The organism is Stieleria tagensis (assembly GCF_024129865.1).
GTDB classification, from domain to species: domain Bacteria; phylum Planctomycetota; class Planctomycetia; order Pirellulales; family Pirellulaceae; genus Stieleria; species Stieleria tagensis.
In genome coordinates this window covers 57,672-105,251 of sequence record NZ_JAMYFE010000102.1, presented here as the reverse complement: position 1 = coordinate 105,251, position 47,580 = coordinate 57,672, and the positions used below count along the sequence as shown (strand labels likewise).

General features: G+C 57.2%; 25 protein-coding genes (1 of these 25 cut by a window edge). 12 read left to right on the top strand and 13 right to left on the bottom strand.

Features of this window, described 5'->3' with window-relative positions:
* The first annotated feature begins 723 nt into the window (after window positions 1-723).
* Entirely contained in the window at window positions 724-1,080 is a 357-nt protein-coding gene (locus NHH03_RS22465) for a hypothetical protein (RefSeq protein ID WP_253159884.1), read from the top strand.
* Between the two features lie 84 nt (window positions 1,081-1,164).
* Here NHH03_RS22465 and NHH03_RS22460 read toward each other — a convergent pair whose 3' ends face one another.
* Window positions 1,165-4,452 (bottom strand): PVC-type heme-binding CxxCH protein, encoded by a 3,288-nt coding sequence (locus tag NHH03_RS22460; protein ID WP_253159882.1) that lies wholly within the window; start codon window positions 4,450-4,452, stop codon window positions 1,165-1,167.
* A 258-nt stretch (window positions 4,453-4,710) separates the two neighbouring features.
* Window positions 4,711-6,009: a hypothetical protein gene (locus tag NHH03_RS22455; RefSeq protein ID WP_253159880.1), complete on the bottom strand. Its 1,299-nt coding sequence runs from the start codon at window positions 6,007-6,009 to the stop codon at window positions 4,711-4,713.
* A gap of 264 nt (window positions 6,010-6,273) precedes the next feature.
* Here NHH03_RS22455 and NHH03_RS22450 point away from each other — a divergent pair, with 264 nt between their 5' ends.
* Complete coding sequence (locus NHH03_RS22450) at window positions 6,274-7,320, top strand: hypothetical protein (protein ID WP_253159878.1); 1,047 nt, start codon at window positions 6,274-6,276, stop codon at window positions 7,318-7,320.
* Between the two features lie 98 nt (window positions 7,321-7,418).
* Here the strand turns inward: NHH03_RS22450 and fusA are convergent, their stop codons facing one another.
* A complete protein-coding gene (fusA, locus tag NHH03_RS22445; RefSeq protein WP_253159876.1) occupies window positions 7,419-9,500 on the bottom strand; it encodes an elongation factor G in 2,082 nt (693 codons plus the stop codon).
* A 476-nt stretch (window positions 9,501-9,976) separates the two neighbouring features.
* Here fusA and rpsR point away from each other — a divergent pair, with 476 nt between their 5' ends.
* The 4 genes from rpsR (at window position 9,977) to NHH03_RS22425 (ending at window position 14,597) form a co-directional block, all read left to right on the top strand.
* Window positions 9,977-10,255, top strand: coding sequence for a 30S ribosomal protein S18 (gene rpsR / locus NHH03_RS22440; RefSeq protein ID WP_253159874.1), 279 nt, complete (start codon window positions 9,977-9,979; stop codon window positions 10,253-10,255).
* Complete coding sequence (locus tag NHH03_RS22435; RefSeq protein WP_253159872.1) at window positions 10,255-10,689, top strand: acyl-CoA thioesterase; 435 nt, start codon at window positions 10,255-10,257, stop codon at window positions 10,687-10,689. Before rpsR ends, NHH03_RS22435 begins: the two co-directional genes overlap by 1 nt.
* A gap of 270 nt (window positions 10,690-10,959) precedes the next feature.
* Window positions 10,960-12,750, top strand: coding sequence for an ABC transporter permease (locus tag NHH03_RS22430; protein WP_253159870.1), 1,791 nt, complete (start codon window positions 10,960-10,962; stop codon window positions 12,748-12,750).
* 29 nt (window positions 12,751-12,779) lie between these two features.
* Window positions 12,780-14,597, top strand: coding sequence for an ABC transporter ATP-binding protein (locus NHH03_RS22425; RefSeq protein ID WP_253159869.1), 1,818 nt, complete (start codon window positions 12,780-12,782; stop codon window positions 14,595-14,597).
* Window positions 14,598-14,724: 127 nt separating this feature from the next.
* Here the strand turns inward: NHH03_RS22425 and NHH03_RS22420 are convergent, their stop codons facing one another.
* From NHH03_RS22420 to NHH03_RS22410, 3 genes are all read right to left on the bottom strand, one after another.
* Window positions 14,725-18,315, bottom strand: coding sequence for a PVC-type heme-binding CxxCH protein (locus NHH03_RS22420; RefSeq protein ID WP_253159867.1), 3,591 nt, complete (start codon window positions 18,313-18,315; stop codon window positions 14,725-14,727).
* Between the two features lie 282 nt (window positions 18,316-18,597).
* A complete protein-coding gene (locus NHH03_RS22415; RefSeq protein ID WP_253159866.1) occupies window positions 18,598-19,311 on the bottom strand; it encodes a LamG domain-containing protein in 714 nt (237 codons plus the stop codon).
* Between the two features lie 262 nt (window positions 19,312-19,573).
* The gene (locus NHH03_RS22410; RefSeq protein WP_253159864.1) at window positions 19,574-22,741 is read right to left on the bottom strand and encodes a serine/threonine protein kinase; all 3,168 of its coding nucleotides are present in this window, start codon (window positions 22,739-22,741) and stop codon (window positions 19,574-19,576) included.
* 215 nt (window positions 22,742-22,956) lie between these two features.
* Between NHH03_RS22410 and glgA the strand changes: the two genes are divergently transcribed.
* From glgA to NHH03_RS22395, 3 genes are all read left to right on the top strand, one after another.
* Window positions 22,957-24,459, top strand: a complete 1,503-nt coding sequence (glgA, locus tag NHH03_RS22405; RefSeq protein WP_253159861.1) for a glycogen synthase GlgA — start codon at window positions 22,957-22,959, stop codon at window positions 24,457-24,459.
* A gap of 198 nt (window positions 24,460-24,657) precedes the next feature.
* Entirely contained in the window at window positions 24,658-26,112 is a 1,455-nt protein-coding gene (locus NHH03_RS22400; RefSeq protein ID WP_253159858.1) for a galactose-1-phosphate uridylyltransferase, read from the top strand.
* A 353-nt stretch (window positions 26,113-26,465) separates the two neighbouring features.
* Window positions 26,466-28,631, top strand: a complete 2,166-nt coding sequence (locus NHH03_RS22395; RefSeq protein WP_253159856.1) for an alpha-amylase/4-alpha-glucanotransferase domain-containing protein — start codon at window positions 26,466-26,468, stop codon at window positions 28,629-28,631.
* Between the two features lie 10 nt (window positions 28,632-28,641).
* Here the strand turns inward: NHH03_RS22395 and NHH03_RS22390 are convergent, their stop codons facing one another.
* The 3 genes from NHH03_RS22390 to NHH03_RS22380 form a co-directional block, all read right to left on the bottom strand.
* On the bottom strand, window positions 28,642-29,481 hold the full coding sequence (locus NHH03_RS22390) for a hypothetical protein (protein WP_253159854.1): 840 nt from the start codon (window positions 29,479-29,481) through the stop codon (window positions 28,642-28,644).
* An 80-nt stretch (window positions 29,482-29,561) separates the two neighbouring features.
* Window positions 29,562-31,199, bottom strand: coding sequence for a sulfatase family protein (locus tag NHH03_RS22385; protein ID WP_253159852.1), 1,638 nt, complete (start codon window positions 31,197-31,199; stop codon window positions 29,562-29,564).
* A gap of 75 nt (window positions 31,200-31,274) precedes the next feature.
* Window positions 31,275-32,048, bottom strand: coding sequence for an AraC family transcriptional regulator (locus NHH03_RS22380; RefSeq protein WP_253159850.1), 774 nt, complete (start codon window positions 32,046-32,048; stop codon window positions 31,275-31,277).
* Between the two features lie 221 nt (window positions 32,049-32,269).
* On the opposite strand from NHH03_RS22380, the gene NHH03_RS22375 reads away from it, so the two are divergent.
* Entirely contained in the window at window positions 32,270-33,289 is a 1,020-nt protein-coding gene (locus NHH03_RS22375; RefSeq protein ID WP_253159849.1) for a DUF3500 domain-containing protein, read from the top strand.
* Between the two features lie 16 nt (window positions 33,290-33,305).
* Here the strand turns inward: NHH03_RS22375 and NHH03_RS22370 are convergent, their stop codons facing one another.
* Entirely contained in the window at window positions 33,306-33,833 is a 528-nt protein-coding gene (locus tag NHH03_RS22370; protein ID WP_253159847.1) for an NUDIX hydrolase, read from the bottom strand.
* Window positions 33,834-33,854: 21 nt separating this feature from the next.
* Between NHH03_RS22370 and truB the strand changes: the two genes are divergently transcribed.
* Window positions 33,855-34,778, top strand: a complete 924-nt coding sequence (truB, locus tag NHH03_RS22365; RefSeq protein ID WP_253159844.1) for a tRNA pseudouridine(55) synthase TruB — start codon at window positions 33,855-33,857, stop codon at window positions 34,776-34,778.
* Here truB and NHH03_RS22360 read toward each other — a convergent pair.
* The gene (locus tag NHH03_RS22360) at window positions 34,765-36,012 is read right to left on the bottom strand and encodes a cytochrome-c peroxidase (RefSeq protein WP_253159842.1); all 1,248 of its coding nucleotides are present in this window, start codon (window positions 36,010-36,012) and stop codon (window positions 34,765-34,767) included. The genes truB and NHH03_RS22360 overlap by 14 nt on opposite strands.
* A gap of 185 nt (window positions 36,013-36,197) precedes the next feature.
* Between NHH03_RS22360 and NHH03_RS22355 the strand changes: the two genes are divergently transcribed.
* On the top strand, window positions 36,198-36,899 hold the full coding sequence (locus NHH03_RS22355; RefSeq protein ID WP_253159841.1) for a LuxR C-terminal-related transcriptional regulator: 702 nt from the start codon (window positions 36,198-36,200) through the stop codon (window positions 36,897-36,899).
* 66 nt (window positions 36,900-36,965) lie between these two features.
* Here NHH03_RS22355 and NHH03_RS22350 read toward each other — a convergent pair whose 3' ends face one another.
* Window positions 36,966-38,213: a hypothetical protein gene (locus NHH03_RS22350; RefSeq protein WP_253159839.1), complete on the bottom strand. Its 1,248-nt coding sequence runs from the start codon at window positions 38,211-38,213 to the stop codon at window positions 36,966-36,968.
* On the bottom strand, window positions 38,213-47,580 hold the 3' portion of the coding sequence (locus NHH03_RS22345) for a tetratricopeptide repeat protein (protein WP_253159837.1). Its footprint extends 418 nt past the window's final position; only the last 9,368 of its 9,786 coding nucleotides appear in the window; its start codon lies beyond the right edge, outside the window; it ends in the stop codon at window positions 38,213-38,215. Before NHH03_RS22345 ends, NHH03_RS22350 begins: the two co-directional genes overlap by 1 nt.

Sequence of the window (47,580 nt, the reverse complement as noted above, 5' to 3'; positions counted from 1 at the left end):
TATTGGGCGTCAGCCCCAGGCATTGATCGTCAAAAAACATCAATGAGCCCCGGAGGGGCGATAGAGAATGTCGTCGCTCCGCGACTGCGCGGTGTGTCATCGCTCAATCCAGGGGTTTCACCCCTGGCTAACCAATGACATCGCTCCGCGATTGAGAGCCGGCGGGGAACCGCGCGCGATTGAGAGGCGGCGGGGAACGTGCGCGATTGAGCCGGCGGAGGACAACGCATGATTGAGTCGCGGAGCGACGGCAGTCGATAGCCTGGTAGCCTCAGCCCAATGCATTAGTCGTCAAAGAACATCAACGAGCCCCGGAGGGGCGGTAGAGAATGTCGTCGCTCCGCGACTGCGCGGTGTGTCATCGCTCAATCCAGGGGTTTCACCCCTGGCTAACCAATGACATCGCTCCGCGATTGAGAGCCGGCGGGGAACAACGCATGATTGAGTCGCGGAGCGACGGCAGTCGATAGCCTGGTGGTATCATCCCCAGGTATTGATCGTCAAATCCGCCAACCTGGCTCATTCTGATGCCAAAGCGCCATCAAATTGACACCCATTCGATGACACACCAGCGGGCTGAGCCTGCTGCAGAAACCTGTTTCACCCGCTGTTTCACGCCTTTTTCCTCTCTCGCAGCGGATTCCCGCCGGAACTGGCATAGCGGATGCAAAAGAGTTGAGTGTCAAACCCTTCCAAAATAATTCGCTCATGGAGATGACGCGTATGTCTCGTTTAATCAAATTGGCCTGCATCCCAGCCCTCGCATTCGCATTGGTTGTGATGACCGGCCAACAGCAAGCCGAAGCCGGTGGCTTTAGCATTCGAATCGGCAATTCCGGATACGGAAGCTACTACGGCGGCTACGGTCGTTCGTATGGCTACTCAAGAGGTCGCGCCTATCTGGGTCGCAGCTATTACCCCGGATACCGATCGTACCGGTCCTACCGACCCCACTACGACTATCATCCGCCAAGCCTGGTGCCACACCGCGGACACTTTGATTACGTGCCCGGTCACTACGACTTCCACTCCGGCGGTCGCCGTGGCGGCCATCCCCACGGCCACCATGGTCACCACTAAAGGAACGTCGACTGTCACCTGACCACGTCCCATCAGGCGTGGTCAGCGATGCGGGTGAACCGTCTGCTGGCTGTCGCCCCGCATCTACTTCAGCGATTTCAGGTACGCGACCAAATCGCGTACTTCGTGGGGCTGCAAAACGTCTGTCATGTCGGGCATCAGTGACAGCTTCTTCTTGGCGACATCCTCGATGTCGTCGCTGGCAACCTGGATCGTTTCCCCCTGCTGGTTCACCAGCACCGTGGTGTCGTCGTCTTCACTTTGAATGACCCCCTGGACGACTGAACCATCAGCCAACAACAGCGTTTGCATGTTGTATTTGTCATCGATATCTGCACTGGGATAAACAAGCGCACGCAGCAAATAATTCGCATCACGTTTCTTGGCAATCTTGCTTAGCTCTGGGCCGATGTCACTGCCTTTTTTGCCGGTGCGATGGCACCGACTGCACTGGGCGCGGAGGTCGGTGCGAAAGATTTCCTCACCTCGATCGGCATCGCCGCCCTCACCGCACAATGCAAACGCTTTGAATTTGTCTGACTCGATTGTTGCCAACGCTGATCCGGCAGCCAGTCGCTGTAGCAACTGTTTCAGTTCGGGCGACTGGGATTGCCGCGACTGCAATGCATTCCAAACATCCAACCGCAGCGCTTCGCTGAGTGAACCGTCGGCGAAGCGATGACCAAGTTCTATCAGTGTTGCATCAGCCGATTCGTTGGCCAGAGCCGCCAACGCAGCCACACAAGCTTGGCGGACCGCGACCGTTTTGGAATTCAGTCGCTGCTGAATCACTGTCAGCGCCGCCGACGGATCTTGTTCGACCAGTGACTCGATCGCCTGAGTCGCGACGGGGGATGACGAATCGCTTGCTAATTGGCTCAACAATTCACTTTGTTTCGTATCGCCCCGCGTCAATGATTTGATCGCTTCGACACGCAGGTTTGAGGGCGACTTGCGATCGATCGCCAAGGCGATCATGGGTCGAACCCCCAAGTCGATTTCTAATTCCCTGGCAGCCTTGACCGCCGCGACACGCAGCGCCGTGTCGGCATCAGTGACCAAACCTGCGAGGGCACTGCCGATCGCCGCTCGATCGAACTGACGCGTTTCATTGGCGATGCGACTGCGTCCATCGACGCGGTCCAGTCGAGGCGGATCGGCCCACTGGGCGATGGATTCACACGCAGCGAGTCGCATCTCGGTGGGTCGTCCCCGGTCCACAGCGTATTGCATCACCCGATTGGCTGCCTGGGCAGTGCCCAAACGAAAGTTGGCATTGATGCTGCGCAATGTCAGTGGCACTGGAAAGTTGCGTTCTGAATCCAGTGACTCCGCCAGCGCAGGCAGCGCATCAGCGATCGAAAAATCATCATGAATCGCCCGCGCCGCTTCGCTAGCGACCCAATCCGAGCGATCGCTCAGAAAGGCTGCGACGGAGGCTTCGGATTGCCGACGCAAGGCGACGACGGCGCACAGACGCAGCGATTCAGCATCGGCGTTGGCTTGCTCGGCCAATTGATCTGGCGTGGCACAGGCGGCCAGCGCGGTCACCAGGGCATGACGTAAATAGAATTGATCACCGTCAAGTTTGGCTGCACCTTCCAACAGCGGTTTCACTGCCGCAGCGGTCGGACGACGACCAAGTGCCAGCGCCGCATACACTCGAACGTGCAAGTCGGAATCGTTCAACAGGTGGACAAGGCCTGCGGGATCACTGCCGGGGATTTCACCATGCGTCTTGGCAGCCACCGCACGAATCCGGGCGTCTGGGTCGGATAGCGTTCCAACCAACACGTTGGCATCGGTCGCGGCGGCGCGGGCCAGTTGCCCGAGTCCCCAAACGCTGTGGACACGCGCCAATTGATCCGCGCTGCTGTCACCTAACACCTGGCGAAACGCATCGGCCTGGCCTTGGTCGACCAAGGCAAATTGAGCTTGCAATCGGACGCGTTGATCCACATGCGAAAGCAGTCCGACCAACACCTCGGTTGATTGCTGGTTCATATCGCTGTTCAACCATCGCACCACCGATTGGCGATTCGCTTTGTCTTGATCGCTTAGGTCGGCTGGGGCAACGTCGATTCGGATCACGCTGCCGGATTGTGTCAGTGGATAACCGCCGCCCCAATCGGCGCCGTAGAGTCCGCCGTCGGGACCGAAGGCAATGCCCACGATCGGGTCTCCGCTGCCGATCGTGTGTGAATCCACCATCCGAAAGGAATCACCGTGGGGTTCGGCACGAAAGGCATACTGCGATCCGTTGGGGGCACCGGTTGAAAAGAAGAAATTCTGGTAGGCCGACGAGAGCGCGGCGCCGGGATTGAATTTGAACCCTGCCGGGCCGTCGTAGTAATGTTGGATCGGTGGAATGATGTACGCGGGGTGGTTGTCCCCGGCGATCTGCCACAGTTTTTCATCGGTCCAAGGATTGTATTGGCCGCCACGGTATTGGTAATTGCACCGCCACCCGGCGTCCATCGCGTCGACGATCCAAACAAAACGCTCTTTCTCGCCAGGCTGGTCGGCATCATTGTCGACACCAAACACATTGCCGAACGGGTCAAAAGCGAACTCCTGGACGTTTCGCAATCCATGCGCGAACACTTCGAAATCACTGCCGTCCGGATTGCAGCGCATCACGCCACCCTGATTGGGATACTGAAATTGCCGGCCGTCTTTGGTGGTGACCGAGATGCCTTTGTCACCAATCGACCAATACACTTTGCCATCTGGCCCGATGGTCAATCCGTGCATGTCATGTCCGGCATAGGCGATGTGCAATCCAAACCCGGTCGCCATGATTTCTCGCTGGTCGGCAACGCCGTCACCATTGGTGTCCGTCAATTTCCAAACGTCGGGCGCGATCGTGGCCCAAACCGATCCGTCCCAGTGCATCACACCGGCAGCGATTCCCGTGACCTCTGTTTTAAAATCCTCGGCAAACACGTTGCTTTGATCCGCGGTGCCATCACCATCGCTGTCGACCAGACGATGGATTTTTTCGCTGATGACCGTCAAGTCGCGCCAGTCATGTTGGCCATCCTGGTTGACGTCTTCGACATCGTTTTTCTGTTTCGTCTGGTCGCCGCCGATCGCCAAGGCACGGTGATAAAACTCGCGTTTGTCGGCCACGCTCGCCAGTCCCACATCGTCAGGGACCCAACTGGAATGGGCGCGAATGTCCAAGTCCTGGATTTTTCGTCGCTGGGTCTGAGTCACGTAGACCTCGCCATTGTCGGCAACACTGATCGCGACCGGGTCGGGGACGTTGACCGCGCCACTCCAACGGCGATAAACCAGCTTCGGTAATTTGCCGGTCGCCGATTCGCCGGCCCCCTCAGGTCCCGGTTGCACGGCAAAACTCATGGTCATGGAACCGCCCATCCCCATCAAAAGGATCAGCAGCACAGCAACAAAGACAGAAACAAACTGGCGAGCGGGCATAGCGGGCTAAAACGGGCGAGAGGCAGGATGGCAGCGAAGCAGGCCACCATCATATCTCCCCCTGACGCAACATTCATCAACCCCGGCCATCAAGGTTTAGAGGCGGCGCGATTGCGTGGGGCATTGTTCAATCCGTTTTCGCTTGCTTGCCGAGATGCCCTGTCTCCTCAACAGCAAGAAAAATCGTCACTCACTCTGTTCGGCGCTGTCAAAGTACACACGATACCAGTTCCACATGGCGGCCAGCGCGATCGTTGACAGACTGAACACCAATCCCATGGCGGCGGCGATCCAGACCACAGCGCCGGCGCGGGCGGCAAAAAAAGTGAGCACAGCGAGTGATCCGCAAGCTGGCAGATTCACCCGCCAAATCGGATCAAAACGCTGAGAACGAATATGAAGCGCGAAGCACTGCGTGGTGTGAATGGGCAGCACTGCGAGCGCAAAACACAGACAGGTCAACGGCGATAGAAAACGCCCCGATATCTGTTGCGCCAGTGGCAGATTCAATTGGTTCAGCAGCGCCAGCGCCGCGCAGAACCCCAGGGACATGATCAACAACAAACCGGTCGACCCGACCGTCGCACGCAGGAAAGCCGCATTCGATTCAGGACGCCGATTTTCGGCAATCAAACGACCAAATTCGGGCGACCGTGTGCGAACGTAGACGTAGGCAACCATCAACAGATTGCTGATCACTTGCCACGTCATCCCATAGCGTCCGGCGACCTCGGGCCCCTGCGAATCAAACAGCACTGGCAAGATCGGCAGGAACGCCAGGTAACGAACGACAGACTGAAAACCGATCCGCCATTGCAGCGGCCAGATTTCATGTCGCCAATCAAAATGCTGCGGCCGAGTTCGAATCAGCTGTGCAAAAAATTTGCGGTAGCGGATCAAAATCAACCCGAGCTCCCAAGCCAGCTGTGTCGCGATCGCTGCGGCCGCGGCCCATAAACCAAAACCACTCGCCAAACAGGCCCAGACCACAAAACTGCCCGAGATGACTTGCCCGAGCCGAAATCGGTTGACCGTATGAACTTGATTGCAACCCTCTAGAATCGCGACCAAGGGCGAAAGCAGCAGCCCGATCCCGGCCAATAGCATGGCGACCAACAGCGGCGCAGCAGCCAGTTCGATCACCCCCTGCCGCGCGAACAACACCAGGCCGGCAATGCCGCCCAGAACGACCAACAGCACGCTGGCCGCGAGAAACCAATACACTCCGAATCGCAACATCCCCGCCAGTCGCGCACGCGCTCGCGAGCGGGCGCGAAAGAAACCGTGTTGGTCCAATCGCGATCCGGCCGCCTCGTGACTGGCCGCGTGCAACAGCGTGTTGATCAGTCCCGCATCCGCCAGCGCTTGCAACCCCGTCAGCGTCACGATCAGGTAGTAAACCCCCTGCTCGGCGGGATCAAAGAACAGGGCGATCAGCAACGTGGTGACCATCCCCGCCGGAATCTGCCACAGACGCGATGCCATCGCGTAGGACACCGCGCGGTCCACCCCCAAAGATCGGAATAATTGTTTCAGACGGGTCACAGACGATGAAAGCTGGTGGCCGGAAAAGGGCGAACAGAACGCGCAGACCACTGTTGCTGCATCGTTCAGCATCCTCGGATGATCCGTGAATGCCTAGATCCCCGCAGACGCCGCTACGGTAATTAGCCTATAATTCTAGTTCTTCCCCAGCGGCTTGTTCTTTCAGGCCTGGGGACCAGCGACTCGGTGAGAGGAACCAGTGTTTTGTCCGAATTCAATGACCATCCCCGTTTGAAGGTACGATTCGGAACTGGCTGGGACACCTGCAATTATCACTGCGAGTACTGTGTCACGGACCAACCGCTGGGTGAAACGTCCGGCGCCACGGGCTCGTTGCCGATCTTGACGCGAATCGGTCAAGGGATCACCAGCCCGTCCAAGATCGCGGGGAAACTCTCGTCGATCGGCAAACGACTCGCATCAGCGCAAGCCCCGCCGGAAGTCGCCGAGTGGAGCGAAGAGAAGTACCTGCGTGTGATCGATCGGTTTGCCGAGCTTCCATTCAGGATGGATGTTCGGATCGGCGTTGGGGGTGAAACGTTCATCAACAAGACTGTCGTCGAAGGCGCACGGCGGCTTTCAAATCACGACAACACGTTTGCGGTCAACCTGATTTCCAACCTGTCCTTTAGCTTCGCGCAATACCAAAAAATATTCCAAGGCTTTGATCTCTCACGCGTGGCGCTGGTCTGCAGTTTCCATCCGACGGAAATCAAGGACGTCGACAAGTGGATTGAGACCGCGGTGCAGATCAATCAGATCGTCGATTTGGCGATTGTGTTGGTCGCTTGGCCGCCGTTGATGGCGGAATTGCGGGCCAACAAAGCGAGAATGGAAGCGGTCGGATTGGAAGTGTTTGTCCAAGCGTTCCATGGCTGGCATGACCAGGAAAAGTATCCCGAAGCGTACTCCGACGACGACCGCGCCCTGTTGCGCGACGTGTTTTATTCGCAACACGATTTTGATCACATGGTCGACTTGAAACAGCCCGGCAAATGCTATGCGGGTGTCGACTATGTTTACGTCGACATCAACGGCAACGTGTCTCGCTGCGGAACTTACAAGACACCGATCGGAAACGTTTTCAAACAGCTCAATTTGTTGCAGCGCCCGGCGGCCTGTCCCGGTACCGAATGTTGGTGCGACACCGAGAATCTGAACACGGTCGAATTCCGCGAGAATTACCAATTGGTTGGACTCAACCAACACAAGTATGTTCGTCGCCAACCGAGTCCCGCGACGATCGACTGAATCAGGCGTCAGCAATAAAAAAACCGCACCCTCCCGCGTGACAGCGGAAGCGTGCGGTGATGAAGCTGTCTTGAGCAGCAACCCAGGCTGAACCTGGACTACTTGCCTTCTTTTTCGCGTCGTTTCATTTCGACGATTTCTTCCTGGATGTTCGACGGCGTTTCGCGATAGGTTTGCAATTCCATCGTGAACGTTCCTTGACCTTGTGTCATCGAACGCAGGTCGGTCGCATAGCCGAAGGTTTCCGCCAAGGGGACTTCGGCGATGATGATGCTGTTGCCATCGATGATGTCGTTGCTGTTCATGATTCCACGACGTTTGATCACGTCACCAACGACCGTCCCTTGGAAATCTTCGGGGCACTCGATTTCGACCTTCATGATCGGCTCGAGCAGTTTTGGCCCGGCCTGTTTGAAGTACTCGCGGAAACAGCCTTGGGCAGCGGTGTAAAACGCTTTTTCCGACGAGTCGACTTCGTGGAAGGAACCATCGTCGAGAGTGATTTTGGTTCCCACAACGGGGAATTCCGCCAACGGGCCTTTGCCCAAGATGTCACGGAAACCCTTTTCGATTGCCGGGATGTACTGCTTGGGGATACGACCACCAACGACTTTTTCTTCGAACTCAAAGCTGTCTTCGCTGATCGATTCCAGCGGGCTAAGCGAGCCGACGATGTGAGCGAATTGGCCCGAACCACCGGTTTGCTTTTTGTGCTTGTAATTGAAATCGACGCTCTTGGTGGGGCTTTCACGATAGCTGACCTTAGGCGCACCGACTTCGATTTCGACGTCATACTCACGCCGAATTCGTTCGATGTAAACCTCCAGGTGCAACTCGCCCATGCCGCTGATCAGGATCTCGTTGGTTTCCTCGTCGGTCATCACGCGGAACGTGGGATCCTCTTTGCGGAAACGTTGCAGCGCCTTGCTCATCTTGTCTCCGTCCCCACGACTCTTGGGAGTCACGGCGATCTTGATCACCGGGTCGGGAATGAACATGGATTCCAGCGTGCACTGATCCCGTTCTTGGGCGTAGGTGTCACCACTGGCCGAATCGATCCCCATCACGGCGACGATGTCGCCGGCGGAAGCGGTGTCGATCTCTTCACGCTTGTCACTGTGCATGCGAACGATCCGGCTGAACCGTTCCTTGCGACCGGTCCGCTGGTTGACGTAGGTACCGCCTTTTTCGATCGTGCCTTGGTAAATCCGCATGAAGGTCAATTGGCCGAACGGATCGTCAACGATCTTGAACGCCATTCCGACGAAGGGGCGACTGGGATCGGGAAGCAACTCGATCTTTTTGGTTTCGTCGTTCGGGTCGGTGCCTTTGATTTCACGGTCCAGCGGGCTAGGCAGGTAGCTGTTGACCGCATCCAACAACGGCTGGACGCCTTTGTTCTTGTAGGCACTTCCCATGTAGACCGGTGTGGCACCGCCCAGCACGGCGTCACGGGTGACCTTGTAGATCATCGCCAGTGGCACTTCTTCTTCGCTGAGCAATAGCTCCATCATCTCGTCGCTGTACATCGACAAATGCTCGAGCATGTGCAGTCGTTGTGCCGCACATTTTTCCTTCAGTTCCTCGGGGATTTCGCCGACGTCAACATTTTGACCTTCGTCGCCGGAGAACCGGTAGGACTTCATTTCGATCAGGTCGACGACGCCTTCGAAGTTTTCTTCGGCACCGATCGGGTATTGCATCAGGAAGGCTTCGGCGCCCAGTTTTTCGCGCAGTTGTTGCACGACGCGGAATGGGTTGGCACCGGTGCGGTCCATCTTGTTGATGAACGCCACGCGGGGAACCTGATAGCGTTTCATTTGACGGTCGACCGTGATCGACTGGCTTTGAACGCCGCCGACGCTACAGAGAACCAACACGGCACCGTCCAAGACACGCAGCGACCGTTCCACTTCGACGGTGAAGTCGACGTGGCCGGGGGTGTCAATCAGGTTGACCTTGTAGCCCTTCCATTCCAAGCTCGTTGCGGCACTGGTGATCGTGATCCCACGTTCTTTTTCCAGTTCCATGTGGTCCATCGTCGCGCCATCACCACCACCACGGACATCTTCGATCTTGTGGATCCGTCCGCCGTAAAACAGGATGCGCTCGCTGAGCGTGGTTTTGCCCGAGTCGATGTGGGCACTGATACCGATGTTTCTAACTTTCTCCAGTTTCATCTCATTCACCTAGCTGTCGCAACCGACCGAAGACGTCTCGGGACACGGACTACAATCCGTATCAACTAATTCGTTAGAAAGACCGAGGAGGGTGGAGTCGGAGCGAATGTATTGTGGGGCACCGACAGAATGCTCGGTACAACGGGGGAGGCGGACGCCGCATCGACGACGGAGGTCGAGAGAGTCGCGCAGGGAAATTTTCGGGAAATATGGCAAAGGTTTGGCTGAGGGAAAAGGGCAAATCGGGCTCACGGCCGGAAACAGTTGCCGGCTATTTCCATTCGTTTTCCCCGATCGAGTCCGGCTTTTCCTCTTGCCGACCAGCGCCTCCGGCGGCATACTCCCCCGCTTCCCATGACTTAGGCGAGTCGATGAGCCGCACGCGGAAAGCGTTTCCGCACCTGCTCCTGCCTCACCGACCGCAGAAACCGAGTTTCCTGCGTCCGATCGCCGCAGCACTTTTTAGAGCAACAAGTATGCCAGCCCGCCCAATGAGCTCGCGCAGCCGAGCCCGCAAACGTTCACGCGTCCGATCCCGTGCCAAGAAAAAGGATCCGATCTTCGTCGATGGCCAGCGCCCGCGGCCGATGTACGTCGATTACAAAGACGTCGAACTGCTGCGAAAGATGATCAATCGCCAAGGCCGTATCGTCGGTCGCCGCAAGAGCGGTTGCACCGCAGTCAGCCAACACGCTGTCACCGCCGCGGTCAAACGCGCCCGCTACATGGCTCTGCTGCCCTATCTGGGTGACTGATGAGCTTTCGCACTGGCCGGCGAGTGGAATTTCGAGACACTGACGCTGCGGGAATTGCGCATTTTTCAGCGTTTTTCCCTTGGATGGAGTCGGCCGAGCATGAAATGCTCCGCTCGGTCGAAATTCCCGTTCTGCCGGACCAAAGCTCGGACCCCGACGCCGTTTCCTGGCCCCGGGTCCGCGCAAGCTGCGACTACACCAGCGCCGTGCGCTTCGAAGATTTGCTGAACATCGACGTTTCGGTGTCCAAAATTGGCCGCTCCAGCGTTCAGTATTCATTTGATTTCTCTCGTCGCGGCTCCGAGGGCGACTCGGCCCCCGTCGCATCCGGATCAACCGTGGTGGTTTGCTGCCGCATCCACCCCGGCGGCGGCTTAGAAAAAGTCGTAATTCCCGCCGCCATTCGTGCCAAACTGGAATCACTGCTGCAATAGGCAGCTGCAGCGAGCATGAATCCCACCCAATCAGCCGTTGGGCGATAGCTGACGGCTCCTGGTCATTCACAACGCCAAGTCTGGGAAACCGGACGCTAGCGCGCGTGCCGGCTGATTTGCCAGAGACGCCGTTGAGTGCCAATTGGTATTTCTCGCAGGAAAGTGATCGCCCGCAGGCAACCTTTTTGACACTCATTGCGTAGCGATGGTTCGGCGGGAAGAATCTGCTTTCCTTTGACTACATCAATTCGCATCGTTGCTGTCCCACTCATGGCCTCGTCTGTGCTTTCGGCTTCCACTGCTTTCTCTGCCGTTTCGGTTGACCCCTCCAGCCTGCTTTCATCGCCGTTGTTAATCGGCCAGATGGCGGACTGGTTGCCGATTTGGGCGACACCGCTGTATGCGATCTCACTGGGGCTGTTGATCGGTGCCGCCGCAACCGCCTTGTTTTACGGCGTGCTGGCGCTGCTCTCTTTCCTGCCCCCGCTAGGCCATTTAGCAGATTCACCGCGGCGCGGAACGATCGCATCGCTGGTGATCGGCGTCGTGATCGCGGCACTGCTGTGCTCCCAGTTCGTCTTTTCAAACCAGGCCTACGGCCAGACGTTGATATTGCCGCTGGTGCTGATCGGGCTGGTGATGGGATTTGCGGTGGTTTACGGGGTTTGGTACCGGACGCGCGAAGAATGGGGCCAGATGCTGTCCGAAGGAATCGTGCCGTATTTGTTGTCGATCGCAGGCATTGTGGCCTTGATCGGACTTGCCGGGACCTACGTGATCGACGATCCCCTGGCGTTTGTCCGCGCTCTGCCTGAAGTCAATTTAATCGGCGATGGCACTCGCAGCGTGGAGCTAATCGTGCCCGGGGCCGACCCCGATGCGAGCGCCGACCAAGCCATTTTCCACCCCCAATCGATCGACTACGACCTATCCAGTCTGTCGGGGCTGACGATTGAAACCGACAAAACGATTGTCCTGGCCGACGGTGCGAGCGTGAAAGAGTTCACCCGCAACCCCACACGCGTGGATGCCGGTGAACGACTGGAATATCGATACGAGGACCGTGACCAGCCACCGCTGCCGGGCGATTCCTCGAAACTGCACATTCAAAACCGGGAATTAGATCCGGCGACAGTGGTTTTCACGATGACGACGATCCCCCGGATTCCCCAGATCAGCCAAGCCGTTGGTATCGGCGTGGTGGTGTTCTTTCTGTTCAGTGGATTGGTTGCGTTTCGCCAAGCCGCTCCACGCGTCTGGGCACTGTCATTGTCGACGGCCAAAAACGAGATGGCGCAAACGCTGTATTTGATCCTGTTGATCATGGGCGTGGTCGGTGTGATCATCTTTTCGATCTACCCGTTTAACACGCTCGGTGATGACATCCGGATGTTCAAAGACAGTAGCGTGACACTGATCATGGTGCTGGCGATGTTCCAGGCGGTCTGGAGTGCGGGAACATCGGTCAGCGAAGAAATCGAAGGCCGAACGGCACTGACCGTGCTGAGCAAACCGGTTTCGCGACGTTCCTTTTTGCTGGGCAAGTACGCCGGGATTGTGATGACGGTGGCCGTGATGTTTGTCATCATCGGAGCCTTCCTACTGGTGCTGATGTCCTACAAACCGATCTACGATGCCCGGGAAACGTCACAGGCGACACCGAGTTGGGAGATGGGGTTCGAAGAAATCATGTCGACCGTTCCCGTGCTGGGGCTGTACTTCATGCAGACGATGGTGATCGCCGCGATCGCGGTCGCGCTGGCAACACGATTGCCACTATTGGCCAACCTGATCCTGTGTCTGGTAATCTATGTGATCGGTAACCTGACGCAGCCGCTGGTGGCATCGGCCCAAGGTGAAAATCCATTGGTCGGCTTTTTCGGCAACTTGATCGCCGTCGTGGTACCGAACCTGAACATTTTTAACGTACAAAGTGCGATGGATAGCGGAAACCAAGTCCCCTGGATCTACTTGGCCGGCGCTTTCAACTATCTTGTATGTTTCGCGGTGGCGATTTGGATGCTGGCAATGCTCCTTTTCGAGGACCGCGACTTAGCCTAGTCATCGAATAATATCGGGGAGCGGTTGCTTTGAATCGATTTCGCACTCTTTCGGCGGCCCGTCACGAACCGGAATCCGACCCCGGCCGGTTATTCTCGCTGCTCTGGGCATTCCTTGCCGGGGCATTGGTGCCGGCGATGGTGCTGGTGGTCGGTTTAATTTCCGTGCTGCTGGAAGCCGGTGAACTTGAACGATCACCCGCGCGGCTGGGGGCTCATCTAGCGCTGCCGTTACCGGCATCGTTCATCGACCAACCGCCGCTGACGCAGTTGACCCAACTGACCGCATTGGCATTTGCGATCGCAATTGCGTTTTGCTTCGCGGTCTGGCGTCATCGCCGACTGGCCGATCAACGGGCCTCGGCGATCGTAAAATCACTTCACGAAAAAGTGCTCCGGCAAAGCGTGCGGCGCGCCGAGATCGAAGGCGCTGCCGCTCAATCGGTCAGCGCGCAAAAGTTGATCGGACGACAACTGCCGTTGCTGCAAAAAGGACTGTCCCTGTGGTATCGATCGCTACCGCGCAGCGTGATCCTGTTGGTCGGTTGCATGGCCGTGGCGCTCTTGGTCCATGTCTGGTTGGCCATCTTGGCAGTGATCAGTGGCGCGATGGTCTGGCGGCTGCACCGCAGCGTTCGTGGCGTTGATATCGATGAAACCGGCAAATGGGAACTGCCGCAGATGCGGACCCAAATGTCTCAATTGGTGGGCAAGGCACCGAAAATGGCGCGGCTGCAAGCGGCGGGAATCGCCGAACAGTCGTTCCGCCATGAATTGGACGCGATGTACCACAAACTCGATGACGACGACGCCCGTCGCGGTCGGGTTTGGCCGATCCTGTTCCTGGCCGCTGCGGCTGCCACGGCGGTGATGATCCTGGGGCTCGGGCTGAACCTGTTCGAAAGCGATACCGGGCTCAGCCTCTCCTCGGCCGTGGTGCTGGGGCTGTCCCTGGCGGGCGCCGTCTCGGCAGTCTGGCGTTTACAACAACTCAGCCGAATGCTGCGAAACAGTGGTCCGGCCTGCGATGCGGTGTATAGCTACCTACGCCAAAGCGACGAATCCACGCCATCGGAACAGCGGGTCGGATTCGCGGGACTGCGCGAAGGCGTCGATTTTCGCGATGTAACGTTGCTGGATTCTCACGGCCAAGCAATCCTGAATCACATCACCACCGAATTCACGCCACGTTCACTGGTCACCCTGCTGGGCACAGATTCGGTATCACCGCAGGCAATGGTCGAGTTACTGATGGGTTTCGGCCGACCGGCCAGTGGCGAGGTCCGGATCGACGGCTTGAAGCTGCTGGATGTGCACCCCGCGTCGCTCTCGAAAAACGTGATGTGGATCGAACCCTCGGGACCGTTGTGGGACGGCACGATCGAAGAAAACCTCTCTGGCACCGACAGTGCGATCGGAAACGCAGACATCGTCGACGCACTGCGCGAAGTCGACGTCTACGATCAAATCCAGCGACTGCCCGATGGGTTGGCCACCTATGCATCGGTCGGTGAGACCACACTGTCGGTGGAGGCCACGTATTCGATCGGACTCGCCCGTGCGTTATTGCATCGTCCGCCCATCTTGTTGGTCGGTGAACCACCGGCACCCAGTGCCCATCTGGCCGACGACCCTTGCTTGCGGGCGATCAAGAAACTGGTCGACAGCGGATCACTCGTCGTGATGCTGCCGCGGCGACTGCAAACCTTGCGCGCGGCGGATCGCGTGATCCTGCTAAACGGTCCCAACCTGGCCGGCGAAGGCAAACATGCCGATCTGCTAACCGACAGCGATCTGTACCGTCACCTGAACTACCTGCTGTTCAATCCCTACCGCCCCGGCCGCTAGGTGGCTGAATCGAATCCGCGGGCGTGAGGGTTGGTGTGGAGGATTTATCCGACCGGCTTTCTGCTTTGCAGAAGTCCCTCACCGCAGTCGGATAAATCCTCCACACCAGCGCCGTTGAAGTTGCCCGTCATTCACGCAGTGACAACAGATAGGCGACCAAGTCCATCAGATCTTGCTGTTTGATCGTCGTGGAAAAATTAGTGGGCATCGGTGACAGCATGCCTTCTTTGCGTCGTTGGATTTCATCTTTGGCGATAGCCACTTCGGTGCCTTCACTGGTGACGACAACGATTTGTGCCCCTTCGTCGCGTTTGACCAGTCCCGAAACGACTTGTCCATCGATCGTCAGGATGACGCTGGAACGAAAGGCGATGTCAACGTTTTGATTGGGCATCAGCACGTCTTCCATGATCCGCTCAAGTCCGCGAATGCCGATCCCGTCTAAGTTCGGACCGACCGATTTCCCCACGCCTGCGACTTGATGGCAGGCTGCGCATTGGGTTTTAAAAACCGCTTGTCCGGCCACAGAATCTCCTGGCCGTTGCTGAGACTCGGCCGTGAACAGCGAAACCACTTCCAGCAGCGACCGGTCGACCGGCGCGGCATTCTCTGCGAGCGACTGTAGCCGAGACCGCTGGTCCGCGCTGGCGATCAATTCCCATTGTTGACGGATCGACGCATCGGTCAAAACTCCAGCCGGTAACTTGCCTCCCTCGACCAAACCGGCCAACACCTCCACACCGTCGCCATCGCGACTAAGCAGGTTGGCGAACAACCGTTGTTGATCCGCTGGAATCGCCTGGACCACTTCACCTAGTAATCCGGCTGCGTCGGCCAACCACTCGGTCGGCGGTGCTGAATCAACAAGCGGCTTAGTTGATGTTGCGTCCACTCCAGCGGACAACCAAACGCTGATCCGATTGCGTAAGTCGCCCGCCAAGTTGCTCAGCCCCAATGATTCGGCTAGCGCTTTTCGCGGAGCCGTCGCATCCGATGTCAATGTCGCCCGTGCGAACGCTTTGGCTTGTGGCGGATGCTCGGCGGACGATTGCAGCAATTCCGCAAATAACGCTCGCGTCGCGGTCACAGAGAATTCACTCGCCAATTCGGCGGCTTTGATCCGTCGGTCGATCTCGCGATTGGAGTTCAGCGCCGGAATCGAAAATTCACCCGCTGCGATCCAGGCATAAGCCTTGCCGTCATCTGCATCGACGATTTCAACAGACGCCTGCCTACCCCCATGTTCCGCCGATTGCCACTGGACCAATTGAGCGATATCGCTGCGTGGGGCCGGCCACTGTGCCAATGTTTCGCCAGTGTCGACGGCAACAACACGAACCAAGTTGTTCCCGCCCGCCGGCTGATCGGGAAACCCGTCGTGCCCTGCAAGGTAAAACTGAAACTGCTGTGGCAATGCAAACGCACCGCTGCGATAGACCCCGGTGAGTCCCTCGCCCAATGGCAAACTGCTGATCAGCGTCAACGGATCGGATCCTCCGGCCGTGGTTCTGCGACGGGTCACTTGAAAAAGATTCTTAGGACCACTGGTTGATCCGATCGGATCGAATGTCCAAGCGATGATTGGCGTGTTGCGATCGGGAAGGTTACCGTTTGCATCAAGTTGCAAGTTGTCTCGCACCAATTGCTCGGCCCAACGATTCCAACTGGAAAGCGGTTGGCTTGCGCCGCGCTGCTGTTGCCCGCTCGCGATCGCGCGCAACAGTTCTGCTTGCAGCCCTCGGCGGTCCTGGCTGGATCGTTGACAATGCTCGATCAACGAAGCCACGTTCTGCTGATCGGCGTACCGGGATGCGAAACCGGCCAACGTGACAAACTCTGGTTCTGTCATTTGGGGCAATTGATCCAGGTGCTGGACGACATAATTGGCGGCAAACGTCTCGGGGATTGCCAGACAAATTGCCGCAATGATTGCTTGGTCTTGTGAGTCAATGGATTCGGTGGCCTGTTGGAATCGATCCGCTTGGTTCAGTTGGCTTCGCAAAGCCAGTCGCAGCGCATGTTGAAGGTGGCTGTGATCCGAATCAACATCATGCAGCCGCGCCAACAGTGGCGCGACGTAGGCCGCGTCGGGGTGCTGACACATTGCCATCGCGGCAACCCGAACCACGGTCATTGATGGGTCGTTTAGCCCCACCAAGAACCACCGCTGAACCGGATCAGCGGAAACGTCCTTGCGTTCCCCCAGGATCCGAAAGGCATGAACTCGCAGGATTTCCTGGTCGGCGTCCAATGCAAGTTGCAGATCGTCCGTGGTCAGTTCACCGGTGCGATGCAGAAACCACAGTGCTTGGATTGTTGCCGTTGGCGAATCCGTGGTTTCCATCATCCGCCGAACTTCCCGGCTGGCAGATTGACCAAAACGATCCACCAATGCGTCGGTCGCCATCATCCGGCGAACCAAATTCGGACTTTTCAATTGGCCGACAAAATCAGCGATCGTCGTCGAAACCGGTGATTGATCTGCAGCTTGTTCTGCGTGGTCACCGTGGTAGGTGATTCTCCAAATTCGGCCTCGCCGTCGGTCGCGTCCGGGGTGATCCAATGGGACTTCGTAGTGACCGATGATGCGGTTGTAAAAATCGGCAACATACAGTGCTCCGTCTGGTCCGAATTGCAGATCAACCGGTCGAAACCAGGGGTCGCTGGCGACCAAGAAATCAGGCTGCTGTTTGGCGATCACCCGTTCGTCGTGGGTGATCAGATTGCGGTTGATGCGGCCGGTCATCACGTTGCCGCCAAATGCATTGCTATTGAATTCAGTCGGAAACTGGCTGCCCTGATCAATCGCCAATCCGCCGATCGCTGTTGAACCGTGCAAATGTTCCATCACAGGCGGCACAAACCCCAGGCCGTCGTGAGCGGCGCCAAAACTGGGGCTGTATCCGCCACGCATTAGCAACGTCACCGGCTTGGTATGGCAATCCGCCGAGAACAGATCACCGAGTGAGTCAAACGCCATGCCGAACGGGTTGACCTGGCCAAAGGAAAAATTCTCGATTCGTGACCCGTCCAGTCGCATTCGAAAGGTGTTGCCCGACGACATGCTGATGACATGACCGTCCGAGCCACTGACGGTACTTTGATTGTTAAAGCCATGACAGGCATACAGCCAGCCGTCAAATCCGCGTGTGAACGCATTGCACATCCCGTGTGTGTCGCGACTGGTATCGAACGGCCCATACAGGACCTCACGCTGGTCGGCTTTGCCGTCGCCGTCGGTGTCACGCAAAAACAGAATGTTGGGAATACTGAAACAGATCACACCATCGCGGTAGGGATACAAGCCGATCGGAATGTTCAGTCCATCGGCAAAGGTTGTGACACTGTCGGCGCGACCGTCACCGTTGGTGTCCTCTAAAATCTTGATCGTATCACGCGGTGGATCCGGTCCATCTGCCGGCAACGGATACTCTTCGCTACTGGTCACCCACAATCGGCCTGACATGTCAAACGCCATGTTCATCGGCTTGGCGATGTCTGGCTCTGCAGCAAACAACTGGATCTCGAATCCGGGCGGCAATCGAAATCCCGAACGTTCGGCGTCGGGACTTAGTGGCAACGTGCTCCGGACATGCTTCGCAAATTCGTCCGCAAGCGGCGTCTGTTCTGGCGGCGATTGGGCAAACGAAGGTTCTGCGACGGTGCAGCCCAGCATTAGTAAGGGGATCAGCAATCGCGGAATCAGATCACAGGACATACGTCACATTCCGATCAGAGGCGGGGAACAGGGCACGGGCAGGAGGATCCGGCGAGAATTGACCGGACAACCTAATCTAGCCGACCTGCAATCCGGAATCGAGGTTTGACCGCCTGCCTGCGAGAGCGCACCTGTAGCTGACCTCTGTGAGGTCGGTCGGATGGACGCTTGACGACACACCGTGGGAGTTCAACCCTCAGGTTGTTCCGCATCGGTATCGAGAATTGGATTTGAACACGCTGAAGCGTGAACTCCAACGGTGACTGGCGCGGGGAATCCGTGTTAGACGCAAAGTGCCTTGCGGCGTTTGCGACGCAGACCTAGCCCCGCAACAGTCAACAGGCCCAAAGCCAAACAGGAGGGCTCTGGGATCGCCGACGGCGCCATGATGGCAGTGGATCCACCCAACCAAATGTGTTCAATCTGTTGGTCGCTGAGAGCTTCGTCAAAGACGAACAAGTTATCGACGCTGCCGACGAACTGATCATTGGAAAGGGGGCTGCCGCCGACTCTCAGCATCACCGGGCGGTTGGGATTGATCGCTGTGTTGTCAAACATGCTGAACGAACTTCCGTCGACAAACAGCGTCACGTTGGATCCGTCGTAGCGGGCGGCGACAAACGACCAGTCGTCTTCGACCGGGCCGCCGACACCAAACGATTGGTTGCCCGTTCCGGTGGTTGCGCTGTATTGCCAACCATTCCCATCGCTATTGCGAATACCGATCGATCGTTCCGGCGTGGTGCTATCAAAGTCGTCGATCGCAAAGATGTCTTGATTTCCGGTCGCGTTGCTGGCGCGTGTCCAACCGCCAAAGGTAACCGAGGGCGTGTTCGACGTCCCCAAGTCGATCGGGATGTACATGAAATCGAACGGCCCTGCAAAGTTGGTTGCTTGGCCTTCGAAACCACCGGAATATCCAGCCGTACTGCCAAATCCGTTTGAACCGCCGGCAACGGTGTTGGTGTTGTTGCCGTCGAAGTTAAACAGACCCACGAGTTCCGCACGAGCAATGTCGGTCTGAACACAGACTAGGAGTACAAGCAGAAGAGAGAACTTCCGGGACATGGCTTCATTGCTTTTGAAGAGGTGGTAACGATGTTTCCAAGCGGCGAAGCTAAGAATGCGGCGTGCACTCACCCCTACTTCACCCGTGCAATCGAAACCTACAACCCAGATAAGAAAGTGCACGCAACCGGCAAAAACTTTTCCGGATTCGCCCCTGCAGTGCGTGTGGTCGATCAGGTGCAAATGCCAACTACGGCACGAACTCAGGTGGCAAGACATAGTTGCCCGCCGTCGCCGCCGCTCGGGTCGTGATCAGGATTTCGGTTTCCGCAGGCGACTTGCCTTGCGGATGCACCACCCAGATCAAAACCTGTTTTTCATCGGCCGGCCCGGTCGCTGTTTTGTCCGAGTTTGCCCCCAGAACCAAATCGGTCAGCACCTTGCGCAGCGGCTGGTTCTCATATTCGAAGTTTCGAATTTGCTGGTTTTGAGTGATCCCTGCCTTCTCCAGATCGGCCCCGACGATCCGCAACTTGGGCATCGAGGAGGAAGGTGGCAACGATTGTTCGAATTCCTCCACCACCGCATCGACGGCGAACTGCAGCGACAACTGCAAAAACGAGATCGACATTGGCCGGTCCAACATCTGATCAACCGTCAGTGGTTTGACCTCCGGAGCCTGGGCCAGGTCAACGCCGCCACCGGACGGCGTGTTCATCGCCAACAGAGTCGCCAATGTGACCTGGGCACCGGCATCGATCGGCAAATAGGTTGATGCAACCACGGTTTCCCCATCGATCGTACTGCGTGTTTGCTGAGCGACGAATCGCAGCATCAGTGGCAAGCGCGTCGCCAACAGTCGCCAGGACGGATCGGGAACACTGTTCAAGATAAAACTGTCGGCCCAGTCCGGCCACCGCGCCAAGGTGTCGCGAAACGATCGCAGCAGTGTCGGACCGGTCGCACCGCCGCTGGGGATCTCACGCATTTCCACATACAACGCGGCGTCGCGAGCCGTCGCGGTCAACGAAACCGCGGCGACGTCGGGAATCAACCATTGCTTCAGCGGAGCACGAAACTCGGGCACCGCAGCGGCCAGCATCTCGCGGCCATCGGCAAACAAAAAGTTCGGCGTCATCAATGCCACCAAATCACTTTGCTCACTGGTCTGGTCCCACAATGTTTGCATGCTGCGGACCAACGGAATCGAACCGCCGTTGTTCTCAGCGACTTCACGGATCCGATCAAGCGAGCCGACCGCGAACCGTTTGACGAGAGCGTCCGCGGCAAGTTTTCCTTTTTCACCATCGCCGATGAAATACGCATCACTCTTTAAATCTTCGCCGGCGTACAACGTGACTCCCTCCGGAGTCCTTGATTCCGCGGCGCCCCATTTGTCGACCAAGTCCGACAATGCCATGGGCTCTGTCAATTCGATCGTCAACGCGACTTCCGGCCAACCACCCACCCCGGGAAACAAGCCGGCGGTGCAACGCTGGATCTGCTGGATGGACACGCCGCTGCGTTTGGATGCCATCGATTGGATGCTCTCCAGTTCAGGCGCCAACGAATCCGTCAACGGTCGCATGTCGGCACTCGACACGACACGCGCTAGCGGGATCGAAATGATTCCCGCCGGTCCAGGTGGCAATAATTCCAACGAGGGCGGTGGCGAATCAGCGGGATAGGGCGGCACCCACAACAATCGATCGCTGTCAACGATTTCATAGCCGTTGACCAGCGCCGGTTGATCCGGTGTGGCGACGACGCGACGCGAGTCACGGACCTCGGGCACACGGTTGGCAACACCCGGACGAGGCCGAGGTCGCGGCGGTGGTTCCTCCGGCCCACGACCGCGCAGCACAATCGCCAAGCCCAACATCAACAGCGGCAACACCATCATCCCCATCAATAACGGGATCCGATTCTTGTTGCGACGCCGACGCCGACGCAGCGGCGGCTGGCTGGCTGGCGGAGCGGTCGACTCGGCCGACGAAACAAGTTGATCGGGCGATTGCGTTTCGACAGGCACCGAATCGGTGGTCTGGATCTGCGGCGTTTCCCCAGCCACCTCGGCTGCCGACTGCGGCAGATCCTGCTCCGACTGCGGGACCATCGGCGCAGCGGCTGGCGGCGCAGCGGTTGGCGGCGCAGCGGTTGGCGGCGAGACAGTCGGCGGTCGTTGCGGCGGTGGCGTTTCGGTTGTCGACGCCCCAGCCTGTTCGCCCACCGGTGCAATTGTTTCCGGTGCGCTCGTTTCCGGTGCGCTCGTTGCCGGTGCGCTCGTTTCCGGTGCAGGGGTTTCTTTTACCGCAGCGGTGGTTTTCGGTTTTCCGCTGCGTTTTTTGCTCGCCGCCAACTCACCGGCTCGCGAAAGTGCATCGGCCAGCGCCGTCGCCGATGCGAATCGAGCTGCGGGGTCTTTGGCCATCGCATAGGCCAAGACGCGCAGCAGGGGATCGGCCGCGGCCCCCTGCTCCATCGCTTGCTCGAGTTCCGCTGGAGTTTCGTTGGCATGGGCGGCCAACAATTGTTGATTGTCGTCACCGGCACACGCCGGCCGTCCCACATACAGAGAAAACAGCAGACATCCTAGCGAATAAATGTCGCTGGCCGGTGTCGGCACGGCGTTCGCGGCGGCCAATTCCGGTGCCGAATACCGCGCGGCGGGTTCGATTCGATCGATCCAACTGGTCGACATGTCGGCCAGCGGTGGTCGTGGCGGTGACGACGGATCGCGCAGCAAAACCGCGTGCCCTTTGGGCGTGACCCAGACATGATCGGCGCCGACGGCGCCATGAGCGATGCCCGTTTTGGAATCGCCGGGGTGATGCATTGCTTGGAGCGCGGCGGCCAGATCGATCCCGATTCGGACGGTTTTACGGGAGCTGAGCCGGGGGTTGGTCTGCAGCACCTTGCACAGTGAACCGCCTTCGGGAAGTGGCGAAAAAACCAGCACGGTCTGTTCGGCATCCTGTGCCTGGGCGCCACCGGACAATTCGATCGGCTGCAACGTCGCGGCCCCCAGTTCGCCGTGGACGGCCAACCAGTGACGACGTGTTTCATCCAAACCGGCCAGGGGAATGCGGAGCAGAAAACCGTTGCGCAAACCGTCCGCCGGGGCGCTGGCATCACGCTGCACCGGCAACCAGTGGCTAAACGGCTGGATGGGTTGGTCACTGGTGATCACAAACGAACCGATCCGCAGCATGGGAGGTTGTTCGCCCAGCAATTGGCCGGCTTGGAATTTTGTCAGCAGGCCGGCACGCACCAGAAACGCCGCCAACGCGCCGGCGTCGCTGCTGGGATCGGCGTCACCCTGTTTCGCAAACGCCGCCGAATAGCGTTGTGTGTCGTCGCCGGACAATACGCCGGATTGAACCAATCGTGACCAAAATTCGCTTTGTGCGATCGACATGCAGGCAACACACTGACAGTTTCGGGACTAGAAGAGACGCTCAATTGGAAAGTTTAGCCGATTCGATCGAATTCTGAGACAAACGAAACCAGAACCCTGTCATTGAAAGCCTATTTGCGACCAATAATTACTAGCCGGCGGGTGAAAATGGGAAAGATTGGACGCCCGCGGTTTAGACTAGTCGACCAAGTTTGTTCCGAGCCGGGTGCTGTGTGTTGAATATCGTTTACTTGACGACCGAAGCGGTCCCGTTTGCCAAAACCGGCGGACTGGCCGATGTCTGTGGGACGTTACCCCGCGAAGTCGCCGCATTGGGGCACCGCTGTGCCGTGATCATGCCGGCGTTTCGCAGTGTCTTTCGAGCCGGGATGGAGATCGAAAGCACCGATATCAGCTTTGCGATTCCGATGTCGCCCAAAAAGCTGATCGGGGGCCGGTTATTAAAAAGCCGACTGCCCGATAGCAACGTTTCCGTTTGGTTCATCGATCAGCCACAGTATTTTGACCGGGAGTCACTGTATGGGGATTCCAGCGGTGACTATCCCGACAATGCCGAGCGATTTGCATTTTTTTGCCGCGCCGCCTTGGCGGCCATTGCGCGAATCGACATGCCGGTCGATGTGGTGCACTGCAACGATTGGCAATCCGGTTTGGTCCCGGCCCTGATCCGCGCTGCGCCGGACGCCAATCCACAGCTCAAAGGCGCCGCCACGCTGATGACCATTCACAACATGGCCTATCAAGGCAATTTCGCCGCCGGCTCGTTCCCTTGGACCGGATTGGATTGGAGCTTTTTCAATCACGAGTCATTCGAGTTCTATGGGCAGCTGAACTTTCTCAAAACAGGCATTGCGACCGCCGATCATGTGACCACCGTCAGCCCTCGTTATGCGATGGAAATCTGCACGCCGCAGCACGGTTGCGGTCTCAACGGTGTGTTGGAATCCAAAGGCAGTCGGGTCACGGGAATCACCAACGGCATCGACACGACCATCTGGAATCCGGCAACCGATGTAAAAATCCCGGTCCCCTTTGACCCATCCAATTGGCAACTCGGCAAAGCCGGCAACAAGCAAGCGCTGCAAGCTGAATTCGGATTGGAATCCTCGGCCGACGTCCCGATGATCGGTCTGGTCGGTCGATTGGCGGATCAAAAAGGCTGGGATTTGATTCTGCCGGTGATCGAAACCCATGTCCGCGAGGGCCGTCCGACACAGTGGATGATTCTGGGCAGCGGTGACAAACGGATCGAACAGGATCTGCAACGACTGGCCGCCGAAGCACCGCAGCAGGTCGCTGCCCACATCGGATTTGATGATGCGCTGGCGCATCGGATCGAAGCCGGTTCGGACCTGTTTGTGATGCCCAGCCACTATGAACCCTGCGGGCTGAACCAACTGTACAGCCTGCGATATGGCACAATTCCGGTCGTCACGGCGACCGGCGGTCTGGCCGACACCGTGGTCGACACCAACCCCGAAACGCTGGCCAATCAGACAGCGACGGGTTTTTACGTTTACGATTTTTCACCGCGGGGACTGGACCAGGCGATCGGCCGGGCGCTGCATTTACGCTACCACGAGAAAAAAAACTGGGAAAATCTGGTCGGCCGAGCGATGGCCGCTGACTGGTCGTGGAGGAAAAGTGCTTCCCAGTATTTGGAACTTTACGACAACGCAGTTTCCCTTAAACAAGGCAAACACGGCAGGGCGGGGTAGAGGCAAACACCGCTTTTCAAATTTCCTGTGGAGAAGCGCCTTTTAATTGCTGAGAAAACGTTAGAGTTGTAGGGAGTCGGTCCCCCGTCAGTTGTGATAGGACGCCAGCACGGGGACGAAAGGACGATGCACTGAAAATCGAGGTGGGTTCTTCGGTCAGGCGTCCTTCCATCCCAACCTAACCCACTTGCTATCCGAATGTCGTCTGAAAATGACTCACGATTGAAGGTACAACCGGCCGTCGCGTCTGCGGCCCAGCAAATCAAAGAAGCCGTATCGGAGTACCGATCGGCCACGCCCGCCGCAGAGAACGACACGTTGATGTCGTCGGCCGGCGAAACAGAAGCGATCTGGCCGAACCGAGCGTCCGATCAGCCCGGCAATCAGACCGCTGTCGGAATTCACGCTCGCCGTGTCCGACGCAATCGCCCCCAGCGAAACCGGGCCGCGATCGACGCCAATCAAAATCAAGAACTGACGGCCTATCGCGGTGACGCCACAACGTCTCACTCGCGACGCGACCTGTTGACCGGTGACTGGACGATTTTCGCCTCGCTGCGTGAACAACGCCCCAACGAGTACGCTCCGCTGGAGACTCAACTCGAATCCCGTCTGGAATCGCAACGCACCGCATGCACCGCCGATCATTTGGCAATCGATCCGGCCTGTCCGTTTTGTTGCGGATCGGAACAGCAAACCCCCGATGCCGTCTGGTCGGCTCGACTGGGCGAATTGACCGCTGAGACCTCCGGTGATTCGATGGCCCGGTTCGCACGCCCCGCAGCCGAGATCGTCCACGGCGGACAAGACAACTGGGACGTTCGCGTCGTCCCCAATAAATTCCCCGCCGTCAGCCCCTGCAGCGACCGCAACGAAACCCGCGACAATCGGCAGACATTGTTTCCCATCGCCGACGTGGTCGGAGGTCACGAAGTGGTGATCGAATCGTCCCACCACGCCGAATCGATGCTGCAACTGGATTCGTCATCAATCTTCTTAGCGTTACTGGCCTATCGCGATCGCATTCGACACTGGCGTGACATCCCCGGAATTGAATACATCAGCGTGTTCAAAAATTCGGGACTCGAAGCCGGCGCGTCGCTGCGTCATAGCCATAGCCAATTGGTTGCAACCAGCATCATGCCGCATCGCGTCGCCAGCCTGTTGGCGCGAACCGAAGCACACCGTGCTCGAACCGGTTGTTCATTGGGCTGTGACCTACTGCGTGCTGAATTGGCGGAAAAGAAGCGGATCATTGGTCAAACCGATTCCCTGGTTGCATTCTGCCCCTTTGCCAGTCGCTTTGCCGGCCTGATTCGAATCACGTCGATCGCCCATCAACCCCACTTTGAACGGCTCTCCGATGCTTCACTGGACCACTTGTCCAGCCTGTTGTGGCGCGTGCTTAGCTGGGTTAATCGCGCGTTTCCCGGCAAAGCATTCAACTACATGCTGCACACCTGCCCGCCGGGCAGCAAGCAACCCGAATCATTCCAATGGTCGCTGGACGTATTCCCGCGCTTGAACAAAGTCGCCGGATTCGAATGGAGCAGCGACTGTATGATCAATTCCATGCTGCCAGAGGTTGCGGCGGAACAGTATCGCCAAGTCGCTCGGCAATCCGATCCTCGCAACGTTCTGGCGATTCGCTGATCCCCCCGCAGTTGCGGTCGTGGAATCAACGTCTTGCAAAGCGGGGCCGCGACTGAAAACAAGAATCTGGTTTTCGGTAAAATGACTTAGGTTTTGCCCCCGGCGGTCGCCGATACTGGATCCTGGGCGGCTTTTGACGGTTAGGCGAAAAAGTCGGCGTCGGGAAACCTTGCGACATCTCACCGGCTGATTTTCCGACATCCGAAATATTCGTGCCAAGCCGGCCATACGGAATTTGTTGGCGGTTCCCTACAATCCAGTTCGCTTGCGCGGGGGCCGGGCCATGAATTGTCGATTCGTAGTTTCCGTGTCCTGCTTTTTGCCTTCTATCCACGCTTTCAGCACCACCGAACATGCCTGCACACGTCCATCTCTGCTTGGTTCTGCACAACCACCAACCGATCGGCAACTTTGACGGTGTGTTTGAACAGGCTTACCAGGATAGCTACCTGCCTTTCCTGGACGTTTTCGAGCCCTACGATCAGCTGCAAATCTCGCTGCACACGTCCGGTCCGCTGATGATGTGGATCGCCGAGCGGCATCCCGAATACTTGGATCGGTTGCGATTGCTGGTCGAATCCGGTCGCATCGAGATCGTTGGTGGTCCCCAATACGAACCGATCATGACGATGCTGCCGTCGCGCGATCGTGTCGGCCAAATTGAAACCTACGGCCAATGGCTGGAACGCAACTTGGGCGTGCGTCCTCGCGGGATGTGGACACCGGAACGCGTTTGGGAATCGGGGCTGACCAGTGACGTTGCCGATGCCGGCATCAGTTACACGGTGTTGGATGATTATCACTTCCGTGCTGCCGGTGTGCCCGAAGACGAATTGACCGGGTACTTCATCACCGAAGACCAAGGCCGATTGCTGCGGATTTTCCCCGGCTCGGAACACCTGCGTTACACGATTCCGTTCCAGCCCGTCGCGGCAACCATCGACCACTGTCGCTCCATCGCTGAAAAACATCCCGGCGCTGTGCTGACTTTCGGTGATGATGGCGAAAAATTTGGAACTTGGCCGGATACCAAACAACACGTCTACGATGACGGTTGGCTGAAATCACTGTTCGATGCGCTGACCGAGAATGCGTCTTGGTTGCACTGCGTCACGTTGGGCGATGCGATCAATCGCACCGCGCCGGCTGGCAAGGTCTACTTGCCCGATTGCAGCTATCGTGAAATGACCGAGTGGTCACTACCGACCGAAGCTCAAATCAAGCTGGACGACCTGACGCACGAACTAGAATCAGAGCCTTACTGGGACGATCTAAAGACGTTCTTACGTGGCGGATATTGGCGTAACTTCAAAACGAAGTACGAAGAAACCAACGAGATGTACGCGCGGATGATGCATGTCAGTCGCCGCCTGGCCGATGCCGAATCGGCTGGCGTCGACCCTGGCCAATTGGCCGTCATTCGCGACCATCTGTATCGTGGACAGTGCAACTGCCCCTACTGGCATGGCGCTTTTGGCGGGATCTATCTGCCGCATTTGCGAAACGCCGTCTACCAACATTTGATCACGGCCGACAATTTGTTGAGCGGGTTGACCGGCGAACTGTCCGAAGCCGTGCAAGCGACCGCCGACGACTATGACTTTGACGGACTGCAAGAAGTCCGTTTAAGCAATGAGAAACTCTGTGCCTGGGTCGCCCCCGGGCGCGGCGGTCGCATCTATGAACTGGATGTCCGCGACATCAGTCACAACCTGCTTGCGACCTTGCAGCGACGCCCCGAAAGCTATCACCAAAAAGTCCTCTCCGGCCCCAGTGCCGCCGGCGAATCAGTCGCCAGCATTCATGACCGTGTCGTGTTCAAACAAGCCGATTTGGACAAGCGATTGCAGTATGATCGCTATGCTCGCAAGAGCTTGATGGATCACTTCTATGACAACGATGCAACGCTGGAAACGGTTTCACGTGGCGAGGCAATGGAACGTGGCGATTTCGTCGAACTACCCTTCGAAGCCAAACTGCGACGTGGAAGCGATCGTGTCCAAGTGCAAATGCGACGCGAAGGCAATGCCTGGGGCATCCCGATCGTGTTGACCAAAGCGGTGACGATGGTCGCTGGCAGTCAATCGTTGGAGATCACTTACTTGCTGGAAAATCTGCCGACCGATCGAGAGCTACACTTCGGTATCGAAATGAATTTCGCCGGTCTGCCCTCCGGTGCCGACGATCGCTACTTCACCGACCAGAACGACCAGCGTCTGGGACAGTTGGGCGAAAAACTGGATCTGCATGACGCCAAACAACTCTCGCTATCCGATCGCTGGTTGGGGATCGACGTGGTGCTCTCACTCGATCGTCCGAGCGGTATTTGGGCCTTCCCGATCGAAACGGTCAGCCAGAGCGAAGCCGGTTTCGAACTGGTGCATCAAAGCGTATGCGTGCATCCCCACTGGTTGGTCCGCGGCGATGCCGAAGGCCGCTGGCACGTGACCATCGAACTGGCCGCCAACTGTGAACAGAACGCCGAAACCATCAACGAGCAACAAGTGATCCAGCTCTAGGAATCGATTCCTAGCGCGACATCGGCAACTGGTTGAACGATGCAAGCCCGGCCCGATCGGTGCTCCAGACATCGTTCCCATCCAGGTATCCGGTTACCGGCAGCGTGGTTCTGCGGATAAACGTGTATTGCCATCGCAACTCACCATCCGCCGGGACCGCTTCCAGCAGCACCAGTGCTTCAGGATCGGTCGTGTGGGCGAAACAAAATACAGCGCCGTCAGTGATTTGTTCGGATGCCTTTTCGTATCGATACAAAGGCGTTGGCAAAAGTCGTAATTGCTCACGCGTCGCCTCGCCTTTTCGACTGAGAGTTTCGACGGCTGTGAAGCGACGAATCAAGTCCTTCATTTGCAGCAAGCGACGGCGTCGATCGGTGCTAGGGGGATCGCTTTCGGGAACCGGGTGGAACTGGATTAAATCCACGCCCATTTCCCACGACGGCTTGCCATCCAATTTTCCGACAATCGGCGATCGCGTCAGCGTCCCGAATTCGTGGTACAGCTTCTTATTCGGTCCAGGCCAGATACAGCATACTGCTTTGGGTTGACCGTCTTTGAGATACAGCACCGTGCGAAACTTGCCAACTCCGCCCGCCAATGGATTGTTCCAGGTCAATACCTTCACCGGCTTCATCGCCTGGGTGTCGCCATCAACGTAAACCGAATAGCGCTCCAAACTACGATCAATGTCCACCTCCAGTTTGGTTTTCCCCTGCGGTTTCGCAGCCGAGTCGGATTGCTGGGCATTGCAGACCGATGCCCCCAGTATAAAGACGATCACCACCGAGCCAAGCAGCCGGCTTCCAAAGCCAGATGGGGTACCTCGTAAACCAATTCGAATCGACATCATGAGTTCTCTGTAGAGAATAGAACGAGTGGTGTCGAGTACCCGCAAGGAAACTCGGTGAATCGCAACGAACCCAATCCCATTCACGGCCGTCGTTCTTCCAGCCACGTCTGGCGGGGGACTTTGTCGGGCTGGTCGATCGCCCATTGTGGGATCGGGAACCACCGCAGTCCACTGACACGGGGATAGGTTTCCCAGACGTCTGCATTGGCCGGATCGGTGACCCGAACATCCTCTGTTTGACGCAGATAGGACTGCAACTGCGAATCCAGCTGATCACATAGCGAACGGGAACCTGGATCGTCGGCCAAGTTATTGAGACAGGCCGGGTCGACGCGGATGTCATACAACTCTTGCGCCGGTCGCATCCCGACAGCCAACTCCAGCAATCGATTGATCTGTGGATCCGCTTTGTTTTCGATCATCCAGTCAAGCGTCGGACAGGCATCGATATCGTGATAGCCACCGTCAACCGGACCGAGTGTTGATTCGACAAGTTGGGCGGAGTCGTCGAAATCGGCCGAGTCGTATTTCTGCGGTGCACCGGCCGGGTAACGCTCGGGAGCAAAATTGCGAATATACAAATGTGTGTCGGTACGAATGCATCGGCCGGGATAACCGAGTGTGTGGTAGCGTGACGACGAGTGTCGCTCGCGCCCGCTGTAGACAGCCTGACGCACCGGCGGTGTCTTGCCGGCCTGATCGCTCAGACGTGGCAGCAAGTTGTGCCCTGGCATTTGGTCGGCCTGCTGCGGCTGGACCGCGGCGGCGGCAAAAATCGTTTTCGTCACGTCGATCAGGCTGACCAAGTCATCGCTCTGTTTGCCGCCAGGAATTCGCTGCGGCCAGGCAATTGCCAGTGGCATGTGAACCCCATATTCATACAAGTTGGCTTTGGCTCGTGGGAAAGACATCCCGTTGTCACTGGTCACGACCACCAATGTATTTTCCAGTTCACCCTCGCGTTGCAGGCGATCGAGCATCCGCCCCAGATGATTGTCAAACCACTCGATTTCAAACAGATAGTCCGCGATATCGCTGCGTACGGTGGGCGAATCGGGCAGGAATTCTGGGACGCTGACTTGATCGGGGTCGATTCCGTTTTTCGCCCCCAATCCGCGACCAAACACACGGTGCGGCTCCGAGGCGCCGAACCAGAAACAAAACGGTTGGTCGTCATCACGAGCGTCTAGGAAATCATCAAAGTTGGCAGCATAGTCGTTGGACGAAATGCCTGGGGGCGATTTCTGTTTGCGTTTGCCATAGTCCTGACCGGCCGGATTGTGTGGCCAACCCTCGGCCTTGCCCGGCGCCCATCCCTTGCCGGTCATCCCGACGTGGTAACCCGCCGCATCCAACTGTTGGGTGTAGACCGGCAAGTCCGTTGGAAAGTAACTCGCATGCGTCCCGGCTTCACGCAGCTGCCAAATTTCGCGGCCAGTCAAAAACGCTGCTCGCATCGGGCTACAACCGGGTGCCGGCGTGAACGCGTTGTGAAACAAGACGCCGGACTTTGCCACACGATCAAAATTCGGTGTGCGACTTGCCGCATCCCCATAGGCCGATGCGTGTGGGTAAGACTGGTCGTCTGAGATCGCGATCAGAATGTTTGGTCGCTTCAGCGATCCAGATTGTGCGACCGCGGTGGACAAGGTTGCCGAAGAAAGCCAGACGCAACAAAACACCAACACGACTCGACGGAAATGACAATACGTTGGCACGGTGGCAGGCCTTAGTGGTTGGGAGAGACAAAAATCAACGCGCAGTTTAAAGCAGAACAATTGGCACAGTCGTTGTTAGATGCGTGGCAGGATGCGGTGCCGCTTGCGGAATTTGAGTGGTGTTTCACCGAGGTGTTTTTTGAACTGCTGTGTGAACGCGCTCTGGTCACAAAACCCGAACTTGATCGAGATATCACCAACGCTCAATTCGGTATTGACCAGAGCATCACTGGCCGCTTTGATCCGCGTCTTGGCCAAAAACTCTTGCACATTCATCCCGAATAGTTCGACAAATCGGCGGTGCAATTGCCGTGGCGAAACACCGGCGATGGTCGCCAATTCACTGACGCCAATTTTCCGATCGAGATGGTCGTGAATGTGTTTCAAGATGTCGTCGATCTGCGAGTACGCTTGGATCTCGGCGCGGGCACCGTTGTAATCGCGGACCGTCCCCATCAACCCAATCACCTCGCCCTGCAAATTGCGGATCGGCAGCTTGGTGGTGACAAACCAATCCAGCAGTCGATGTTCGGTGTACCAAATCTCGACACGATTGATCAGCGGCCGACCAGAGTCCATCACGGCTTTGTCGTCACGTACAAATTCATCGGCCAATTGAGACGGGAAGTGATCGTAGTCGGTTGAGCCAACAATCTCTTCCTCGCTGGAGGCACCGAGCCGCTTGAGGATCGCGACGCTGACCCCCATCATTCGACTTTCGCGGTCTTTGAAAAAAAAGTACACGTCGGGAATGTGCGCGAACAGCTGCTGGAATTGTTGACGACCGCCCATCTCTTGGAAAAAATCATTTTGCAGCTGCCACGCCTTACCAGAGGGACTCAGAATCATCGTATTGAACCGACACTATTCGCTATGAACGGAGAGGGGGGGAATCTAATATCGTCGGCCAATCTGTCGATCAATGCAACCAAACTGGGCGAATAATGCTGCGGCCGACGTTGCCGTCCTGTCGCGACCGCTCCCACAGTGACCGCGTTTCGATGTAAACTTTCTGCCCCGCCGATTCTAAATCGTGACCCCCTCCCTTTCACAATGTTGAGCTGCTTTCAATGCGAATTCTCACCGCCACATTGGCCCTGACCTGTCTAGTCGCAATTGGACTGAAAGTCGCCGACGGGCCGGGCGCGCATGCCGCCCTGTTCGCCAACAGTTTTCTGGATCAATTGGATGAAAAACAGAAAGCCGTCGCGATGATGCCTTTCGACAGCGAGAAACGCGTCGATTGGCACTTCATCCCCAAAAAAACCCGCAAGGGATTGGTGCTGCGGGAAATGAACCCCGCTCAGCGTGTTGCTGCGCTGCGATTGTTGCGTTCGGCCCTTAGCGAAGCCGGCTATAGCAAAGCCAGCCGAATCATGCTGCTCGAAGGCGTTCTGCGTCAGCTGGAAGGCGATGGCCGGACCTGGGAACGCGACCCCCACAAGTACTTTGTGACGATTTTTGGAACCCCGGGTGACGAAGGCCGGTGGGGCCTGAGTTTCGAAGGGCACCACCTGTCGATGAATTTCAGTTTCCGCGACGGCGAATTGGTCGACAGCACGCCGCAATTTTTCGCCGCCAACCCGGCCATTGTCAAAGCCGACGTCTCGGGGCCGCTCGGCAAAGGCACTCGCGTGTTGCGTGACGAAGAACAGCTGGCGTTTGAATTGATCGATGCAATGACCGACGACCAACGCAAGCAAGCCATTTTTGCCGACGAAGCGTTAGAAGAAATTCGCTTTGCCGGGACTCCCCAAGTCGAAACCGAAGACCCCGTCGGCATCGCTCTGAGTGATCTAAGTGAAGACGGGCAAGCGCTGCTGAAGAAACTGGTCAACACCTACATCGATGCGGTTGCCACCCCGGTTGCTGAAAGCCGACGTCAAATCGTCGACAACGATGGTTGGGACAGCATCCAATTCGGCTGGGCCGGTGCGACCAAACCGGGTATCGGACACTACTACCGTGTCCGTGGCAAAAGTTTCCTGATCGAATTCGTCAACACGCAAGCCGACGCGGCTGGCAACCCCGCCAACCACATCCATTGCGTCTGGCGAGACCTGACCGGGGACTTCGACCTAGAACCCTAATCGCGGAAACGGGGTTCTATGCGGACGTTAAAAATGCGTACAGCCCCACCAAGGTTTTGGCGTCGCGGATTTTTCCACTGCCGATCCACTGAACGATCTCCTGGCGAGTGGCAATGCGATTGATGATCGCTTCGGTTGCTTCGCGTTGGGGGTCGCCGGCGACCAATCCCGTCGCTCGGTACAGGTGCATCAGTTCGTCACAGATACCGGGTGCCGAGTAGAACTGGTGCATCAACTCGAATGAGCTGGCGCTGTATCCGGTTTCTTCGATCAATTCACGCGACGCCGTCACCGCGGCGTCTTCGTTGGGTTCGCGTGTCCCGGCAGGCAATTCCAGCAGCGTCTCGCCGACCGTCGGCCGCGTGTTTTCGATCATCACCACGCGGCCGTCGTCTAAAATCGGCAGCAAAACCACTGCCCCGGGGTGACGGATCACTTCACGCTGGTATTGTTGGCCATCGTCACCGGTCAACGTCATTCGGTGAACGTTGAACCGGGCTCCCTGCAACAACAGTGGTTCATTCGGATCACTTTCGGGGCTCATCAATACTCGCTCGCTGGAAACATGTTCGGATTCCTTAACTGTCACAAACCAATTGGATTCTCCTCTCGAGATGTCGTCAATGTCATCCAAGGTCAGCTGCGCGGGCAACGTGTCAAAATCGGACACTGCGGGACCTTGGACCCGCTGGCCGACGGCGTGCTGTTGGTCGGTGTCGGCCCGGCGGCGAAACTGGTCCCCTATGTCCACGAAGCGGACAAGTGTTATCGCGGCAATTTTCGATTGGCAGCGGAAAGTCCCACCGGCGACATGGAATTCGAGCCAACGGTGTATTCGGATCACCCGATCCCCACCACAGAACAACTCGCCGCCGCCTGTCAAACTTTGATCGGTTCGATCGAACAGGTGCCGCCGGCCTACTCGGCAATCAAAGTGGATGGGAAACGGGCGTATCGAATGGCCCGCCAAGGCCAGACGGTCGAAATGCCGGCGCGGCAGGTCCAGATCGATTCGATCAAGGTGCTGGAATACCAGTACCCGGATCTATCGTTGGAAATCGTCTGTGGAACCGGCACCTACATCCGTACCTTGGGAATGGATTTGGCCCAGGCGGTGGGCACGGTCGCAGTCATGACGGCGTTGACGCGAACGCGCGTGGGTGAATTTGAGTTAGCCGATTCGATTACAATCGACCAGATTCGCGAAAACGAGATTGAATCGATGTTGATGCCGGCGGCACTGGGCGTGTCTCACATGACCTCGCTCTCTGTCGATGCGGAAGAATGCGTTCGCTTGACCAATGGACTGGGGCTGTCCCCATCGCGGCAGCCGACGCCAGGTCCGGATCCGCAGCCGCTTGAGATCGCAGCGCTGACCCCGCAGGGAAATTTGAAAGCGATCCTGGTTCAAAAAAACGGCTGCTGGTACCCCAAGCGGGTCTTTCCTGATGCAGGCGGAAACCCTGCTTCATCAATCAATCAGACGTAGCCACTTGCTGGGGCTGCTCGACAAACGGGTCGGAGTACTTCGGATCGGTCAACAAGCTTTCGTCAGTCAACGTGGACAAGAATTTTGCCAAGGCAACCTTGGGCACTTCCGGCAACGCCAAACCATTGGCGGCAAAATCGCGTAACCGCTCATCCAGATTCTCTTGCGGGCGCACACTCCAATTGTAGTGCTCAATGACTTGATCGATCGTCTCGAATCGACCGTCATGCATGTAGGGTCCCGTCAAATCGATGTTGCGCAGCGTCGATGCTTTGAACAACCCTCGGTCGCGCGCGTTACCCGAATGGGTAGCGACACCAAAATCATCGTCTGCCGCACCGCTATCGATGCCGTTGTTGGTGGGCTGACGCAATTGAAAGACCAGCCATTGGGACGAGGGAAAATTTGTCCTGTCTGAACTGAACGGTTCATTTCGATAGCCTGGAAGATGACACTCGGCGCACAGGGCGCGGCCAAAGAATTGTTGCTTTCCCAAATTTTCCTGCTCGGTGAAATTGGGAAACGGTTCCAGTGGCGATTGGGTTTGCGCCAGCCCGATGTCGTAGCGAGAATTGAATGAGACGATCGAACGCACAAATTGAGCCAGCGCTTTGGCGATCCGTTGCTCGGTGACTTTCGGATCGTTGAACGCGTTGCGAAACAGGGGTGGGTAGATCGGATCCTGTTGCAGCTGCGGCACCAATTGATCCAGGTCATGCCCCATTTCGAGTCGGTTTTCAATCGGCATTAAAACCTGGTCTTCCAAGCTGGCGGCGCGTTCATCCCAAAAGAATCGACCGCGGCGATAAAAACGCAGGTTCACCAGACTCATTGAATTTCGGGCCAACGACTGGCCATCAAATCCAAGGCTGCTGGCGCGGGGATCGCTAAAGGCGTGTTTCTGGTCGTGGCAGCTGGCACACGATACCGTGCCATTGACCGACAACGACCGGTCGTAAAACAAGACGCGTCCCAGGGTTGCGCCGTGGTCGGTGATCGGATTGTCACTGGGCGTGTTGTCCAGTGCTGTCATCACAGCGGTGACAGTGACGGGAAACGATTCCAAACGGTAGCGGAAGGGTTCGTCCGGCAATTGAATCTGGCGGGGGCCACTTTCCGGCGTTCGTACACTGGAATTGGCCAAACTGACATCGGTCTGAGCATGGGAAAGGCCGCTCACGCCCCAAAAAACGGCCAAAATCAAGCTAAAAATAGAGTTTTGATTGAAATCCATCAAATCTTCTTCCGAATGCCGCGGAGTCGTGTAGGCGACAACGCATTTAACTGTAGAGGGGATCGGCATCCAGAGTGCCGATCAAACAACCCGTCAGTTTGACGGGTGTCCGCTGGCGAACGGATTGCCTGATGGCCGTGCATTGTATGGCATCCCTGATTCAAAATTTATTTGGAGACCGTCAAGTGACGCTTGATTCAACACTGGATCTGCCACGGGCAACCGACTTCGTCGATCCGTATTTTTTCTTTTCCAACCGAGACGCCAGCGAAGTGACATTCGTTAGCCCATCGATCCAAAAGATCCTGGGCTACGACCCGAGTACGGTCACTGGTTTGTCTTATCACCATTTTCTGTGCGAAGGCGACCCATTAAACGATGATATTCCAGAGTGCCAACAGGCTGACCTAAGCGACGGCCGCTCGATTACAGCACTGCGTAGTGTAAAAGACAGCAGCGGCGAGCGCCGCATTCTGTTGGTTCACACCGTCGGCGTGGCCGACACCGAAGGTGGTCCGGTCGTACGACGTCATAACATTGCACGCGATGTCACCGAAAGCGTGCAAACGCATACCCATCTGATGGAGCGGTTGCAACAACTAGATCATGCCGCACGTCAAATGACCAGCCAGGAGCGTGAAATCGCCAATCGCATTCTGGAAGGTAAAATGAATCGTGACATCGCTCAAGAATTAGACATCTCAGATCGTACGGTCGAGCGTCGTCGCGCTTCGATCATGAAACATCTGGATGCGGCAACCACGCCTGAACTGGTTTCCAAATTGGTGGAACGTCGAATGTTACACACCTGGACCCTTTCAGCCGCCGATGCACAGTGGCAATCCGCGCGCAACTCGCACTTGGCCGTCGCCGCCGCGGCAATGTAACAGTAGGCCAGGTGAAACCTGGCGGCAGCAGTAGGCCAGGTGAAACCTGGCGTGCCCTTCCACCGGTCACAACCAAAACCCACCAACAGCCCTCCGCAACTCTTCTTCCCCGATCAAGTAAGACTGCTTGCGTTTCCCGCTCCAACGATCCGAAACACCTTTGACCTCCACACGGATCGCTCTCTGCAACTCGGCCTGCTCGGCGAGTGCAAGGGCCAGTTCCAGCTGATAGCGGGCTTGCGGATAGATCGGCGCCAGTCGCCATTGCAACGACCACTGTTCCGCATCCAATGCGTGCCAGCGGTCGGCATCCGCATCTTCGCCTAGGAACGGCTTGGCCTGTGGCGGTAAACGGTCGATCGCCGACTGATGGATTTCGATTTCGGCCCGACTATTGTGCGGTGAATAGAGCGCCCAGGATGTCCAGTGATCCCAATAGCCAAATCGTTCGCCCAGCGGCGCGAGCAACGCAAACAACACAGTCGCTGCAATGGCCCAGCGAAACCCCGCCGGCCGCACGGTCGGACCCGCCGTCGACGGTGCTGTCGGTGCGTTGATTGACGCAACATCGGGTCGGACGAATAGCACCCAACTCTGGGCCGCCAACAATATGTTCCAGGCCAGCACACCCCAACTGTGGTCGAGCGCCCACGGTCCCAAAATCGCGACCAGAGTGACATGCATCGCAATCGCGCCACAACCGGCCAGTTTCCGGGTCAGCGGCAGCATCAACAACAGCGCAACCAACAGTTCGCTGATCGGCAACACAAATGCCAATCGGGTCGCCAGCGCATCGCTGACGCCGCCCACCGGGACGGCCAGTGCATGGATCATTTGATTGCCAACGGTGTGGACAAACTGGAAATCAATCTTCCCACTGGCACTATAAAAATAGACGCTGATCGCGATCGCCATGATCCACGGTCGCGCCGAGCGCCAGCCCAGCCCACCCATCACGATGCCGTACAGAATCGTTTGATAGGCCCAGGGCTGTAGGCGGTGTTGGTCCAACAGCACCGACGCGGCCAGTCCAGCGGCCACCAACCACCACAACCAGCGGCGCTGCACCCCGATTGCGATCGCAGCGAGCGACGCCAGGCTGACGATCAACGCCATGCTGTCAGCGACCAGAGCGACGCCCGCGACCGGCGACCAAGGCAACCAGCTGACGCGCGGGTACCCCACGTCCCATGCCGGTAACGTCACCCACAACGGCAGGGTGACCAGTACCAACACGCCAGCGCCAATGGACCAGACCCGCGCAAACCGCGATCCACTGCTGCGATCCAACGGATCAGATATTTCCGATTCCATTAGCGGGCCAGCAAATCATTTGGCAATTCCGACGGCCAATCACCGGTCAACTTGATCCAACGGATCTTGGCGCTCTGATTCTGCTTTCGCGAGAACCCGGGGCGGGCCGATTCGGTGACGGGAATTTCGGTCAATGGATTGTCGTTGAGCGTCACGACGACCTGATCTCCGTTGCGTGTCATCCGAATCAGATTCCAAGCGTCGACGATCGGCACATTGTCCGTGGCGATCGGAGTCACCGGCGGCTCGAGTTGCGTTGCGGCAACGTATCCCACCGACGCCATGTCATTCGGCAGAACGCTCCAAATAGGAGTCATACCAAGCTCGCTGAGTTCCAACACCGTGCGTCCCAGCGTCGGATGGATGGCGGATGTATCGTCCCACCAAAACGAAAGTTCAATCGACTCGCCATCCAACAACGGACGCAAGTATTGCAACTGTGTGCCCGAGTCGTAGTGATTACTCGATTGGGAATGACGATAGATCAATTCGCCGTCTTTGACATACCACGCATTGTTGAGCGAGCCCTCGGCAGCCTGCTGAAGGTGTTTCTCACGGTTTGCTTTGACCTGTTCGGCATTCTCTTGCTTTGGTCCGATCGGCAACAGTGGATCGATGGCGGCATTGCTGTACGAAAACGAAGCCCAACCGCGCATCGTCGGATCGATCAAATTCAATTCGTCGGGAATCGTCAGTTCACCCTTCAGGATCAACTCACGGACCTCCACGGTGTGTTGTGCCAGGTAGGCAACGGCAACCCAAGGAAAGGACCCTACGGTCTTGTCGGTCGCATAGACCACGCCATTGCAACTGGCTTCGGTTTGCTGAGGCGAAATCTGAAGCGACTCCAGATTGCTTTCGCCGCGTTTGATATTCGAGAGCGGGAATTCACTGTTGTAGTTACTGCCGAGCGCGTTGAGTTTTGCTTTTTGTGTCCATCCCAGGGCAGAGTACATCACACCGCCGTAGGACACATCGACATCGCTGTTGCCTTTTTCGCCCGTCTGAATCGAGAACGTAAAGTCACCTGTCACGGGGTACCGAAACATCAACAGCGAGGTGTCGTCGCCGCTAGTGCCAGTGATCACGCCCTCGGAATTGATCGCGTAGAGCGGCGCCAGATTCGCAGAGTCAGGTTTCAACCGGGACGGAATCGAAACAGAAAGGAAATGCCGCAGCGGCGAATCGCTGCTTGCACCAGCCAGGTTGCCGATCTCGGCGGCCGCGCGAACACGTGAAACCAACGATGCCATTTCATTGTATTGGCCACGCAGGGCATGCATTCGCAATTCCTGTAGCAGCCAATTGACGTTCGCTTTGGGAATGCCCGCGTCGACCGCGCGTGCGGCCAAGAACAAGGCTAGATCCGGAAACACCAGCTTGGGATCCTGTTTATCCGGTTTGGTTGCTGCCAGATGCTTGGCGAGGGCACCGAGTGTTGGGTACAGCCATTTTAGACCACTCTCTTTGCCTTCGATGGCGGCCAAACGGACGATCGACGCAACCACATCCGCTTCATCCCCCTTGCCTGTGCTGCGATCGGAAAAGAACTTGGCCAAGGTCTCCGTTTCACCCAATTCAGCGGCCACGTCAGCCAGCATCAAAATCGTATCGGCCACCGGCACCGCAGCGCTGCAAGTCGGCAACGATTGGATCTCGGTCAGACGCGGCACTTGTCGCGACACCATTGCTGGGACGTCGCTGTAGCGAACCAGTCGGCTCCAGTGCGCGATCGGATCGTCGGCCGATTCGCCCAACGTCAAACGCTTTAGATAGTCGAATCGCTCTTGGGGCGAAAGTTTGGCTGTCTCCAAACAAACCAGCCCTTGAACATTCGATTCATAGCTCGGTCGTTCTTCCTCCAACATCATTTTGCGAAGGAAACCGGTCGAATTTTCCATCAGCCCATCGGTGATCAACTGCGTCAACAGTCGTTCACGGGCTTGGCGGCTATAGCGATCGCGATGTTCGCTGTCGTAGCTCATGTATTGCTGTTTGATCGATTCAAGCTCGGTGGAAATCAAGCTTTTAAAAATGTCTTGATTGCCGTTGGTCGCCGCGGATTTCAGCCGTCGATTGCGAATCCGCGACAACACCTCACGGTGACGATTGGCGGTGTAGCTATCGGTTTGGATCAGACGCCCGGTTCGCGAGAGAATAGTGATTGCCCTATTCTGTGCGGGTTTCAACGATTCGTCATCTGATTCCACCAGCGGCCAAATCGTGCGGACGACCAAATCAATGGTTTCGCTTTTACGATACGAATCCTGCTGCATCTGTGACGTGATACTCTGCAACGATTCGGGTGTCGTCTCGGGGCCCTCGTCGGCTGGCAGCACGCCGTCCAGCGCGGTTGCGAATTGCTCCACGGCACTTTCAATGGCGGCAGGTTGGTTCGCCGCCAGTGCGACATCCACAAGTGCCCCGGCAACGGTCGCTTTGTCGGCCGCGGATTCCAACCGCGATCGCAATGCATCGATCACTTCGTCGCTCCCACCAGCTAGGGCTGCGATTCGTCCCAGCGCCACCGACGCCGACTCGATTTCGAACTGTGTGGCGTTGGAAAAGTTGTCATAGTTTTGACGCGACACGATTTGCTTGGCATAGGGATAGACCGACGTCGGTTGATTGGCGGGCATCACAATCGCGGCCAGGCTGTCCTGAATTTGCAGCAAGGTTTCTTGATCGACAGTGGCCTTTGGGGCTGCATCCGGTGTGTCCTGGGGTGGGGTCGGTTCATTGGCGCCCAGTTTCTGGCCGATCGCATTGGAGTAGTCATTGATGATCTTCAACACGTCCTCTGTCAATTCTTCCAAGCCATCGTCCATGTCCGCGGGCGAACTGGATCGATTTTGGTTGATCGCAAACGCGTCGCCACCGGTGCTGATCTGTCGTAGCGGCGGTCCGTTTTGCAGTGCCAGTTTCAAGGCTCGTGTCGACACGGCGAGCTGACCATTTTGGGCTGCGATGCCGGCGATGTGCAGACAGGCATCGATCTGTGCCGCAGGCAGCAATGCATCTGGCGTGATCAATTTCTCGATTCGATCCAAGAAGGCCTGCAGCGATTCGCCACCTTGGTTGCTAAGTGACGCCGCAGCCAGGTCCAGTGCCGGATCGTTCAACGATTTAGCCACTGCCTGCAAGTAGCTCGCCAGATCCTGGGCGATCGCTTTCGCCGCTTCCAAATCGCTATTGGCAGCCACACTTGCGGTCGTGAATAATCCGGTCAGTGGTCGATACATTTCCGCGGCAGCCACATCAGCAGCCGCGATTTTGGACACATCGGGAAGCCGCGTTTTCAGTTCCTTGGCCAGCGCCGCCAAGTCACCTTGCTCGGTATGCATTGCCAACAAAATTTGCGTCGCGGGGATCGACCAATCATCACTGCGTTTTTCAGATTCGGTTTGCAATTGCTGGGCAAACGTCTGCAGCGATTCTCGCCCGGATTCGGTTTCGGCAGCGGAACGCAGCGCCATTTCGATGCCGGGTTCGGTCTGCGAATCGAACAGCATTTCGACCGGAATCTCTAGCAATTTGATCGCCGGATTGTCGTCACTGCTGGCAACATGGGCGGCCAAGATCTTGATGTACTCGGCCGACGATTTTGAATCGATCTTCTTTGCCACCTGTTCAATTTTCTTGATCGTCTCGGCCGGCGTCATCCGTTGTCCGCCCCACCGTTTTGCTTTGGCAAACTTGCCGGGGTCAGCGGCCAACCGTTGCAAGATCAATAGCGAATCGATGTGAAAACCCATTTCGTCCAACATCGCTGCGATGGATTGGCTGACCTGGATTTCTTGATAGTCTCCATAGCCTGGGTTGTATTGATTGTCGGCTGAGTGATCATTTTGGTTGTACTGATCCATCAGGAACGCGCGGGCCTCTGATTTTTGATCATTGTTGGACAGGGCTTGGACCAACCGATAGCCGACGGTGTACTGTAAATTGTTGTTGGTTTGCCCTTCGCTTTGCTGGGACGTTCGATAGATAGACACCAGCAGCGGATAGCGGTCATCGATGGTGCGAATTTCTTCCAGTATTTGACCGCCCTGCCACAGCAGTCCGCTACTGATTTGCACGGTGTCAGAGTCAGACGATTCTTGCGTGCTAGCTTCGTTTGCCGATGGCAACAATTCGCGGATACGTTCGACCGCTGCGGGCCGTTTCTCGTCGTCGCTGACGTCCATCATCGCGGTCAGAAACGTCGCCGTCTGAGCCAGTTCCTTTTTCTCTTTCACTCGCTCGACAGCTTTCAGAAAACGTTCGCGTCCCTTGGTATCCGTTTTCAGTAATTCCAACGTTCCTTTCAGCGGTCCCATTGCGGTTCCGTTGCTGGAGTAGCTGGTCACATTCCAAAGTCTGGAAGTTTTCGAAAACGCATCGTTACTACAGATCGCATCCAGAATCAGCTTGCGAATCTCGGGAATCTTCTTGCGTTCGGCAGCGGGGATGTCGTCGATGTAGCGGTAGTAGTCTTGTTGCAATTGCGTGTTCTTGAGCGCATGCTTGACGAACTTTCGCTTGGCATCGGAATAGTCTGTTTGGCTGCCGATGCGAAACAGTTCGTCCATGCGGTAGCCGGGGATGGCATCCGGACTGATTTTCACCAGTCTTTCGAACATCGCGTCGCTGTCCTTGCTTTGCTGAACCGCGCGTGTCATTTCGTAGAAATGCTGATTGAACAGTTGCGGGTCTTGGGCAAAGGCATCCAAGTACATCACTGCCGCTTCGTCGTACTTGTTCGCTTTATTGAGCGCCGTGGCTCGGGCGATCAATTGTCGCGGGTCATTGGGCTTGGATTTTGCAATGACCTGCCACAATTGTTCCGCATCCTCCTGTTGGCCGGCTGCGGTGTACAGTTCCGCTAGCTCGATACGTGCCCGAACGGACGATGGTGACGATTCGATACGCCGCTTGGCACGCTCGATCAACGGGTCCAATCGACCGGCGCTGCGCAAGATCGACACGGCTTGTCGGCGGTAGTAGTCGGAATTACTGGCGCTACCGCGACCACTGTTTAACCGCCGCAAAACCGTGTAGGCAACTTCGGCAGCGGCCTCTTTGTCCTCGGCACTCATGAACGACTGCGCGATTTGCAAATCGGTGCGTTCATCACGCGCTCGCCCGCCACGCAATCGCCGTAGCACAGCGGCCGATTTGGAATTCATTCCCAACCGCCGCAATTGGTCGGCCAGCGCCAATTGAGTCGCGGTGTCCATCCGCAACCCGAACAGTCGCTCGGCCGCCTGTTTGGCGCGTTCGACGTCGCCGATCTGTGACGCCAAATTCATCGCCGCCATCTCTTTGCGAACCAGCATCCGACTGTCCAGCGGATCAAACGAGTCGAGTTTCTCCAACGCCACGCGCGGCTGGGCCAATTCGCTGGCAAGCCGGGCTTGTTCAATTTTCAGATCAACGTCGTCTGGATACAGCTCGCAAAGTTGATTGATTCGCTGATAGGTTTTTTGAGGCAGTTTGTTCCACCAGTAGGCGAACGCCGCCAAGATGGCACGCGTTTTCTGTTCATAGGCCGGAGCACCCTCGAGCGGTTGATCCAGGTGCGCGATCACATCGTCGGGGATACTCAATTCACGCGGTGATCGGGTGCCGCTGGCAACCGGCATCAGGCTGGACAATTCTGTCACGACCTGACGCGTCAACAAATCGGATGACAGGGGCGCTTTCACAGTCACCGAATAGAACGAACCGTTCTCGTTTTGCACGTAAGTATTGAGTGTGCCGTCGGACAGGCCACCACTGCGCGACTTGGGGTTGGCACTGGCTCGAATCGCTTCGGCCAAGACCGCATCTAGAATTGCAAAACGATGCTGCTCGACAAACGATTCCCCCTGTTTCCCTGTTCGCAACCAACCGCCAGCCATCCCGGAGGCGCTGTTGGAGACCGCGGCATTGCCGTCGGTATCGCTGCGAACCGCCGGCAGCAAACGAGGCACCAACGCATCACACTGCTCAATTTGATTCAGGCTCAGGTAGAAACTGATCGCGGAAACCAGTTCACGCAGGGAAGCGTCCTCGCCAGGTGGAACCAATTCAAATTCCGCTGCCCGTTCGGTTTGCCCCGTCGATTGAAAGTGGTGGCCCAGAATGGCTCGATAGGTCGTCAGGTTCGACCACGACGCCGCGTTTCGCTGGCTCTTGTCGGCCTTGGCGTCCACCTCCGCTTGTTCATACAGCGACAGCAGCAGTTTGACTTGGTCGTCCGTCAACGTCATTGCATCATCGTCGGACGACTTTTCATCATCCGCTTTGTCGTCGGACGGCGGCGGATCGCTTTTTGCGACTGCAGCCTTGCGGACCTTTTGCATCAACATCGACTTGAGTGATGCCGACCCGTTTTCCGGATCCAATTCGGCTAGACGCCAATTGAGTTGCTCATTTTGTTCACGATTCTGTTGACTGACCGTGTTGTTTGTCCCGTACTGGGCCAATGAGCTGGCGGTCGATTGGAGCGCGCGATATTCCCAAATCTGATTGGCGTCCTGAATTTGGTCGACCTCCGGCAGCTTCGCCTTTTGTTCGATCACAGTTTGAATCTTTTCATTCGCTTCATCCTGCGAATAGGCCTTGCAGATGGCGACCATATCCAATGCGACCGCGATCACGCGTGCATGTCCAAACGACCGTGGCTGGATCAGCCCTCCCTGCGAGGATGAATAACCATAGTTGGCGCTGGCGTAGCGGCCGACTCGGTAGTTGCGAGCAAGTTCGTAACCACTGACCGACCAATACCGGGGACTGGTGTAGTAGTTTGGCGGTCGAGAATTGCTGGACGTGGAAGACACCGTCGGTTTTTTTGCCGTCGGTGGCAACGCGTCCAGTGCAACATCCATCGAGCGGACTTCATCGGCCAGCTCCATCGCTCGACGATGCGGCGCGGGAATCGGGTTGTCATCCTTCGCTGCCGGTTCGCCGTCGGTTTCGGCTTCGCTATCAGTTTCCGTTTGGTACAACAGCAACTCAGCCAGAGTCAGTTTGATGTCCCACAAACTGGGGTCGCGGCGCAGAACTTCTTCACAGATCGCGATACCTGCTTCGTGATCACCGCGGGCGGTGGCGGATCGGATCATCAACCCCAATCGCTGCGGATCGCTGGCCAGGGCGATCCGTTGATTGAGCGCCGTTTTGATGTCGATCAGGTCGGCATCGAGTTGCAATTGGACCAGTTTGAAACGGTTTTCCGGGGTGTCGGCAAGCCCGACAATCCGCTCCTGAAACTCCGCAGCCAACAACACTTCGTCCGACAGATCGCTCAAGCGGACCATGCTCTCGAGCAACGTCACGTCGCGCGGCTGATTGGCCAGCAGGCGGTCGATGGCCGAGCGTGCCGCCCCATAGTCTTGCACCGCCTCATAGGCCGCGGCGGTCATCAATTGCGTGGTTCGTGTGTCCACATCTTCGCGTCCCATTTCGTCGATCCGACGAATCAATTCATCGATTTCAGCCTTGCGCTCATACAGCGGCGCCAGACGCTTGATCATCCCGATGCGGCCATCCGTTTCGTTTTCATAGCGCATCGCTTGCCAGTACAACTCAATCGCCTCTTCGGTTCGGTAGCGATCGGCAAACGTAGATGCCAACATCTTGCGCGGGCCGTTATCACGTGGCGCGACATTCATTGCCCGCCGCAGCGCTGTGAAGCCTTGGTCATCGCGTCCAGCCCGAAACGCCAGACGCGCTAGAAACTGATAGGATTCGGGGCTGGCGGGATTGGCGTCGATCAATGAATCACAAGTCAACAGGGCTTCATCGACCTGCCCCAATCGCATTTGCAGGTCGGCGACGCGTTCCAGATAGTTGGTGCGGAATCGCGTGTCGACCGCCGCCAGTTTCTCAAAGGTTTCCGCAGCATCGGCGAACCGGTTTTGCCGTTCCTGGATTTCCGCAGCGATGATCAAGACATCCACATCTTCAGGCGACAGCTGCTGTGCCTTGGCGATCGACTCGGCGGCTTCGGTCAACTGACCGGCGGCCGAATGCATCATCGCTAGCTGCCGCAAATTTTCGGTTGTCGGTTCAGCGGCCTGTCGCGCGGCGATTTGCTCGGCCAGCGTACCGGCCTGCTGATACGTGACAATGCGGTCTTTGAGCAGTTGTTCTTGTTCGTCCGGTGTTTCCGCGATCGAGCCTGCCGCATCGAGACGCACAAACGCTTGATCAAACTGTTTGGCTTCGCGAAGCACTTTGGCGTAGCGCAATTCCTGGGCAAAGGTCAGATCCAATTCCGAGGCGTCTTTCCAAGCCTGCAACGCCATTTGATTTTCGTCAAACGTGCCAAACACCTCGGCCAACCGGACCAGCGAATCTCGACTGCGCCGGTCTCCTTCGGCCATGGATCGCCAAACTTCGATCGCATCGTCTTTGCGATCAAGCTGGTGCAGGTATTCACCTAAGTACTCGCGGTACTGAGGCGATTCGGGGTCGACGTCAATGGCTTGGCGATACAAGGCAATCGCGTCTTCCTTGCGGTCGATCCCACGCATCCGATCGGCGATTTGCGACAGCGTGACCGCGTCTTCGGATCGATTTTTTGCCAACCGTTTCCAGATATCGACCGCGGCTTGGCGGCGATTCTCCAGCGGTTGTTTTTCGTCCTCCAGCAAGATCTGGCCCCACCGCAGCAGATAGTCTGGGTTGCTCGGGTCGTTAGCGGCCAATTGTTTGTATTGCTCCGCCGCACCAGCCATCTCACCTTTGCTGACCAACACATCGACCAGCGCCAATCGAACCTCGGGGTCATCCGGTGCTTTTTCGACGGCACCCTGCAACGTCTTGGCGGCTTCGTCCAAGCGTCGCGCCGAAACCAAGATGCGGCCCAGCCGGACTTGCAACGCCAAATCGTCCGGGGAATCCGCCAGCTTCTGTTTGTAGTAGTCGGCCAGTGCGTCGTAGTCACCCGATTTAAGAAAGCCGTCTTCGATACGATTGCGAACATCGCTGTACAACCAACTGCCGGGACGCAAGCGCGAAAGGATTTTTTCCAGCGCCGCGGTGGCTTGTTCGGTTTGCCCCAATCGCCGCTGCATCTCGGCGGCTTGCACGGCAAAGGCAATCTTTTCATCATCCTTCCGCGCGGTCGTGGCCAACGCTTCGAAACGTCGCAGCGCTTCATCCAAATTGCCTTCTTCTGCCAATGTGGTCGCGATCTGGCCGCCCACACGCGAGTCACCTGGGAACAGCGATTCGAGTTGTTTCCAAACCGCCAGCGCTTTTTCAGCTTGCCCGGCACGGCCGTAGATGCGACCGAGTTCGGTGAACACCGGCAAGGCTTCGTTGCGTGGCGGTTTGCGGTCGACGGCCCGCTGGATCGCAGCGGCCGCTTTTTCAGTTTGACCGATGGCCAGCAAAC

Bases quoted from the DNA above. Each gene is read 5' to 3' on its own strand.
- NHH03_RS22350 (WP_253159839.1), bottom strand. From the start codon at position 38,213: ATGGAATCGGAAATATCTGATCCGTTGGATCGCAGCAGTGGATCGCGG.
- NHH03_RS22430 (WP_253159870.1), top strand. From the start codon at position 10,960: ATGGCCTCGTCTGTGCTTTCGGCTTCCACTGCTTTCTCTGCCGTTTCG.
- NHH03_RS22395 (WP_253159856.1), top strand. From the start codon at position 26,466: ATGCCTGCACACGTCCATCTCTGCTTGGTTCTGCACAACCACCAACCG.
- NHH03_RS22360 (WP_253159842.1), bottom strand. From the start codon at position 36,012: ATGGATTTCAATCAAAACTCTATTTTTAGCTTGATTTTGGCCGTTTTT.
- NHH03_RS22375 (WP_253159849.1), top strand. From the start codon at position 32,270: ATGCGAATTCTCACCGCCACATTGGCCCTGACCTGTCTAGTCGCAATT.
- truB (WP_253159844.1), top strand. From the start codon at position 33,855: ATGTTCGGATTCCTTAACTGTCACAAACCAATTGGATTCTCCTCTCGA.
- NHH03_RS22465 (WP_253159884.1), top strand. From the start codon at position 724: ATGTCTCGTTTAATCAAATTGGCCTGCATCCCAGCCCTCGCATTCGCA.
- NHH03_RS22455 (WP_253159880.1), bottom strand. From the start codon at position 6,009: ATGGCATCGCGTCTGTGGCAGATTCCGGCGGGGATGGTCACCACGTTG.
- NHH03_RS22400 (WP_253159858.1), top strand. From the start codon at position 24,658: ATGTCGTCTGAAAATGACTCACGATTGAAGGTACAACCGGCCGTCGCG.
- NHH03_RS22380 (WP_253159850.1), bottom strand. From the start codon at position 32,048: ATGATTCTGAGTCCCTCTGGTAAGGCGTGGCAGCTGCAAAATGATTTT.
- NHH03_RS22420 (WP_253159867.1), bottom strand. From the start codon at position 18,315: ATGTCCTGTGATCTGATTCCGCGATTGCTGATCCCCTTACTAATGCTG.
- NHH03_RS22435 (WP_253159872.1), top strand. From the start codon at position 10,255: ATGAGCTTTCGCACTGGCCGGCGAGTGGAATTTCGAGACACTGACGCT.
- NHH03_RS22370 (WP_253159847.1), bottom strand. From the start codon at position 33,833: ATGAGCCCCGAAAGTGATCCGAATGAACCACTGTTGTTGCAGGGAGCC.
- rpsR (WP_253159874.1), top strand. From the start codon at position 9,977: ATGCCAGCCCGCCCAATGAGCTCGCGCAGCCGAGCCCGCAAACGTTCA.
- NHH03_RS22460 (WP_253159882.1), bottom strand. From the start codon at position 4,452: ATGACCATGAGTTTTGCCGTGCAACCGGGACCTGAGGGGGCCGGCGAA.
- NHH03_RS22410 (WP_253159864.1), bottom strand. From the start codon at position 22,741: ATGTCGATCGCACAAAGCGAATTTTGGTCACGATTGGTTCAATCCGGC.
- NHH03_RS22390 (WP_253159854.1), bottom strand. From the start codon at position 29,481: ATGATGTCGATTCGAATTGGTTTACGAGGTACCCCATCTGGCTTTGGA.
- fusA (WP_253159876.1), bottom strand. From the start codon at position 9,500: ATGAAACTGGAGAAAGTTAGAAACATCGGTATCAGTGCCCACATCGAC.